Below are 57671 nucleotides of genomic sequence, written 5' to 3' on the forward strand. Positions count from 1 at the left end.
CCAGCAGTAAACTCAAAAAGAAATACTTTCTCAAATGTAATAGCGGCTGTGAAAATATTGTCTTGTTTTGGAATGAGTTTCAGAAAGCTTGGGAAGCACCGCGAACCAAAGAAACCAAGAATGAAAAATCTCCCACCAAGATTAGCTCACATCCTTGCCCTGTGTGTAAAAAGTTTTTGGAGGAGTACAGCTACACCAAAGATGGACAGCGCAAAACCATGCTGCGGTGTTCCGATCCCCAGTCTCGTCAAGACAAAAAACATAAAGATGTGGCTTACTTTAATACACAGAAAGGCTGGTGGAGTCCCAAATTTGGTGAGATGAAAGTGTAATTTGAGTTTTTATCTTGAAATCAAGTTACCATCACCTGCGATCGCTCGTCGCGCCACAACTGATATAACCGATTCGCTGGCATTGTCAAATATAAAATATCCCCAGGATTAAGTTGGGTTTCTAGTAAATCCCAGCCGTGAAAGGTTTGGCAACTTGTTTCTACGTACAAAGGCACAAAGTCAGCAGACATGGCTACATCTTTCACAAATTGGCCGCAAAAGGGGTGTATCTGGGTAATCATCGTAGCAAAGGCTACCCAGAGGCTATCTGCTGTGATGCCATTACCTAGGATGCGTCCCCCTAGTGCAGCTGCGGCAAAAGCTGGGGCCGCCAATTCCGCAGGACTTAGTACAGCCTCGAAATCAAATACTTGTTGGGCCATACCCGCAAAATCAGGGTCGGCATAATGAACAATGACTGGAATGCTAGGCGATAATCCTTTGGCTTTCAGAGCAATCTCTAAGTTAATCGCATCGTTGCTGGTAACAGCTAGCACTGCGGCAGCAGTATTTATATTACTGGCTTTGAGTATTGTTCGGAAACTGGCATCGCCTTGAATTACAGGAATGCCGAGTCCGCGAGTGGTGTTGACAAATCTATTGTTGCTGTCGGTTTCAATAACTACCACCTCATGCCCACTGGCGTGAATTTCTTGGACAATTTTGACGCCAATGCCACTCAAGCCGCAAACTATGTAATGCTGGCGCTGGGGTATGCGGGCTGCGTCCCAAAATTGCTTGAAGCGGTTCCCCAGCACAAAATCAGTCAGCATTGCATACCAAATACCAATTACCGCTGCTCCAACCAGCATCATCACAACGGTAAATATCTTGATAGTATTGGGAGCATTTTCTACTATTTTGTCATTACCACCGGCTCCGGTAATCATGCCGACAGCAAAATATAAGGCATCGACAAAAGAGATATTTAAATTAGCAGAAACATAGGTAAGTGTAGCAAGTAAAATAATTACTAATAGCACAGCTGCCATCGCTACAACCGATTGGGCATGTTTTTGAAATTGCTTCAGACTAGTACAGACTTTGAGCAGTTTTCTTACCCATGATTTACGGATGGGACGGACACGGGGTTGGATACCAACAATTATGCGATCGCCTACTTTTAATTCTTGTCCAGATAAAACCGCAGTTATCAAATCTATCTCGCCTTGCACAGGCAAGTAATAAATCAGCATCCGCGAACGATCTTCCCATAAATCACTTAGTTTACAACCTAGCCAAGGATGGTATTCATCTATATATTCTTCTTGAATCGGCCAGGTTTGTTGAAATAACTTAATTTGTCCGATCGCTTTATTACCTAGTGCAGCAAAAGTAAAGACTGGTGCTGCCAAACCGACAACACTCATACTCAAGTGATCTGGCAAAGTCTGATCCAGACGCTCGGCCAAACTTGTATTATAAAAGCGGTTGATAATCCGAATTTGGGGATTCAGTACTCGCGCTTGTAACATAATTGCTAAATTGCGCGCATCATCCGAACCAGCAATTACTAAAGTATGAGCCTGTTCAATTCCCGCTGCTGTTAGGGTAGCAGCTGTGTGTAAATCGCCAACAATCACATCTCCAGCCGCTTCGCTAGGGATGGGTTTGTGATGAATACCAACGACAAACGCACCCTGCTGTCTTAGCAACCGAAAGACTTTATATCCAGTACGTCCTAAGCCACAAACAATAATTCGAGGTTTCATGAAATAGCAGCATTATTTGAGAAGGGGCTGCATTCTTAGATATTTATTAACATTGTTGCCCATTTTCCTTAGCTATAACTGTAGCTGACAACACGGTAAGCCCAAATAAGACGGCACTTTTATCAAATGCTACAAGTCAATGTTATTTAGATAGCTTAGATGGGCAAAACTTCAATTTATGGATAATTTGTTACAACTAAAACTTCTCGGTGGTATTTTATGCCCACTAGCTGTGGTGGGAACAATGTATGCTTCTGCACAAGCACAGCCACAGTCAGCACCAGGGCCAATTTCTGCCCCCAATGTGACAATGAATGTCCAAACTAAGGCTGGTACTTGTCCTCAGACAGTTGGTTTATGGTGGTTAACACTACCTTATGAAGGTGGTGCTGAACATACAGTAGTTACAGATACTAGAGCATTTGCCAACTCTAGTAAGTTAGTTTCATCTAATAATCATTTTGTTGAATTTGTGTCACCTTTACGTGAGGATTACGCTTCTTGTGTTGGTCAAACACAGGGGCAAGAATATCCTTTTTATAGTGTGCAATTTAAGAATAAACAAGCTTATTTTCGTGTAGATTTGCGAAAAATTAATGCCCCAGGTAAGCTAATCAATTACAAAACTGTAGCAGCTTCTCGTCCTTATGTAAGGTGGGCTATCGCTGACTAGAAATCGCGTTCTCTAGAATAAAAATTATGCGTGCTAACCTAGACAACAGAATGCAGGAATATTGTGTATACACAGTCGGCTACAGTACAGGTGTTTTCGCAACAATAAAAATGAAATGGTCTATAAGATTTATAAGAACTTCGTGACGAAAGTCATGGTTGATTCATGACTTTCGTCTGAATCATTCTTTAATCAAAATAGTTTTAATAATTAATAGGGGCGAAAAGCAGTTACTACTTAATAGTGGGTCAGGACATGAAAAAGTAGTAGCTGTAAATCCCTGGGTTAAAGCTAGTTCACTCCTTATTGCAAATATAGCTGGCATACTCACAGCTATATGAGCAGAATCAACAATCATTTCTCATTAAGATCATCAGAAGCTACTTATCTGTAGCTTCTTTTTTTATGCAGAAATTAGAGAAAATCGATATTTTAGCGTTCTCATTTGCCACATAGAGCAAGTCTAAATGAGTTTTGAAATTACTCGTTGAGTCATTGCGAATGAAGCGTAGACGCCTGAAAAGCGGCTTCCTGTTCGCGTAGCGTCTAGGACGCGAGGGTGCGCACAGGGTAAACACGGAGATCGATGTGTCGTCAGATTTTAGAGAAATAGTATTACTTGCTGACTTTCTAGTTAAACAATCTCTCCCCCAGGCCTACCGTATAAGTCGGAAACAATTCTTAGACTGTGCATGAAAGCTCCTCCAGCTTCTAGGTTGAGTGTACGGTGAGAACTTGTTGTATGAGCAAGGGGATAGATCTTCCATTCGCTAAATGTAAAGTTAAAAAAAGAATAATTATTACAATACCAACTTTATAAACTGATTAATAAGTTAAATAAGTTATGAGGCTAAAGGACAATTAATGTCCATTACGGGCTTCGTCCCCAGCTAAGAGAAAAATCACATCTTTAAGTAGAACGGTGTGGAAAAACAAAACTATGTTAAGAAAAATAAAATAGGCTTAAACCCTCTTCCCTTCTGCCATCTGCCTCCTGCCTCATCCCAACGGTAAATCTTCACGCCGACCTACATAATAATTTAAATTTTAAGTATAAGTTTTACAATAAGTAAATTGCTATGACAAAATTATTACATAATTTTTTTTTCCTAATCAGTTTATCCCGCATGGGCATTGTTACCTTTGGCAGCCACAATTAGTCTGGTTGCATATCATCTCAGATTCGCTAATTGCACTGGCTTATTATTCAATTCCAGTGATGCTGGTTTATTTTGTCCGCAAGCGAAGAGATGTGCCTTTCGACTGGATTTTTCTGATGTTTGGCACATTCATTGTTGCATGTGGCACAACCCATGTAATAGAAGTGTGGACGCTTTGGCATCCCACCTATTGGCTATCAGGACTGATTAAAGCTATCACTGCCCTTGTATCTGTATATACAGCTATAGAACTGGTGTCATTAATTCCTAAAGCACTTGTTATACCCAGCCCTGCCGAACTAGAAGCAGCAAACTGCCAACTAGCCAAGGAAATTGTCGAACGCAAACGAACCGAGGAGGAGTTAAGAGAAAGTGAACAACGTTGGCAGTTAGCTCTGCGTGGTAATAATGATGGCATTTGGGACTGGAACGTTAAAAATAATGAAGTTTTCTTCTCAGCTCGCTGGAAGGAAATGCTCGGTTATCAAGACCAAGAGATTTCCAACCATTTCGATGAAATGATCAAACGAGTGCATCCCAATGATCTCGAAAGAGTGAAAAAAGCAGTTAAGGATCACTTTGCTAAGAAAACACCGTTTTACACTAAGGAGTACCGTGTTTTATGTAAAGATGGCACCTACAAATGGATTTTAGATCGAGGTCAAGCGCTATGGGATGATGATAGTAACGTAGTGCGGATGGTCGGCTCGCATACTGATATTACTGAGCGTAAGCAAGCAGAAGAAAATCTCAGCAAACTACTCGACCAATTAGAAAGCAAAGTTGAGGAACGTACAGTAGAGTTAAAAAGAATTAACGCATCACTACAGGCAGAAATTTCTCAACGTCAGCGAATTGAGGAGGCATTACGAGAAAGCGAACAGCGATTTCGTGCCACATTCGATCAAGCAGCTGTTGGTATTGCTCATGTGGGAATAGATGGACGGTGGTTATTAGTTAACCAAAGGCTTTGCAATATTGTTGGTTATACATCCCAAGAACTACAGTTGCGCACTTTCAAAGATATTACCTATCCAGACGACATGAAAGCCAGCCTGAAATACATTGACCAAGTATTAGCAGGTGATATACCCACTTTCTCCTTGGAAAAGCGTTATTTACGTAAAGACAGTTCTATAGTCTGGATTAATGTAACCGTATCTTTAGTTCATGAACGTTCTGGTAGCCCAAAATATTTTATTGCTGTGATCGAAGATATTAGCGATCGCAAGCAATCAGAGGAACAAATCCAAGCATCACTCCGAGAAAAAGAGGTTCTTTTAAAAGAAATTTACCATCGTGTCAAAAATAATTTCCAGGTGATTTCTAGCCTGCTGAGCTTGCAATCTGAATATATCAAAGACAAAGAGGATATAGAAATATTCCAACAAAGCCAAATGCGGATCGCATCAATGGCTTTGGTTCACGAAAAAATGTATCAATCACGAGACTTATCGAGAATTAATTTTGGTGAATATGTCCAAGACTTGGTAGCAACTTTATTAACTTCATACGAAGTTTCTGAAGATGCGATCGCCCTTAATATAGATATCGAAGAGAATATTTTGCTAGGTTTGGATACAGCAATTCCTTGTGGATTGATTATTCATGAACTTGTTTCTAATTCTTTAAAATACGCATTTCCCTTGGAGAGGAATGGTGAAATTGGCATCGCTATCAGAAAAATATTTGAAAATAGAATTTTACTTACTGTTCGTGATAATGGCATTGGCTTACCTGCAAACTTTAATTTTACAGATACAGCATCATTAGGATGGCAGTTAGTAGATGCTTTAGCCAGTCAGCTTCTAGGCGATATTAATATTGACAGCGATATCGGAGTAAAGTTTCAGATATCATTTCCCATCGGATAATTGTACAGGAATACCAGATGACAAACGCCAAGATTTTGGTTGTAGAAGATGAAGCTATTGTGGCTAAGGATCTACGAAATCGACTAACAAGATTTGGTTATATGGTTCCTGGCGTCGCTTCTTCAGGACAAGAAGCAATTAATAAAGCACTAGAATTTTGTCCAGATTTAGTGCTGATGGATATTAAGTTAAAAGGTGAAATGGACGGTGTAGAAGCTGCTCAAGAAATTCATAAGCATTTAGATATACCGATAATTTATCTAACTGCTTATGCGGATGATAATACATTAGAGCGAGCAAAGGTTACTGAGCCATTTGGTTATTTACTCAAACCTTTTAAAGAAAGAGAACTACAAACTAATATTGAAATAGCACTGACTAAACATAGACTAGAAAAAGAATTAAAAGCCAACCAAAAATGGCTATCTACATTACTTAAGTGTATAAGTGATGGAGTAATTGCCAGCGATGCCCAAGAGTCAGTAAATTTTATGAATCCTGTGGCAGAAAATCTGACAGGATGGGAAGAGTCAGAAGCTTTGGGAAGAAATTCCGCAGAAATATTTAACATTGCCAATGCAGCAACTCGTAACTCTATTGAAAGTCCGATCAGAAAAGTTCTTCAAGATGGCGCTGTCGTCGAACTACCGCAAGACACAATTCTAATTGCTAGAAATGGTCAGGAAGTCCCAATAGATGATAGTGCTGCACCAATTAGAGATGACAAAGATAATATTATAGGTGCAGTTTTGATATTTCGGGATATTACTGAGCGCAAAAAGGCTAGTGAGGCCCGGAAAAGGGAAATTGAGCAAACGCAACTTGTAGCGCAGTTAGAAGAACTCAATCAACTTAAAAATGATTTTTTAAATTTAGTTTCTCATGAATTGCGATCGCCTCTCCACAACATGAAGGTGATGATTCAAGTATTGCAAATCTCTACCGATCCTCAGACATTCCAGCGTTATCTGGATTTGATGAAAGCAGAGTGCGATCGCGAGATAGATCTCATTAACGATTTGTTAGACTTACAACGTCTGGAAACTTCTTGCTATTTACCCATTGCTCCTGACGTACTGCTATTACAGCATTGGTTACCTTTATTGATCGAGCCGTTTCAAGCTCGTGTTGAAGAACATCAGCAAACTCTACAGCTAAATGTCCCTTCTCATCTTCCAGCATTAATATCAGACCGCACCAGCTTGGAACGAATATTAATAGAATTGCTCAATAACGCCTGCAAATATACTCCTGCTGGCGGTGAAATCATCTTAAATGTCCGTCACAACTCCTCAGGAACACCCCCAGAAACGATAATTACTGTCAGTAATTCAGTAGAAATTCCCACAGCAGGGTTACCACGAATTTTTGAGAAATTCTATCGCATTGCTAGTGCAGACTACTCGAAACAAGGCGGCACGGGGTTAGGATTAGCCATAGTACAGAAGATGGTTGAACAACTCCAAGGAAGCATTCAAGTAGAAAGCAGCGAGGGATGGACAATTTTTACCATCTCATTAACTGATTTGGTGATTCCTTTCAACGAGTAGTCTGCAATATGGCTAGATACGGTTAATACAAGATAAAAGTATACATTTATTAATATTATTAGCTTGCTACTAAATTCCGAAAATTAATATTTTCTTTCATTCAATAGATAGGGGAAATCCTAGTTGATTAGAGTTAATATTTGGCTTGTGAATGTCTGAAGAACGTTAATACCTGCCCTGGAGTAGATCCAGGGCTTTATTTTTAGGATTTAGCTTTATTTAACTTAGATGTGTCTTAAAGAAAATGACTTAATCTATTCTTTCTTTTAAATCTGTGATGGGTCACAACATACCATTTTTATGGAGATTTGTACACCCCAAATAGAAAGATGATCTATAAGAAGAGTATGTCTAGATTATCTATATATGGTAAACACCTGGTATATCTGGAGGCTTGGTTTTAGCCGAGCCTTTTTCATATATTTAGTATATAAGTATGTAAGTATATGCTTATATGCTGAGAATTCTTCACATAGCTAGTATCTTCAGCAAGTATTTTCCAAGCAGTTTTTGGCGTATTTGGATACAACCCCTAGGATGATGCTCTGCCATAAGAGTAGGTCTAAATTAATTTAGTACGTTGTTAAGCACAGCAATGATCGAGGTTTGGCTCGCGACCAAACCTTTTTTTCTTAACAACAAGGTTACTTTCTATCAGTCTTGAGATAATTTGCACACATCCCCTAGGATGATGAACTGCAAGCAGAGTAAGTCTAAATTAGGCTTGGTGTAGTAAATGCTTGGTATATACAGAGGCTTGGTCAAACCAAGCCTCTTTCATGTTGACTGTTGTCGATTAACTAATTATTCGTCCGTGGCAACAGATTGTTGATCAAATTTACACTCATTAGCCTTTAGGATAACTGGATACAGCCCTCAGGAAGATGAAATATACAAAAGTTAGCCCTAAATTAATCTGCGATGTCTGTTTAAGCACCAGGATATGAGGAGGCTTAGCTGAATGCTGAGCCTTTTTCTTCTTTATAGCAGATGCGATCGCATTCAGAGAAATTGTGCTGTTAATTAACAGTTGGTTGCAAGAAAAGCTTATCCCAGTCAATTACAGGCGGTCTTGTTCCTTGATTCACCAATTCAAAAATTTGCCTTTCACTAGCTGGGTGAAAAAGACACTCCACACAAGCTGCGGCCACGTCAATTCGGCTAGCATCACCTAAGAGTTTATCGCCCTTGCCGATTACCACACCTAACTTGCTGTCTGTTTTTGCTTTGAAAAGAGTGTTGAGGTCGTATGAGGTATAAGGGCCATCAATCAAACGTCCGGGACGAATAATAGTGTAGGGTAATCCCGAATTAGCGATCACTTGCTCACCTTTTTCTTTAGCATCCAAGACACCAAAGCCATTGAGAATGCTCCAAGGAAGCTGATCCTTACGCAGAATACCGCAAGAAGAAACGAAAACAAATCGCTGGAGATTAGGCGGTGCTGCTGCTACTAAGTTAGTGACACCTTGAGCATCGACCTTTGCTGGACTGTTCTTGGCTCTAGAATCACGATGTTTACGATCAACAAGCAACTGAATCCATTCAATCCAACTAGGACTGGGGTCAAACTCCCATTTACTGGAAGGAAACGCACTAGTGCCAGTACAACAGATGATATGAGTAATATCCTCCATTGCGTCCGGGAGCGTAGCGGGATCGCGGATATCACCTACAGCAACTTCGACTCTGTTATTAAACATATTTTGGGCTTTTGCTGGATTGCGTGTCAGGATGCGAACCCTTAAGCCTTTTTCTAGCAGTTCACTTACTACAAGTTGCCCTACTCCACCAGTAGCACCAGCAACTAGCACCAAATCTTTAACTGAAGAAGTCATAATTGCCCCTAAGATAGCCTATTGCTAATCTAATCAAAAATGCCGTTAAAGCCATCGTTCTATGGGTGATGCTATCTAACTGCATTTTATGCCTCACGCCAAAAAGCCCAATCGTTATGATTGGACTTTTTGGTGGGGTTATATTTCCCAAACAGTTAAATATAGAAAGTTAGCTATAAATCAATATCCTTTTATCCTGGAGATAACTACCATTGCGAAGTAGCCAGTTCCAGAAAATTTAAACACAAATTTCCGGAGTATTTTAGTAGCAATCAAAAAGGGGATGCGGTCTACATAGCATTGGAGTTTGATGGGGAATTAAGCCCCGTAGCCCCAGTTTTAGACAATTTAGATACTATGCGATCGCTATGTAACAACTAAATCTCCAAAAATCCTGAATGGCATTGCTGAACCAACTACTTCTACCAAGAACAGATGGTAGCTTGATTTTTGCCGCACTGTACTAGTTGATTAATTGGTAAAGAATGCTATCTGGGCTATGAGTTTGCCTTGCCAATATATATCTCCACAGTAGAAGCCGCAAAGCATACGAGCAAGTTATAATTCTCTTGCGGAGAGACGTAACAAAAATTTATGAGTAACCCCATTTTGCAAGCCTTTTTTGTCGGCAGAGCTGTAGCTGAAGTGGTTAACGAACGCTTAGAGGTCGCCTTAACTGATGCTTTAAGCGAACTTGGCAAATTTGATGCTGAAGCTAGAGAACAGTTGCGCCAGTTTACAGATGATGTCCTAGAGCGGGCAAATCGAGCCGCAGAGGCTGCTAATGTTGGTCAATCGACTACAGTACGCGGGCCAAGTGGTTCTGACCCAGTTGATTTGCAAGCCATGATTGATGAACTGCGAGCAGAAATCGCCTTATTGCGTACGGAATTACAGAAGTATCGTAGTAGTTCTGTATAAAAGTTAAGAAAAATCTACTAGAAAACATACTTAGTCATTAGTCATTAGTCAAAAGTTATGGACACATGACAAACAACAAAGGACAAATGACATTTGAACGCAAAGAGTTTAGGAACTGAAGTGTCTTTTCTTCCAGGTGATTCGATTAAAAACCAACGGTACGCAACAAATATGGAAAAAGGTTATTCGGATAAGGCATACCGTTGGAATCAGGAAAACTATTCTAGTAGACGGCGCTTTGTGGACATTTGGTCTTTTGTGTTGACCTTAATGTTCAAACTTTGGCGATACAACAAAGCTTGGAGTTATCCAGGCGGAATAACTGAAGACAAGCAAGCTGTAAGGCGTAAAGCCCAAGCTGTCTGGATTCGTAATACCCTGCTCGACTTAGGACCAACCTTTATTAAAGTTGGGCAGTTATTTTCTACCCGTGCTGATATATTTCCGATCGAGTATGTAGAAGAATTAGCAAAGTTACAAGATAAAGTACCCGCCTTTAGCTATGACCAAGTAGAAACGATTATTCAGCGAGAACTAGGTAAGAAAATTCCCGATCTTTTCCAGAATTTTGATCCTATTCCCTTAGCAGCTGCTAGTTTAGGGCAAGTACACAAAGCTGTGCTGTATAGTGGCGAAGCCGTTGTTGTAAAAGTGCAGCGTCCTGGACTGAAGAAGCTATTTGAAATTGATTTACAGATTCTTAAAGGAATTACCCGGTATTTTCAAAACCATCCCAAATGGGGGCGGGGGAGAGATTGGATCGGAATTTACGAAGAGTGTTGTCGGATTCTTTGGGAAGAAATTGATTATCTGAACGAAGGCCGGAATGCTGACACTTTCCGGCGTAACTTTCGTGGCTACGATTGGGTGAAGGTACCTAGGATTTACTGGCGTTACACCTCGCCGCAAGTGCTGACTTTGGAGTATGTCCCAGGAATTAAAATTAGCCAATACGAGGCCATAGAGGCTGCGGGTTTGGATCGCAAGATCATTGCTCGTCAAGGTGCACAAGCTTACCTCTTGCAGCTGCTCAATAATGGCTTTTTCCATGCAGATCCCCACCCAGGAAATATAGCCGTTAGTCCAAATGGCGATTTGATATTTTACGATTTCGGCATGATGGGGCGGATTAAATCCAATGTGCGTGAAGGACTAATGCAAACGCTGTTTGGCATTGCTCAAAAAGATGGCGATCGCGTTATTCAGTCTTTGATTGATTTGGGAGCGATCGCACCAGTAGATGATATGGGACCAGTGCGGCGTTCCGTCCAATACATGCTGGATCATTTCATGGATAAGCCGTTTGAAAACCAATCAGTTGCGGCAATCAGTGACGACCTCTACGAAATAGCGTATAATCAACCATTTAGATTTCCAGCAACCTTCACTTTTGTGATGCGAGCTTTTTCCACTCTTGAGGGAGTTGGCAAGGGCTTAGATCCAGAATTTAATTTTATGGAAGTTGCCAAACCTTATGCAATGCAACTTATGACCAATATGAATGGTTCTGAGAGCAATAGCTTCCTAAATGAATTAAGTCGCCAAGCAGTTCAAGTCAGTACTACTGCTTTTGGGCTACCACGTAGATTAGAGGATACACTAGAAAAGTTAGAGCGCGGCGATATGCGTATGCGAGTCCGTTCTCTAGAAACGGAACGCTTACTGAGACGGCAAAGCAATATTCAGATAGGTATTAGCTACGCTCTACTCATCAGTGGATTTACGCTTTCAGGCACCATTTTATTGGTGAATCATTATGTATTATTAGCAGTACTGGCTGGTTTAATTGCAGCAGCGATCGCAGGGCTACTGATTCGATTACTTTTACGTCTCGAACGTTCTGACCGTATGTATTAATTTTCGCAGTAAAAATTTATGAAACTTAATTTCACGGGTCTTAGCGATCCGGGACTTATTCGTTCTAATAACCAGGATGCCTACTATATTGACCCTGACAAGCGTTTCTGCATCGTTGCTGATGGTATGGGAGGTCACGCCGGAGGAGAAGAAGCAAGTCGGATTGCCAGTGAGGAGATTCAGGCGTATTTGGTGGAGAATTGGGAATCTTCTCAGTCGTCTCAGGAATTGCTAGTACAAGCTTTATGGCGGGCCAATGAAGCAATTTTGCAAGATCAGCAAAATTATCCTGAACGCGCTGACATGGGCACAACAGCTGTAGTAGTTATATTTCGCGACCGAGAGTCGCCTTGGTGTGCTCATGTTGGTGATTCCAGACTTTACCGCCTTCGCAATTCCCAATTAGAACAGATTACAGAAGACCATACTTGGGTGGCCAGAGCCATTAAACTCGGTGATATTACTTTTGAGGAAGCGCGCATTCATCCGTTTCGTCATGTACTATCACGCTGTTTGGGGCGAGAAGACTTACATCAAATCGATGTCCAACCTTTAGATGTTAAAGTTGGCGATCGCTTACTGTTGTGCAGTGATGGTCTGACAGAAGAACTCGTAGAGCAGAAAATTGCTGACTATCTTCAAGACAACTCTGTGCTAGAAAAAGCAGCCTACTCTCTAGTTGAGGCGGCTAAAGCTCATGGAGGACATGATAATATTACGGTCGCGATCGTCGCAGTAGAGGAGAATTAATGCCCAAGTGATAGTCAAGAAGAGGCTGTGCGTTGCTGTTGCTTGGGTTCCCAAAGCGAAATAAGCGCTTTGGTGATTTATAGATGCCCATAGAGAAGCTTCCCGCAGACTAGCAACTATCGTAGACTCTGCCGACTTCTAGACGACCTCAGGGCGACAGCGTTGCAAAGAACAGCGAGAGATAGGCTAGGGCGGCTGTCGTCACCTCTGCCAACCTTTAACACCTGGCGATTAAAGATCAAATGTCTAATAACCTAGACTTTTGAATGTTTTTGGTAAATATACTCAGCAATTTGTTCAGCCTGAGCATTTTTCCCATTTCTAACTTGATACAAATATTTCTAGCCTTTCAACTTACCTCAAGGAGGCTGAATTTCCATATTTTGTTAGATTGACATCTTGCCGTTAATGAGGTATAGAGAATATAATAATTTACCCACATTTCCTTTGCTTTCTTCTTAAGAAAACCTTAAAAGAAATGCTAGGAAAAGTAAGTCAACATGCAAACTTAACGAAATCTCTCTAAGCAGGCAGACTTCGGTTCTATATCAGTAGAGTTAGGTGTAACATAACCAAGCAAAAAACTAACCCATAAGTAAGTGGCCAAAATTAAGCCGTAAGGATGTGGGCAATTTCGTCAAACTATTGTTATCTTTCTTAATACAGAGGAACAAAGGTGTAACGAATACCAGTCCCAGTATTATCCTTTTCTCACTTCTGTAACCTAAACCAACATAAACATTACGCGTTATTTTTTTTGGAGTTAACTATGAACGGACCAATCGAACTATCCTTGGAACAACAATTCACTATCCGCTCATTTGCCACCCAGGTGCAACATATGAGCCACGATCAAGCTAAAGACTTTTTGGTCAAGCTTTACGAACAAATGGTAGTGCGTGAGGCAACTTATCAAGAGTTACTTAAGCACCAATGGGGCTTAGATTCAGGCTCCACTTTGGCATAGATTATGTTCTATAGTCGCAGTGGACGACCTCCTTCTCTTGCTCGGTTCCAACGAGGAAAGGAGCTGGGGATGCTGGGGCGTCAACTTCGATAGGCAATTCCAATAAACTTGACAACAACTAAAAAAAATAATTGAATCGTAGCCATTAGGCTAAATTGACTATGCACATCTCAACAAACTACCTACATTAGCTAAACAACTTACTGTTAGCTACCTTGATAGTCGCACTTATGCACCTTCAATGAGGCAACTGCACTCTGTACAGAGTAATATTCGTAGAAATTTAAATAATCGCAGCTTCTACAAGTGTTACCGTAGTTAATTATATTTTTTATAAATACAACTTACAACTAGATATAGATTTTTATTAATAAAACTTAACTATTTTTGTGAAATTACTCTTATAATACATAACTTACGTAAAATACAAGGCTATTTACCTAGCCAGAAAGGTCAAATTGGGAATTAGTATTTATTCCTTCCAGCTTTGCTAAAATCAAGGGCTTAATTTTTTCATACTCGCGTTTTAGCAAACCTTTACTCATTTGGGGTTCTGCCGAAGAAACCAGAACTTGACTGCTTGTTGCCCACTCCTGCAATTTTTGGCATTGAGCAGGAGCAATACTGCAAACTAGCATATGAGAACATGTTCCTGGTGTCTCTCTAGCAAAGAATAACAAGCGATAGAAACCTGTTTGTCCTAAGAGAGTGACTATTTCTTGACCGAAACTGGTTTTAAGATCGAGGTAGTAAGGCAACCATTTAGCTCCATGTTTGCGATTGTAGATCGCAGTAATCCACAGCAGCATGGGGTGGGGGATAGTAATAAACAAAAATTGATTGTAACGTTTACAGACTAAGCGTTTTTGAATTTCTTCTTGCGGTAGCATTATCCACAGAGATGGTAAAGTTCCGGCATTAGTACGGATGATTTGGGGAAAAACAATATCCGCAATTGGTTTATTTTGAGGCCAAGAATAGGTGGGAGTGATTTCGCTCTCGGAATCAGATGTCTGTAAGTCAGCTTTTGTCTGCTGCACAAGCTCAGCTTTAACTACATTAGCGTCAGTCACCACATCAGTTTCTGGGATACTGAGGCGTGTGTGATAATGCTGTTCTATGGATGCTAAAATGTTAAGGATTTCACTGATATTTTGGGGGCGATCGCTTGCGGCTTTAGCGAGACAACTCATTACTAAATCTTCTACTTGCTTTGGTAATTGCAAAGCTGGAGCAGCCTCAGCAAAAGAAGTTGGTTCTTGATAGCGATGCGCTTTATACCATGCTCCAAAAGAGGCGGTTGTTGGCACCAGTGGCATCGTGCCTGTGAGCATCTCAAACATCATAACGCCCAAACTATAAATATCAGAGCGGTTATCTAATTCTTTACCCTCCATTTGTTCTGGAGAAGAATAAGCTAGAGTTCCCAAATAATAGTTAGTCACACTGCCATCTGACTGTAGTAACTTAGCAATACCAAAATCGAGAACCTTGACCAATTCCCCAAAACTGGGATCTTGAATCACCAACATATTGCTGGGCTTAATATCGCGATGGATAATTGGGTAGATAGTGCCATCAACTAAGATGCCATCATGAGCACACTGTAACCCCAGACAGATCTGACGCACCATACTTAAAAATCTTGGTAAAGTCAGATTTTGGAGACGAACAATATTGCTCAAACTCTGTCCTTGCAAATATTCCATGACATAGAAGGGGGTATTCTTGTCATCTACTCCATAGTCCATGACTCTGACAATATGAATGCTTTTTTGCCCTAGTAAAGCACAGGTTTTTGCTTCTCGCTCAAAACGTTCTTGCAATCGCATTTTTTCATTCTGTATGGATAACGCAAGAAACTTAACGGCTACAGGTACTCCTCCCAACAAAACATCCTTAGCACGATAAACTCGGCCCATTGCTCCAGTACCGATTAATTCTTGAATTTGGTAGCGTTTGCTCAGTAAGCGACCAATGTTGGGATCTGACATAGAATATTTGGCTCCAATGTCCAACAATCGTGGGTGATTCCTGTATATAAGACAGTTTGTAGGCGTTTGAGTTTAACGGTTCGATTGCACCAAAGTAACTAGTAGAACTTAAAAAAAACTTGTATCATTATTTATACGCAATTATTATTGTGCCCAAGTTTGCCCAATCAAGTAGCTAGATAAAATACTAAAGAAACTCTCAAAATTTATCACCTCTGCTTGAGGGAGGCAAACATCCTCTTTTCAACTCAGGACTTTTGAGCCTAGCTGCGATCGCAGAAACCTAGTTATTACCGATTAATAGCAACCTCAACTACAGTTACAAATTATTCTCATCTAATCTCCATTTGTCGTGACCTGAAAACGAAACAGCATAACTTGCAATTCCCAACGGTGTGTATATCATAAGAATGCCCAATTAATCAAAAAAAATATCATTGTGACAATTGCGGCTGTAACAACACATAATTATTATTAGAATTATGATTTCTATATTGGTAATTATTGCTTGCATTTGGTTGATTATTAGCATTCCTGTAGCTCTTGTTTTTGGTAAATTATTTTATAATTTTAATTTAAGCTATGAGGAAGAAAAGACCATCTACGAAGAACAAAATAATACTGTTAATCAACCAGCAAAAGTAGATTTAAAATAAAATCTACTTTTCTACGTTCTGCCCTAAAATGAAAAGTTTTACATTTTTGAGAGTTAAGTTAACTTAGCATAAGCACAAAAATATTCCTTAAGGCAGAGCTAAGACATGTTTGAAGTATGAAGCTCTTAAGCTATAAGCAGTAGACAATATAGAAACACATTAGTTAAAACTGGTAGTTGCAACTATGTTTAATATTGGGGACTATGTGCTAAATCAAAAAACTGGACATCTAGGCAAAGTAATTGGTTATGGGCACCAAATCATGAATAATGTCTATACCACAACGCTGAAAGTCCTAGTAGCTGAAGCTAGAAATTCGCAGAAAAAAGAATTAGTAGTAGAAGATGTAGTTTCAGAGTGGACGCAGGGTTCACCAGCTTAAATTTAACGCCTGTGGCACTTGCCAAATCTATCCAATATTTATAGATATGGCTTTTTTAGATATAGAATACCTTGATTCTTACGATAAAATGCCAAGGGTAAAGGTGTCCACAACTAAGCGATCGCATACTCTGCGTGTATCTCTGAGAAGTTAAATTTTAATCTCTCTTGTCAATTAGAAATCGCAGCTATACAAATAAAACCTGTCGTTGCAGGTGATTTACATAAAGTCCGTGCAGGCGGACTTTAGTTTTGTGTAGCTTTTTCAGACATCCTCATCAAAAGAAGTTACCCCAAGTGTGCGACTTATCAGAAACTATTGACCAAAAGCTCAGTAGTTTAAGCCAGCAAGCTAGCGGAATTTGTATCGAGAAACAAAGTCGCTTGAGCTTGTTGGCGTAGAATAGAAGCAGGACATTTTCTATTAATCGAACTCTGCAATATATCCTTAACTACATTCGCTTTACGTTTTTCAGGTGCAAGGCAGACAATTTTTTTAGCCGAACAAATCAATGGTAAAGTCACAGTAAATGCGTATTGCGGCACACTTTCCAAATTTGGAAAATTACCTGTGTTGACTTGTTGTTGTCGGTTAACGTAATCTAGCTTGACTAGTTTGACTCTGTAAGGATCTTGGAAATCAGCCACAGACGGATCGTTGAAAGCCAAGTGCCCATTTTCGCCTACACCAAGACAGCATAAATCAATTGCTTGTGCTTGCAGCAGTTTAGTGTAGCGATCGCATTCTGCCAAAGGTTGCAATGTATCACCTTCTATATAGTGAAATTCCTTAGGATTAACTCGCTGCTCTACACGCTCCCGCAGATAGCGCCGGAAACTAGCAGAATGATCGCTAGAAATCCCCAAATATTCATCTAAATGAAATAAGATAATCCGTGACCAATCTACACCACCCAAAGCAATCAAAGCATCAAGAAATTTGAGTTGGGAGTTTCCTGTCGCTAGCAATACAGCGGCTGTTTCCTGTTGCTGAAGAAGGTTCTGTAAATACTGTTGTGCAATTTCTGCAACATCTTGAGCCATTTCGGCTTCAGTGTTATAAATCTGCACAGTTAACTCATCGACACGAAAAGATTTTGTAGCGGCTAGCATTTGTTTACACAGGCGGCGATCAATATATGGCTCAATTAAATCAGTTAAGGTAGTTAGCAGTTGAGTGCAATACAACTTTTAGAGTTGGGGAAAGGGGGAACGGATTTAGCAGATTAATTTCTGGTTGGTTGCCTTGATGAACATTGAAACAATGACTAAGGATAAAAAACAATGTAAACTATGTAAGTAAAGTTAACAATTATTTACATATTACCTAAAAGCCATGCTATCTGCCATTCTCTTTGACCTAGACGGCACTATTGTCAATACTGACCCTATACACTACCAAGCTTGGCAGCAAAAGCTTGGTAATTATGGCATAGAAATTGACGAAACCTTCTACAAATCCAGAATTAGTGGACGATTAAACCCAGAAATAGTCAAAGATATATTGCCACAATTATCACCAGCAGATGGAGAAAAATTTGCAGATGAAAAAGAAGCATTTTTCCGAGAACTTGCAGCAAATCTGAAGCCACTAAATGGATTTTCGGAACTAATAGCATGGACAGAAGCACATCAGTTACAACGCGCTTTAGTAACTAATGCTCCTAGACTAAATTCTGAATTTATGCTAGATGTTTTGGGCATCAAGGAAGCTTTCCATACCATTGTTTTGGCAGATGATTGTATAGCAGGTAAACCAGACCCTGCACCCTACCAAGTTGCTCTTACCAAGTTAGGAATTCATGCACAAGAGGCGATCGCCTTAGAAGATTCACCCTCTGGAATTCGATCTGCTGTTGGTGCTGGTATCCGTACTATTGGGATAGCTTCTACTCACGATCCCAAAGTTTTAGTAGAAGTTGGCGCTTTTATGGCAATTCCCGATTTTACAAGTTTGCAACTGTGGACATTACTAAACTCAATGAGCGAACAAGATTTGAGTAGTATTTCATCTACTTCTTGAGGACAAAACAGGTAAGAGTCATTTGTCATTTGTCCTTTGTTATTAGTTATTTTCCTGCTTGTCTCCCCGATCGCCATTTCTAATTACTTTTATTAATTCTCTGGTAGCTTAATACCGATCTTCCTTTAGCTAGTAAGCCAATGCCAATCAAAGAAGCTAACACAGTAGGGGGTTCAGGAGCCTCTCTTGTTGGTTGTGGGATTTTTGATGCAAATTCTCCAGTTCTAGCGCCAATCAAATTCTGATGGTTATTTATATTGGGAGCTTTGCCGCTACCAAAAACCTGTGACAGTCCTAGGAACGGAATTAAAGTACCCAATACACCTTCCCCCGCTCCCCCAGATCCCGCTGGGATAGTGGGTAATATACTTGTTTTATCTAACTTTCTGACTGCCCATTCTACAATTCCACCTTCAGCATCACTGAATTGAGAAAATAAATAAACATATTTCTTTTCACCTTGATTATTGTCTCTAAAAAAATTGTTACTGATATACACTAAGTAATCATGGTTACCATGCTCAGAGTTTATATCTTGAAGCAAAACTGAATTTTGATCGAGATCAAAAGTTTTGGTAGCATGACCATCAAAAGTTGGGTAATTAGTCAGATTTGCAGCATTGCCCAAGAAAATCTGTAACTTCTTCAATACAATCTCTGGTAAGCCTGGATTTGTCTTTGTTTTCTCTGGCTCGTTGATAGTTAAGATAAACTCACGATAATCTGCACCACCTATATTGACTATCGGTACATCGCTTAACTTCAATGAGTGAGACAATCGCTGTTTTTCGCGATCGCGAGACTTAACCAGAGACGCATCTGTATTAAAGCCTTCTTTTGTTGAAGTCTCAGGTAAGGATTCAAGCCGCAAAAATGTATCTATTTCTTCATCCTCTTTAAGAGTGCCTTTACTAATTTTCTTGATGCAAGCATCCTTACCTTTGATACAAGTAGACTCGCTGGGATTAATCAGGCTGATCCGAGTAGCTGAAGCTTCATAAACCGCGATCGTGGCTAAAAACATCAGGTCACAGACAGCTATTAAGCCAAATTTTCCCAGAATTATCCAAATTTTTGGCGAAAGTATTTCTTTTATATTGCGTAAATAAAAGTAACTACGTAAATAGTTGAACATAAAAATTCTAGTTAAATCCTCTGTCCGTATGATTTATTTTTTTGTATAAAATGACTTAGCAAGAATGACTAATGTATTCCAAACTTTACTAGTCTTGATAGTTAATTTTGTGTTTTTTATACAATCTTTATAATAAATACTTAAGTAAAAAATTTGTGTGAAGTATAATTTAATTCAAAAATAACGTGATATAGATGAAATATCTGTGCATAAAGCACCTGAGGAATTCGCGCAATTGACATCGCCTCTATGCAAAACTTCTAAATATTGCGTAATTCAATAGAGGAAAATGCGAGTGCGATCGCAATGAGTCCCTAAATTACTTCTGTATTAATACTTTGTAGTTTTTACCGAAAGTTCATTACATTTACTGTGTATTATATACTACTTGCTTTGCCGAAGCAGTAGAAATTCCCAATCCTGAAATCTATCCACCTCCTGCTTTTTCTTGCGATAATTCCCAAGGGGCATGAGCTTCTAAACTGGTTTAGTCAAGGGGAGATAGATGACCATCAAACGGTTGGGTTTAATTGGGCTAACGCTGATCTCGTTGGTGTTGTCCGGCTTATCTTTATTTAGCAGTTGGCAAGAACCACAGTTCCAAAGTCGCCTGGAACTGTACCAAACAAATATTGCGCTACAAGCGCAAGCTTGGCAACCAGAAGATAACAAAGACGAAAATTTCCAGGTAGTTAGGGATGCTATTCTTGGCGATCAACCTCTGGATAACGCGGTCAAGCAATATCAAGAAGCGCGGAAATCGGTGCAAACCAATTTAGACAAAGCCAAAAATCAACTGGCAAAACTGCGCTCTCAACCAGTTAATACTCCCGCACCTCCTAAACCTTTACCAGAAACCCGTCCATCTGAAAATCCCTCTAGTCAACAGCAACAACAGTTGGAGCAGTCCCTCAACCAACTGCAAAAATTATTAGCTGAATTAGACTTACGCCTAGGAATTTTACAAGCACAGCAAGGAAAGACAGATCTAGCACTAAAAACTTGGACTGATTTACAGCAACGCTCAGATATTAAGCCCGAATTTCAAGAAACATCTACTGTGTTAATTGGTTTGTGGAGTAATCCTCCTCGTCTGCTACCAAATGCTCAACAGTTGATTCAAAAAAATTTAGAAGGTTGGTTTCGCGCTAATGCGCTGGAGCAACTATACAAACTCCAGCAACGTCCAGAAGCACTATCAGCAGTTCAAGCTGCGCAACAACAAGCTGCTACCCAAGCTGTATTGAAATTAGCAGTGATTGGGATTTTTCCTACCTTGGCAGCTTTGATTGGGATCATACTGCTGATTGCTGTGTTTGCTCAACGCTTGGTGAAGGGAAAAGCAGCCTTACTGGCTCAAAATGCTGATGTAGCCTGGACAACGCCTTGGGGTGGCGAGACGATTTTACAGGTTTTTATTCTCGGCTTTTTCTTGATGGGACAACTGTTTGTGCCCCTGTTACTATCTCTGCTCCCCATCTCGCTTACTGGTGGTAATGTGCGTTTTCAGGCTTTCTCAGTCTTGCTGCGTTACCTTTTAGTAGCATCAGGTGCGCTATTGGTACTGTATTTATCAATCAAGCGCTTTTTCCCCTTACCAGAATTATGGTTTCGCTTCAATTTCCAAGGTAAGTGGTTTTTGTGGGGGCTAGGCGGCTATTGCGCCGCTTTACCGATAGTCGTAGTGGTGTCTTTGATTAATCAACAACTATGGCAAGGGCAAGGTGGTAGTAATCCCTTGTTGCAACTGGCATTGGAAAGCCAAGATTCCGTAGCACTTGGCATATTTTTCTTAACAGCTGCGATCGCCGCGCCGTTTTTTGAAGAAATTCTGTTTCGTGGCTTTTTGTTGCCTTCCCTAACTCGTTACCTTCCTGTTTGGGTGGCGATTCTTACCAGTAGCCTGCTATTTGCCGCTGCTCACCTAAGCTTGTCGGAAATTTTACCACTGACAGCCTTGGGGATCGTCTTGGGAGTTGTGTACACGCGATCGCGTAATCTACTTGCTCCTATGCTGTTACACAGTCTTTGGAACAGTGGTACTCTACTCAGTTTGTTTATCTTAGGTAGTGGTAATTAAATATAAGTATAATTACGGTTGCCATAAAATCAAAATATTTGCTTTTATCTCCATATATAGGAATAATATATGGCAAGAATTTAATGTTTATAAATAGCAATAAGCATGAGTAAATGCTAAGTTCAGAGGAAATATTGCTGATGGCAAAAGTCACTCTAGCAATACTGAGAAATACATAGCAAAATCTCGATCAGCGTTTCATCTCGTTTGGGTAATTTTTACCTTTTGCAGGATGTACATTGCGTTCTCGAGCTTCTTCCTACTTAGAATGCTTGTGAAATTAGGTAGCAGTAATTGATGAGATTTCTTAAAATGCTACTACTTTGCACTTAGGTGGCGGCAAAATTTGTTTCTATTCTGTGGAACAATGCCTATACTGGTACTGTCCACAAAAGATGTCCTCATCATTGCAGCCAGATAAAAAAAATCCGGACATAAAACTGATTGACCTGTAGAAAGGGTTATTCCAGCATAAGAGTATTTGCTGATTATTCAGAGTGAATTCTTCTCAAAGGAAATGTCTCACTTGAAAATCTGTAAAGCTAATTTACTGAGATTGGTCACCCAAAAAACAGAAAATTTAACCAACGCTCTATAGTTCCAGGCAATAGCAAGTAATCTTTCCTATGCAATTATGATGGCGTTTCATAGGGAAATGTAACACATTGTATGTGGCTACTTATCTGGATTATTGCTTTTTCGTTAGGGAAAGTAAAAATATATTTATGAAGTAAATATATTTACGTATTTTCTGGAACAATCATTTAAAATTATCTCTATTTATTCAGGAGCAACACTCAATATGGCAAATCTAAACTCCAGCCAAACAACTAAACAACTTATGGCTGGTTACTGTGGGATTATTTTTGGAGGTTTTGGTGTCCATAAGTTTGTTTTAGGATACGCCCCAGAAGGCTTTATTATGCTTGTTATTTCTGTAGTCGGTGGCACTTTTACTTACGGGTTTAGTTTGTTAATTATGCAACTTATCGGTTTGATTGAAGGCATGATTTATTTAAACAAGCCCCACGAAGAATTTGTAGATACTTACTTCGTCAATAAACAGGGCTGGTTTTAAAAGTTTCTTTCTCAATTTAAGTTTTATTTTAAGCTATGTATCTTAGCTGCATCCTGCCAATTTATATCTACTGATATGCTAATCCTCAAAAATCAAAAGCTTACCTTGGTCTTGTGTTTGCTGATAGGTGTGGGGTATTTCAGTGCTATGTCTAATTTAGAAATAAATTATTTTTTGAAAAGCCTGATTTCCCTTATACCTATACAGGTAGGAGCATTAATTTACATATCTCATCAACGCTCTTGCCGTCGTCATTCCTGAATTGAGCAAGAGAAATTGAGAATTTAATAACTATGACATGCAGTCTTAGTTCCAGATTTCGCTACCCTCAAATTAGGACGCTTTTAATCGGGCGTCAGATTTTTGAAGCGAATCTAACTAAAATCTTGCCATGCAACTTGTTCCCAAAACTCAGATCACCCCAGAACAGATCCCAATTACAGAGAAAATAATTCTGGATGTTGGGGGCATGAAGTGTGCTGGATGTGTAAAAGCAGTAGAAAGACAGCTAACCCAACAGCCTGGAGTTAAGAATGCCTGTGTGAACTTGGCAACGGAGGTAGCAGTCGTAGAGTTAGAAGCTGGCGCGGTCGATGCAGAGTTACTGGCAAAGCATTTGACCGCCAACGGCTTTCCCACTCAACCCCGAACAGCGGCAGGTGAGATAGCCGCTCGAGAAGACCCCCAAGCGCGACAGCAACGAGAAATGCGCTCTGCATTAAGGCAGTTAGTAGTTGCTGGTGTGCTGCTAGTCTTATCTGGAATTGGACATTTTGGTACTATTAGCGGCTTAACATTGCCGTTATTAAATAACATTTGGTTTCACTGTGGACTGGCAACATTGGCCATACTGATTCCAGGTCGCCCGATTTTAGTGGATGGTTGGCTGGGCTGGCGGCGAAATGCCCCCAATATGAATACTCTAGTAGGATTGGGAACTCTGACAGCCTATACGGCTAGTTTGGTGGCGCTACTGTTCCCTCAAATGGGTTGGGAGTGCTTCTTTGATGAACCAGTGATGATGTTGGGTTTTATCCTACTGGGACGGACATTAGAGCAACAAGCTAGAGGACGGGCCGCTGCCGCATTTAGGCAACTACTAGCACTACAGCCACAAGTGGCACGATTGATTGCTAACCCAGAGAAAGTTGGGCAAGTAACTGATGGAGATGGTTCGCAACATAGCCAAGATGCCGTTATCGGTTCGGCTATCGTTGAAATTCCAGCAGAACAGGTGCGAGTAGGTGAATGGTTAAAAATATTACCAGGCGATAAAATCCCTGTTGATGGTGAAGTTCGCTTGGGGCAAACCACGGTGGATGAGTCGATGCTGACTGGGGAATCCGTACCTATACTCAAGCAATTAGGGGATCTTGTAACAGCAGGTACTCTCAACCAATCGGGAGTGATCGCTATTCAAGCAACCCGTACAGGTAGCGATACAACTTTAGCTCATATTGTCGCCCTGGTAGAAGATGCCCAAACCAGGAAAGCACCTGTTCAGAAATTAGCAGATACAGTTGCAGGTTACTTTACCTACGGGGTATTGGCAGCAGCTTTATTAACATTTATATTTTGGTACTTCTTCGGTACCCATATTTGGCCAGATCTCACCATATCAGGCGGCATGGATATGATGAGTCACACAGATCGCAGTGTTCAGCACTTATCACTTAGCCTGCATCACTCGCCACTGCTCATCAGCTTAAAGCTAGCGATCGCAGTTATGGTAGTTGCTTGTCCTTGTGCTTTGGGGCTAGCTACACCAACAGCTATTCTCGTAGGAACCGGCTTAGGTGCGGAACGGGGTCTACTAATTAAAGGTGGCGACGTTTTAGAACGGGTACACCAGCTAGATACTATTGTCTTTGATAAAACAGGCACACTAACCACAGGTAATCCGACTGTGACTGATTGTCTGCCGATTGCGGAATTGGGCATAGAAGAAAACTCTTCTCAATCACTTCTCCAATTGGCAGCAGCAGTAGAAAGCGGCACATACCATCCTCTTGCTAAAGCGATTCAACAAGAAGCACAGCGGCAAAAGCTAGCTATCCCAGAAGCTGTAGAGTTTCATACAGAACCAGGACTTGGTGTGTCTGCTATCGTACAGGGCAAAAGTATAGTGCTGGGTAATTGGGAATGGTTAAGTTGGCACGGAATCGCAATTAGCGACACTGCACAAAAGTTGAGTCAGAAGTTAGCGACAGAGGGAAAAACAGTTGTTTGTGTAGCAGTGGGCGGAAATTTAGCTGGAATCATTGCCGTTAGTGATACTCTTAGACCAGATGCTCAAGCCACAGTAGATCGTTTACGTCAGATGGGTTTACGGGTCATGTTGCTAAGTGGCGATCGCTTAGAAGCTGCTAGTGCGATCGGCACTCAGCTGGGGCTAGATAGCGCTGATGTGATCGCTGGTGTTCCCCCCAGCAAAAAAGCCGCTGCTATCCAAGAATTACAAACCAAATCTGCATCTGTTGTCGCAATGGTTGGAGATGGGATCAATGATGCTCCGGCTTTATCTCAAGCAGATGTAGGAATTGCTTTATACTCCGGCACTGATGTAGCAATGGAAACTGCTGCTATTGTACTAATGCGCGATCGCCTCAGCGATGTTGTCGAATCAATTCACCTCAGCCGTGCCACCTTCAACAAAATCCGTCAGAATTTGTTTTGGGCTTTTGCATATAATACAATTGGTATTCCCTTAGCAGCAGGTGTTTTGTTACCCAGTTTGGGTTTTATACTTAGCCCATCTGGTGCCGCCGCATTAATGGCCTTTAGCTCAGTTAGTGTTGTTAGTAACTCAGTTTTATTACGGCGTTTAGCTCATCGACCCTAAACTTTTCTCTTGAAGGTTAAGTTCTCAACTCAATCTCGCTCCTATTCTTGTTGGGCAAACTAAAATCGTATTCAGGAGTTAAGCATCTACCAAAGCATGTTGAGAATCTGACAAAAGTTAAACTAGCAGGAGTAGAACAGTCATATTCTACTCTTTTGGGTGAATATGCAATTTAATGCTTATTAAAGCAGTACCACAGACTGTAGTGCGTAAGAATGGCAGGAAACTATATTAAACAAAGCTTGAGCAATCACAGTTCAACCAATGTTAGCAGCGATGCATCAATGGCAGCAGAAACCAATGAAAGCCATCTTCTGATTATTGAAGACGATCAAGGTCGTAAGGAATTTACTCTGGAAAACCCCGTCTACTCTATCGGTAGAGATCGCGAGTGCAATATCCGTTTGGTGTCGCAGTTTGTCTCCCGCCGCCATGCCACATTGGTGAGATTACCACGAGAGCAGAATAGTCAGAGCTATTATTATCGAATTGTCGATGGTGATGCTAAAGGCAAGCTCAGTTCTAACGGTTTGATGATTAATGGACGCAAGATGCCGTCCCACGACCTGAGAAATGAAGACGAAATTATTTTTGGTCCTCAAGTACGTGCTATTTATTACTTGCTACGTAATACCCAGCGATCGGGTAATACAGATGCTAGCGAGTATGATATTACACTAATTAATCCTGGGATGACAGACGATATAGAGGAACTCTAGAACCAACAACATTATTGAATCAGAGACGTTTGCTCAAGAATAGTCAAGCTGTCCACATCAAGCGGAAGCGCTTACCATAAATGTTGAAGCTTTATGCTAGCGGCTTTTCATGAGACATCATGTCCGCAAAATTTGGATAAAAACCTAATGTTGTCAGGATTTCTTGACAAGAGTATAGTTTGGGATTACTGGCAAAGCAGCGTGGTCAAGACTTATGAGCAAAAATCACGCCACTTGCTACCTTCTGAGCGTTTACAAGTCTAAATACCGAACGGAGTGGCTTGAGAAGCAGCGCAACCCATAACCTCTGTAACACAGTAGGTTCAAAATCTCAAATACAAAATTTGTGTGGTTTTGGCTTATTGCGTAGCTTTGCCATTCAGCTAGCCGCAGCGGATGCCTAAACAAAAGCAGCAAAAGTTATCCTGCTAGACTTTCAATCAGATGCCAATGGCGACTGTGTTCAATCGCCTGCTTCACAAATTCAAATACTTGTCGACAGTGATTATCAAGTTGGAGTGGCAGTTCCTCATTTTTAACCACAATACTCAACCGGGTTTCTGTTTCCGTCGCTGTTGATTTATCAATCAGTACTTCGACCTTAACTAGCTTGGAAAAAGAAACAGTACCGGGAACCTCACGAGCCATAATGTAATCGGCCGTGTAGTATTGAACATCCAAATCACAGTCTTGTAAGAGATCTACAAGCAACGGCTGGAGATGCTCAACAGGAACAGAAACAATAAAAGAACAGGTATAGCGAGCCATAATAGCCCCACGCCTTGCAACACTCCGTCCATCCTATAATACCGAAGTATGTAAACTGCAAGTCTTTATAAATTCATTAAACAAATCTCTTGCATTCAAAAAGGAAGGGGGTGCAAGTAGAAAATCTGATAAAAAACTTTAAAATAAGACTTTGGCGGACGTGTGTGCATCATGAAAGTAGCAATTGCTGGAGCAACAGGTTTTGTAGGTAGTCGTTTGGTAGAACGACTCCACCAGGATGGTAATAGCGTGTTGGTGTTAACACGTAACACCGCTTTTGCCAACAAAGTTTTTTCTTCTAAGACTTTTCCCAATGTAGAAATTGTTGCTTATGAACCCACTGCATCAGGCTCTTGGCAAGATACTATTACAGGTTGTGATGCTGTTGTTAACCTAGCAGGCGAACCGATTGCAGAAGAACGCTGGACATCAGAACACAAACAGAAAATTCTCAATAGCCGCAAGCTAGGTACACAAAAAATTGTGGAAGCAATACTCAAGACTAACCTTAAGCCAACAGTATTAGTCAACGCTTCAGCTATCGGCTTCTACGGTACTAGTGAAACTGCTACCTTTGACGAAACCAGCTCCTCTGGAAATGATTTTCTTGCTGAAGTCTGTCAAGCTTGGGAAGCTGAAGCGAACAAAGTTAAAGATGCAGGTGTGCGATTAGTAATTCTGCGTTTAGGTATTGTCTTGGGGATGGGTGGTGCTTTAGGCAAAATGATTACTCCCTTCAAACTTTTTGCTGGTGGGCCAATTGGCAGTGGTCGGCAGTGGTTTTCTTGGATTCATATAGACGACTTAGTTAACCTCATTCTGCAAGCTTTAACCAAACCAGAGATGGAAGGTGTATTTAACGCCACTGCTCCCAACCCTGTCCGGATGGCAGATTTAAGCCAAACTATGGGGCAGGTGATGAATCGCCCTTCTTGGTTACCAGTCCCAGCTTTTGCACTAGAAGCACTCTTAGGAGATGGGGCAAAAGTAGTTTTAGAAGGTCAACAAGTTCTTCCCAAGCGTACTTTGGAAACCGATTTTCGATATCAGTATCCTAATCTGCGCTCGGCAATTACAGAAATTTTAAAATAGGTCAAAAGTTAAAGGTCAAGGGTGAATGTTCATTAAAAGTTGGAATCTTGACCTTAACTCATCTTGAATTTTAAATTCCTTAGGGGTTGACTAATCAGCCTGAAATTTTCGGGAAATCCAATTGATCAGACCACTGAGAATTGCGCCCCCCATAAGAATCCCAATGGCTGGGTTAAACACAGGTTGCCACAGTTGATGCCACAAATCTAGTCCTAAATTTATACCAGAGGCATCACCAATTACTGCGATCGCAAACCACCCAAAGCCAAATAAAACCAGGAATACATCTGCAACTAAAATAAAGTTTAGCCAGCTTAAAAGTTTGTCTTTCATCAACTGTCTTATTGTCAAATTGTCTAAAAACTGCACATTGCTTATGGGTAATAGTTAGTTGTCCTCTGTTTCTAGCTAGTGACAACTAACACAATTACCATCTACGCATCAAACAGCCAGCCTTTGACTTTTACCAAACTCTGCCAATCTGGTTTTCTAGTTAAACCGTCTTCAATGCTGTTTTTGATTTCATCCTCCCATTCTTGATTTACAAAAATTAACTGTTGGGCGAAATCAACATGTTCCCGTAAACCTTTTTGTCCGGTTTCCAGCATGGCAACAGCAAGATTAATTCTGGCTTGTGGATCTTGGGGATTGAGCTTGACTGCCTTCTGTGCGGCTTTATAAGCTAAGTTGCCTTTGTTCTCGAGCAGATACAACCAAGCCAAACAAGTCCAAGCAGAACTGCTTCTAGGAGCGCGATCGCAAACTTCTTTAAACACAGGGATTAAAGAAGCTGCACTTTCCCCTGCTTTATAGCGTTCCAAACCTGTATCAAACAGGGATTCAACCGTATTAGTCATTGGTCAATTGTCAAGGGTCAAGGGTCAAGGGTCAAAAGCTCTTGGACTTTAGACTTTTGACTTTTGACTATACACCAAATGACTTACCGCAACCACAAGTTTGATTGGCGTTGGGGTTAGTGAATTGAAAGCCGCCGCCAATCATGGCATCACTATAATCAAGCATTAAGCCATAGAGGTATAATAAGCTTTTGCGATCGCAAACAATTTTGAAGCCATCATAGTCAAAAACTTCATCCTGGGGAGTGATCTTACTGGAGTCTTCAAAATCCATCATGTAAGACATCCCAGAGCAGCCACCTTGTCTCACGCCTACCCGCAAGCATAAATCTTGACCTTGCCTGTCACGGAGAGACTTTACTTGGTGTAGTGCGGTTTCGCTCAACTGAATTCCGCGTTGTTGCGGTTGAATTGCTTGTGTCATCTGCTGTTTCAACTCCTTAAGTAGTCTAACCAGTACTCTAGGCTTATAGTTGGTGTTTTTGTATCCATTCTAGCGACATTGATGTTCCTGGTTGCCAAATTGTAAAGACTCCGTCAAAAGCCGCTAAATATTTTTATTCTAGAATTGAGAGATTTGGTGCGTTTTGAGATTCGCTATTTTTGGAAATTCAGCCTTGTGGCAGCCTGAATAGCAACCAATCTTCAGGTATAGCTAGGAAAATTTCATCCGAGACTAACCATTTCCAAAAATTGACGAAGATACAGCTTCTTTTAATTAACTTACTCTATGACAAGTTTTAATCGCTCTACCAGTCGTCGGTTGAAGAAATTATCCCAAATTCCTTCTGTATGGGAGGGCGATCGCCGTCCGTTGTCATCATCACAAACTCAGCCAAGAGACGCAGAAGGAAAGGGTGATTGCATACTTTGGGTGGATGGCTCTCAAGGCATTGTGAGAGGCATGGATGTGGTAGGATCCGACACTGGCCCGGAAGCAGTTGTTCGTACCTTAATGCGGGCAATGGAGCATCCTCATAGTCCGGCCAAACCTGCTCGTCCGCAAAGAATTGTCGTCCGCGATCGCGAGATCCAATTTTATCTGCGTGGAGTCCTGCAAGACTTAGACATTGCCATTGACTACGCACCAGAATTGCCTTTGATTGATGAACTGTTTCGCTCTTTTGGGGAAATCCTCGATAGCCAAATTCCCGATTTACCCCCCCAGTATGCACAAACCTTGCAAGATAAGGCATTTGCAATTTGGCAGGCATCTCCTTGGGAGTTTTTAGAAGAACAACAAATCTTGTCTATAGAGATTAATAAGTGGGATGTTGGTAAACTCTACGCCTCAGTCATGGGAATGCTGGGGATGGAATATGGAATTTTATTCTATCGTTCTGAAGATTCTTTAAAGCAGTTTCGCGCAGCCGTGTTAAGAGATGAGGAATCACAAGGGCGTTTGGAAGAAGCATTTCTCAAACAGGATTGCCTGTTTCTCACTTTTGAGCGTAGTGATGAAACAGATGAAGTTGAGGATGATGAAGGTGACTTAGCAGATCTACCGTTATCAGAAATTGACCCTACCTTTGGTAATATCCATCCTTTAGAAGGACTACGGTCTGTTTTGTATGACGAAGAAGCACTTGTGGTTTTTGTGGCTTTAGAGAGCCTGAACCGCTTTATCCGCGATCACCGTCGCCAACTCTATGGAGACTCATTCCCTAGCCTCAGCCATCGCTATCGGATTACCCTTCCTCAGTCCAATGAAGCGACTAAAACAGTATCTGTGACTGTCTCTACTATGCCAGAGTTGGCAGCGGAATTAGAGGAAATGGCCGGCTTAGATATCGAGGATGGGGAGATAGGGGAATCTTCCACGATGTTACGTTCATTACGAGATGATTTGATCCCAGAAGACTCTTTCCTCAGTTTGGGAGTAGTCTCTTGGGAAATGCTGGAGTATTTACGTCAAGGTGTTACCTATCATCCCGTCGGTGAAATTCAACAAGTAGGTGACGGGTTGCCTGTAATTTTAATTCAAACTTCTCGTCCCAGAGGTAAGACGGTAATTGAACATTTAGAAGCCGCTGGGGGACTGAAAGCAATTTGTTTTAATCCTGGTGCCGATCCCTTTGATGGCAATAACTATGACTTGGGTTTATTACAAACTCACAATGATGAATTGTTCTTATTCGGCGAATTTTTAGATGACGATCCCATTCATGTAGAAGCCCGAAAAAAATGGAATCAGCGCTGCAAAAATACCAGAGGCTACTGTGGTTTAATCATTGCTAAAGGATTGACGGGATCAGCCCGTGGCAACCCGCAATTGCGAGATATGATGGCTCTGTTTGAAGCGCGATCGGTTTCTCCAAAAGATTTAGGCATTGGTACTTTGCAACTCGTACCTCAACTTCAATTTGAATAGTGCTGCCTCAAAAGGAGATCAATGCTTCCTGATTAAATAATTACTAAGATTGAAACTGGATAACATCTCGAACAGCATTGCATTCCGGAATGGCTACACAATTGCTGACTCTGCAAAATATCCTCTAGAGTACGAACTTTGAGATTAATTGTGAGTAGTGTTAGCACTGCTCCTACCTAGCTGGCTTCAACGATGGCAGAACATAGCATTTGGGCTAAATCACTAAATAGAAGCTAGTTCAAAAAAATAGTTTTCATTACGATGTATAAAACATCTCAGTTTCCTTTGAGCAAGTCTCTAGCAGCTTGCCTATAGTCCTGTCTTACCTTGCCTGTGTGTCTATTTTCTAGTGAGATTAACTCTATCTACTTACCATAAGTAGCCGTAATATTTATTACTTCTATTTTGACTTGTTCGCTCTCAAGCGTTCTCGTTCTCTCGTGCCCTTTCGGGGAAGCAAGCTACGCGTTAGCGTCTCCACAACAAAAGAGAGTTTTCGCAGGGTAGGGTAGGAAATGCCGTCGCGTTGTAGCAAGTGGCGTGATTATGAAACATTTATTGGATAGGCGTTTCAGATTTTCATCTGTCGCAATCATTTTTAAAATTGGTATTACTTGCTCATAACTTTATGAAGTAACTATATTCTTATCTTTTTCTAGTGACTGTTGGGGCTAGTAATAACAGTATAAAATAGTACATTAAATAAAATATATAGACAAAGTTGAGCCAGTTTAAATTCAGCAAAATTGTTTCAATATCTGCTTTTCTCTTATTCAGCACTTTGTTATTTATCAATCTTATTCATTGAAAGTTTAGCCTAACAAAGGCTGCTTTATAATTTTTTTATAAATCTAGATAACTACTGTTATTTAGCCAGACAATAAAGATTATTTAAATTTTAGTCAGAATCGCTCTAATAAATGCACTTAAAAAATATTGAGGTGTACAATATTTTTTATACAGTGATGGTTATTTGCATAATGTTTGAATAGCAAGCATTTTTTAGAAGCTGTTTTAAAACACTTCAACAGCTAGAGCACCTATCTGGAATTAAATTTTAATTTAATATCGATAGCAACTCTAGTTTTAGAAGTAGGCTGAATCTACCACATATCATAGTACATTAGCCCTATCAGGAATGAGTAATCATCTTCCCAAAATTAATGCTGGCAAATATTTATTTTTCCAATAAAACTACTGAGCTATATAAGTTAGGTAGAAATTTAAAAAATTTGCTAGCAATTATAGATTAATTGAGTGGAGGTCAATAGCATTATCAAGTTTTGATTATTCTATCCAAAGCCTGATTGATGAAAGCAATGTATTTAATATGAAGGTAGTAACAGTCTAGTAGATAAAAGTGTCAATTCTAGTAGAAAATATGAAAACAAAAAATACCAAAGCCTTACTCTTAGAAAAATCTTAATTTACGAGTATGAAGTTTAATAACAGTAACATGAAGAAGTGCGAAAAGTCCCCTTCTTATGGAGACCTAGCTAGTTAGTGTGAACTTTACTACGAGCGATCGCAAACTACATATGTTACTAAAACATCTTTACCAGCCAGCATTTAACAATGATAATTTTCTCGCACTTGATTGTTAAATGTTATGGTATTATGTTCTCTCCAGAGTTTTGTAGCGAACTGAGTCTAGAGAGAAAGAGAAATGCTTTTGATAAAGAAAAACTGGGGTAATCTTTATTTTGTTAACAGCATGGATACCCACTGATTTAGAAAATTGAACTGTCAGCATTTAGTCGCTATACTTTTGCCGATATAAATTACTTTTACGGCAAGTGTGCGCTATTTTCCCTGTCACAACAGTAACAAATGAATCATGCCTTTTATATTTTATTGGAAAATGAACAAGATTTGACAAAAATAGCATTTTTAATATTAATGGCATTGCTTGTTTACTGGCACTAATTCTTAAGAATATTATCTTTTTATTCTTTAGTTAGATGTCTTTGATGATGTTAATATATAGCAACTAGCATGATAATGACAAATAAAAAGTGGGCCGTAAAACGTATAACAGTTAATCTCGCAGCACAGGAAGCTGAAAAACTGGAACAATATTGTCAGCAGACTGGTAGACCAGCAACCGATGTTATTCGGGAACTGATTAGAGGTTTACCTATCTCTGAAGATACGAAAGAACCCAGTAGGTAGGAAGGTGTGTGCCAAAAACACTTCAAATACTTGTTTTCATTCAGTCGTTATTAAGTGAATGCTGAGTTACTTAATCCCTAGACTTGACCTATTTATTAGGTATTATTTGTTACTTAGAAACTTTGGGATACAAAAGTGTGTAACCGGACACCGCTATGCATGTATGTGCTAATCGACTGAATATGAGTAGCAAATTCCGACACCAAGCCAGTTACAATCTGTAAAGAAACTGAAAAGGAACGACGGAATGCGCGTTGCAATCGTAGGTGCGGGACTGGCAGGGCTAGCAACTGCCGTGGATTTAGCTGATGCTGGCTGTGAAGTACAGATTTTTGAGTCCCGTCCGTTTGTTGGTGGAAAAGTTGGCAGTTGGGTAGATGGCGATGGCAACCATATTGAAATGGGGTTGCACGTGTTTTTTGGCTGCTACTATCAGCTGTTTGACTTGATGAAGAAGGTAGGGGCGTTAGACAATCTACGCCTAAAAGAACATACCCACACTTTTATCAATAAAGGGGGGCGCACTGGTGCTTTAGATTTTCGTTTCTTCACAGGTGCGCCTTTTAATGGGTTAAAAGCATTTTTCACGACTTCCCAACTATCATTACAGGATAAATTGCAAAATGCGATCGCCTTAGGCACTAGCCCAATAGTTCGCGGTTTGGTGGACTTTGATGGGGCGATGAAAACCATTCGCAATTTAGATAAAGTCAGCTTTGCCGATTGGTTTCGCAGTCATGGTGGTAGTGAAGGTAGCATTAAGCGGATGTGGAACCCCATCGCTTACGCTTTAGGATTTATTGATTGCGAAAACATTTCTGCCCGTTGTATGTTGACAATTTTTCAGTTTTTTGCAGTTAGAACTGAAGCTTCAATACTGCGGATGCTGGAAGGTTCTCCCCATGAATACCTGCACAAACCCATCTTGGAATATTTAGCAGCTAGAGGTACTCAAGTTTACACCCGTCGCCAAGTGCGGGAAATTCAGTTTGCAGAACAAGGGGAACAAACCCATGTTACAGGTATAGTAGTTGCCCAAGGTGAGACAGAAGAAGTGGTTACTGCTGATGCCTACGTCTTTGCCTGTGACGTGCCTGGAATTCAACGCATCCTGCCTCAACAGTGGCGTCAGTGGCCAGAATTTGACAATATTTACAAACTAGATGCCGTGCCAGTCGCCACAGTACAGCTAAGGTTTGATGGTTGGGTAACAGAACTGCAAGATGAAGAGCAACGCAAACAGCTAAATCATGCCGCGGGGATAGATAATTTGCTCTACACAGCGGATGCTGACTTTTCTTGCTTTGCAGATTTAGCCCTGAGTAGCCCTGCTGATTATTATCGCCCAGGACAGGGTTCATTGTTGCAGTTAGTGCTGACACCGGGAGATCCGTTTATCAAACAAAGCAATGAAGCGATCGCCCAGCACGTTCTTAAGCAAGTGCATGAACTCTTCCCCTCGTCGCGAGAGTTAAATATGACTTGGTACAACGTGGTAAAACTTGCCCAGTCTCTTTACCGAGAAGCGCCAGGGATGGATATATACCGTCCTAACCAAAAGACACCAGTGCCTAATTTCTTCTTGGCAGGCAGTTACACTCAGCAAGACTACATCGATAGTATGGAGGGAGCAACAATTTCCGGGCGACGTGCGGCAAAAGCGATTTTGGAGAATGTAAAGCAATAACGAACCGCACGAGGCAAGAAAAAGCGCAGAGGAAGGAAATAAAAATGTCAGACTGGCTAGAGCATAGTGTACAGGTCGAGGTTGAGGCTCCTATAGATTTAGTATGGAGTCTCTGGTCTGATTTGGAGCAAATGCCCAAATGGATGAAGTGGATTGATTCTGTGAAAATATCGCCTGATGATCCAGATATATCTATTTGGAAGCTGAGTACTGGCGGTCTGGATTTTACTTGGAAATCCCGGATTCTCAAAGTCATACCCAATCAGATTATCCAATGGCAATCAATTGATGGCTTGCCCAATCAAGGAGCGATTCGCTTTTACGATCGCCACACTAGTAGTATTGTCAAAATGACTATTTCCTACGCTATCCCCGGCTTTCTTGGCAAAATCATGGATAACTTGTTTTTAGGAAGAGTTGTTGAGTCAACAATTCAAGCAGATTTAGAAAGGTTTCGACAATACGCCCTCAATAAGTAATAGCTAACAGAAATTTGCTACTGAAAAATCAGGAGATTTTGCGATTTAAAAGCCTGCGGCCGCAGGCTTTGATTTTGTATGGAATACTTAAAATTGTTTTCTCATTTACTGAGGAAGTGACAACACCCAATCTTTCAAAAGAGAGTTGACTTGATTTGGTATTTCATCATGAGGACAATGACCCGCCATGAGAAAATGTTCTTGAAGTTGTGAATAATATTGGCGAAACTTTTGGGAACGCTCTCTAGCATTCATCCAAGGGTCAGCTTCTCCCCACAACAACAATAAAGCACAAGTTAATTGCTTCAGCAGTACATCAACTTTTTCTCCTTGGGGAGTACTAAACACCGAGACAAATACATCAAATGCACCTGCATCGTAAGCCGGCCGATAAATCTCTTCTATCAACTGGTCTGTAATTGCACTCTTGTCCAAATAAACTTTTTCTAGGGTTTGGCGAATTACCCAACGTTGTCGCACATATTGAAATAATAAAAACTGGGCTAAAGGTTGCTGAAACATCCACTTCACACTGTCACCCAGCAACTTCTGCAATCCCGATTCTTGTTTGGGAGGCTGAATTTGTGTTTGCAAAGCTTCGGGTTCAGATGTTGGCTGTTCGTTAAAGGGGCCTGCACTGTTCAGTAAGACTACACCAGCAGCACTATCGGGGCGTTGTGCAGCAACACACAAGGAAGCATAGCCACCGAGAGAGTTACCTACTAAAACTGCTTTTTGACCAATGATTTCACTGATAAAGTCGTAGAGTTGGTCACGCCACAAGTCACCACCGTACTGCATTTTAGGTTTGGCTGAGCGTCCAAATCCCAATAAATCGATCGCAAATACTTGAAAATCTTGGCTTAGTTCTGCGATGTTCTTGCGCCAGTGGTCTGTGGAAGCACCAAACCCATGTACAAATAACAAGGGCGGACGTTGCGGATGTTGTTCTCCGGCTCGTACATAGTAAACTTTGTGCCCTCGCCACTGCCAGTATTGACCGGGAATTGGGGTTGTAGAGGGGGCTGTAATTGCCTGCATGATTCTAAAGAAATGTGAAGTAGCTTTTAATAATTGTAATCCAGCACAAAGGTTCGGTTGAAAGTAGTGAAAACCAATATCAACAGTCAGATTGTTAGGTTTAGTTAGCCTACAGTAAAACAGGGTTTATCGGTAAAATTTAATACATTATATATTTACCCTCAAATGTTGGATAAACGAAGTAAAAAACTATTATTTACTATTAATTTTTTTCATTCTCAATCTAGCAATTGTGTCTATATGTGCTATTAAGATTGAGCTTTTTCCCTCTATTTGTTTAGATAAAAAATCATTTTTAATTTAACTCTATTTGATGATGTAAAAAAGCTTACATTAGCAAATTTGATATAAAGTTAAAATATACTTAACTTAAAATTAATCTACTGTTAATCAATAACTAAGAATCTAATTAATGATGTCAATAACAAATTAACTAGTATCAAAATCACTCTGATATACAACGAAAAAATTCCAAAATTAGTGATTAACTCGAGAAACAAGAACTTTTAAATACTTACTCAAATAAATTGTTATTGACATTAATTCAAATTTAAATATTTCAACAAAGCCTTGGTGACGGGACATACAAGCTCAAGATTTTAACTTTTAAATAAGGTTTGATATAGATAAAACTAAAGTTAAATGTAGAAAATGTTTACTTTCATGTTTTAACTAAATAGACCTTATTTAAAATATAAATATCTGGTAAATAATAATGCATTAATCTGAGAAATATTAAACAGATATTAGTATCTGGATTCTACAAAAATTTTCTCTGAATAAATTAAAAATTAATATGGTCAAATCCAAACAGATAACCACAGCTATTAACCTGAGTGACCCGCAGTATTACTTTAATAGAGAGCTAAGTTGGTTAGAATTTAATCGGAGAGTTTTGCATGAAGCGTTGGATTTGCGTACACCTTTATTGGAAAGACTGAAGTTTACCGCTATCTTCAGTTCCAATTTAGATGAATATTTCATGATTCGCGTGGCAATTATAAAAGATCAAGTCCAAGCGCAGGTAAGTAAAAAAACTCCAGATGGTTTAACTCCACAAGAACAATTAAAAGCGATCGCACAATTACTACGTCCAATGGTGATTAAGCAACATCACAACTTTGAGAAGGTGTTGCGTTCAGAAATGGCATCCCAAGGTATTCATATTCTCAATTACATAGATATCAGTTCAGAACAACGTTCTTACCTGCGAAAGTTATTTAAACAGCGGATTTTTCCAGTTCTGACACCCTTAGCAGTAGATCCTAGCCATCCCTTTCCCCGAATGGCGAATCTCAGTCTGAACTTGGCAGTAGTTGTCAAAGATCCAGTCACAGAGAAACAAAAGTTTGCCAAAGTCAAAGTGCCAAATATTCTGCCGCGATTTATTGAGTTACCTCAAGATTTACAACCAGAAAATGGCAGAGTAAATCATTGGATGGGTGTACCAATAGAACAGGTAGTAGCTCACAATTTAGAAACTTTATTTCCTGGGATGATCGTTCAGGAATATCACCTATTTCGGCTGACTCGTAAGGCAGATTTAGCAGTAGCGAAAGAAGAAGCAGATGACTTACTATTAGCAATTCAGCAAGAGTTACGAGGACGACATTTTCGTGGTTCTGTAGTACGTTTAGAAATTCAACCATCAATGCCTCAGTCTGTGCGACAAATGTTATGTCCAGAAATGGAACTGACTGAGACAGATGTTTATGAAATAGATGGACTGTTAAATTTAAAGGATTTAATGTCGTTCCTGGCTTTGCCATTACCGGAACTGAAAGATTCACCTTGGACACCGATAATTCCACCTCGGCTGCATGATATTCATCAATGCAACCAAATAACTAAATCAAATAAAGCAGAAGCAACAGAGAATATTTTCTCAATAATTCAACAAAATGACTTGCTAGTACATCATCCCTACGAATCTTTTAGCGCCTCTGTAGAGCAATTTATAGCTCAAGCTGCCCGCGATGCTCATGTCCTGGCAATTAAAATGACACTTTATCGCTCTTCTGGAGATTCTGAGATTTTTCAGTCTCTGATTACTGCGGCGGAAAGTGGCAAACAAGTTGCTGTCCTTGTAGAATTAAAAGCCCGTTTTGATGAAGAAAATAACATTACTTGGGCACAGAAACTAGAAAAGTCTGGGATTCATGTTGTATATGGCTTGGTGGGACTCAAAACTCACACCAAAATAGTCTTGGTGGTGCGTCAGGAAGGAGAAAAGATTCGTCGCTATGTTCATATTGGCACTGGCAACTACAATCCGAAAACAGCAAAGTTATACACCGATTTAGGGCTGTTTAGTTGTCGAGAAGATTTAGGTGCAGATTTAACTGATTTATTTAATTACTTAACGGGCTATGCCTATCAACATTCTTACCGCAAGCTGCTAGTATCACCTGTAAGTATGCGCGATCGCATGATTGCCTTGATTCGCCGCGAAATTGAACACAGCAAAAACGGTAAAACTGGTCGGATCGTTGCCAAGATGAATTCTCTGGTAGATCCGCAAATTATTACCAGCCTCTACGCCGCATCGCAATCTGGAGTACAAATTGACCTAATTGTTCGAGGTACGTGCTGTTTGCGTCCGGGAGTACCAGAAATCAGCGAGAATATCCGCGTGATCAGCATTATTGGCCGCTTTTTAGAACACTCTCGGATTTTTCACTTCCATAATAATGGGCAAAATGAAGTATACATTGGTAGTGCTGACTGGATGCCTCGTAACTTAGATCGGCGTGTAGAAGCTGTTACACCAGTGGAAGATCCCAAGATTTCCCAAACTTTACAAGATATTTTGGAGATTATGCTGGCAGACAATCGCCAAGCTTGGGATTTGCAATCAGATGGTTCCTATATTCAACGTCGCCCCCGTAAGCATGAGCCAGAACGCAGTAGCCAAAACACACTGATGGAAATATGGCAATCATTTAAAACAGATGTCTAAATAATGTCACTAAAGTTGTGGTAAATTGCCCAGAGGCGAGAAGTCACTGGCTGACAAAGTATGTTGCAGATTACAGGGAAAACGAAACTTTTAGGGGTGATTGGACATCCAGTGGAACATTCCTTATCACCAGTGATGCACAATGCGGCGATCGCCCAGTTGGGATTAGATTATGTTTATCTTCCCTTTCCGATAGCACCAGAGAATTTAGAAGTTGCGCTCGCAGGTTTTGCGGCTGTTGGGGTTGTTGGCTTTAGTGTCACGATTCCTCACAAACAGGCAATTATGCCATTATTATCAGAAATTACGCCCATTGCCCAAGCTATAGGAGCAGTTAATACTGTTACTCGCCAAGATCATCAATGGGTAGGCACAAATACAGATATAGAAGGCTTTATTGCCCCTTTGCAAACAACATATCATCAAGATTGGAGTCAGAAGGCGGCGGTAATTTTAGGTAATGGCGGTGCGGCGAGAGCAGTTGTAGCAGGTTGTCACCAGCTAGGTTTTGCAAAGATTCATGTTGTCGGGCGCAATCAGCAGAGGTTACAAGAATTTTACGATAGTTGGGATAATTCCTCACTAGCTGCGAATTTACAAGTCCATACATGGGATAAATTAGCCAAACTAATTCCGCAAGCAAATTTGTTGGTAAATACAACCCCAATCGGAATGTATCCCAAAGTTGATGAATCGCCGTTGAGTGCGACAGAAATTGCAGAGCTACCAAAAGAAGCGATCGCCTACGATTTGATATATATTCCTAAACCGACACAATTTCTCCAGTTAGCAGAAAAACAAGGTGCAATTGCGATCGATGGATTAGAAATGCTAGTTCAACAAGGTGTAGCAGCATTAAAAATCTGGTTGCAGCTAGAAACTGTACCTGTAGAAGTGATGCGCCAAGCACTGCAAAATCACCTGGGTTTAAGGTGAGGGACGTCGAGATGGAGACGACTTAAGTCTATGTTGATTCCATCCACTCAATACATTTATGCATTTGCTGGGCCATCGTATCAATATCAGCGTGAAATCTCCGCCCATGACCTGGTAACACCCACTCAAATGAGTAATCAGCTAATTTACGCATTGATTTAAGCTGTTCTGACCAGGAATACCAGCAGACATCGCGGAACGCAATCAATTGATCTATATCTTCTGACCAAGCAAGATGGTCGCCAGTAAAAAGAAACTTATTTTTATAAAGTAGAACAGTGTGTCCTTTAGAGTGGCCTGGAACAGGGATAATTAATAAATCTGGATTCAAAGCAAATACTTCAGAACCAGTAAGTTTGATTTCTACATTGCGAGTACCCGCAGAAATATCATCAGCATGAAGGATGCGTTGACATTGAAAATGTTCGGCAAACTTTTGATGGTCTGCTACATCATCTCTGTGAGTCAGGTACATATAATGAATTCCGCCCATCTCTTCTAGACGCTTCACTAAAGGCGGCGTAAACCGTGGGGAATCAACTAAAATATTACCTTCTGCTAATTGAATAAGATAGCTAGCAGCACCGTAAGATTTTTCGGAGTGGTAGCCACAGTGGTAAACATTTTCCTCGATTAAGTTCGGAAAAGTAGCTTGAGCAAATTTAATATCTTGTGGCTTTTCAACAGTGCCAATAGAACTAGTAGGACAAGCTAAAAGTGCTTGGAGTGCAGTTAATCTTTGTGCTTCATTTGTAGGTTGATGATAAACTGCCGATTGTTCATCAACACGATAAAACACTTCAGGAGTCATCCAGCGACAGGTATCACAATCGATACAGCTAGTATCTACATAAAAATCGCCGTTGACGTTTTCGGGGTGACGCAATTTTAAATTAGCCATGTTAAACCTCTGTGCGCTGTAGCTAATTACTCAGGAACGAGAAACTCTATATCACCACGCTAGCAAAAGTAACCTAATACTATTCTGCATCACCTTTGAAAAGGTAGTCTTAGCGTATTCCTGCGTCCCCTGGTCTTCTGTTTCCCCCACCCATCAATAAACCAATCTCTTCCACTGTCGCCGTCTGCGCATCCAAAATAGCAACAAACTCACCTCTGTAGATAACAGCAATGCGATCGCTCATGGCCATGATTTCTTCTAACTCAGTAGAAATATACAAAATTGCCGCCCCGCGATCGCGTTCTGCTAATAATCGAGAATGAACTGCGGCTGTCGCCCCCACATCTAACCCTCGTGTGGGTTGCATGGCGATAATTAAAGCTGGTTCCCGCGCTAGTTCTCGGGCTAACACCACCTTTTGCTGATTTCCCCCCGAAAGCTGGCTTACTTTGATATTTTTTCCTCTCGCCCGGATATCAAACTCTTGCATTGCAGCTTGGGCATGAAGAGCGATCGCTTCTTTTTGTAACAAAAAACGGCGACAAAATGGCAGATATTTAAAAGCTTTTAAAATCAAGTTTTGGGCAATGCTAAATTGCAATATCAATCCCATTGTTTGCCTATCTTCTGGAATGTAGCCCACTAAGGAAGGGTGATGCGTAAACTCAATTTTACCTTGCTTGATAGTTTGTAAACCCGCTAATGTATCAGCTAATTCTCGCTGTCCATTGCCATCTACACCAGCCACTCCTAAAATTTCTCCCGCCCGCAGTTCAAAAGATATATTATTTACAGCAGGAATACCTTTATCATCAGCAACTTGTAAATTTTGTACCGACAGTACAATTTCTCCTGGTGATGTATGACTTTTATTTAAATCTAAATCCATCTCCCGCCCTACCATCAATGCTGCTAACTGTTGAGGTGTCGCTGCTTCAGTTGATGTTGTTGCTACTACCTTTCCTTGGCGTAAAACTGTTATTGTATCGCAGAGATTCATTACCTCTTCTAATTTATGACTGATAAAAATAATTGTGTTGCCTGCGGCTGCTAGCTGGCGCAATATAGCAATTAATGATTCTACTTCTAGCGGTGTCAAAACTGCTGTTGGTTCATCAAGAATCAACAATTTTGCTTGGCGGTAGAGAACTTTGAGAATTTCTACTCGTTGTTGTGTTCCAACAGGTAAATTTTCAACTTTGGCAGTGGGGTTGATTTCTAATCTGTAAGCTTGGGATAACGCAGCAATTTCTTGCTGTTTTTTTTGTAGATTAAGATGCCAACTTTTCTGCGTTCCTAAGATAATATTTTCTGTGACAGTCAATTGGGGTACAAGCATGAAATGTTGGTGGATCATACCAATACCTAGTTTAATCGCCTCATGTGATGAGGTAATTTTTATTGGTTGTTCTTGGATGTAAATTTGACCAGCATCAGGTTGATAAAGTCCACTAATAATATTCATTAAAGTACTCTTACCTGCACCATTTTCGCCTAGAATTGCATGAATTTTTCCAGGTGCAATACTGACGCTGATATCGTCATTGGCAATAAAAGTACCAAAGTGTTTGGTAATATTTTCTAAGCGTAAATAGTTCATGTTAAGAAACCACAAATAAACACAGATACACACCGATGGATGATAGCTAGTTTTCAGTAATTTGGACCCGATTTTGAGGAGTAAATTTCTGAATGAGAAATTTTTTTAATATGTCTGGATGCTAAATCTATGCTGTTGCTTTCTTCACACAACGTGTATCTTTACCAGTCTCTTTGCAGTCTTCAAAAATTACTTTCTTATCAACAATTTCTTGCTTGGCATTCAATGCCTTTTGCTTAACTGTTTCCGGCACAATTGCACCAAATTTTCCTAAAAATAATATATCTGGTCTTTCTAAACCAATTGTGTATATTTGTCCTTTGATCTGTTTTTTTTGGGCTAATTCTGCTATATAAGCTATGGCTAAATCTAAGCGTTTAACAGCGCTGGTTAAGACAGCTTTTGGTGCAACATCTAATTGATCGTTTGTATTACCAAAAGCATATACTCCTTTTTCTCCTGCTGTTTGCAATACTGCGGCTGAGGCATTATCTAACCATTGATAGATGACATCAGCGCCAGAAGAAATTAAAGCGAGAGTTGCTTCTTTGGCTTTAGCAACATCATTCCAATCACCTGTAAAAGTAGAAGTAATTTGGATATTTGGTTTAACAGATTTTGCCCCTAATTCAAATCCCCGCAGTTCTCCCTCGGTTGCGGGAAACTTTTCCCCAGCAATATAAGCTAATTTATTAGATTTAGTGACAGAAGCGCCGATAATGCCACATAAATAGCTAGCTTGGAGGTGATCTATTCGTAAAGAGGCAATGTTTTCTCCTTTGAGATTACCATTTACTCCCACAAAAAAGGTATTGGGGAACTGTGAAGCGACTTGTTCAATTGCTGCATCAAATTGTCCGCCATGCGCGAAGATGAGATTGTAGCCTTTACGAGCAAAATCTGTTAGTGCTTCTGTTTGATCTGCTTGTGCTACTTTTTCCACATAGGCGGTTTCTGCACCTAGCTTTTGTTTGGCTAGGTTGACGCCTTCATAACCAGATTGATTCCAAGCTTTGTCGGTGATAATTCCAGGGAGAGCGATCGCTATTTTAAACCCTTCAGTACCACCCGTTGTTGTCGCTGTTGGTGTCGTCTGGTTATTACTGCAAGCTTTCAGCAGTAAGCTAGTACCAAACGCCGCTGAACCAAACAAGATAAATTGACGCCGACTAAAGTTTGTTGTCATACCTCGCCTTCAAATAGATAAATATTTTAGTTATTTCAACACTCTAAAGTCGGAGGTGATATTTGGGAAGCAGTTTCTTAATTTTTCTCACTGTTGACTGAAGACAAAATTAGATAAGTCAACAACACTGAAGAGATATGAGTTAATCGAGAATAAGGCTAATCCCATGTACAAAAATAAGGAACTTTGGCGCGTCATCCTGGCGGTATCAATAATTATAGTTGGAGTGACGCACTTTGTTGTTCCACAACCATACGTCAAAATTATGCCCCCACAACTGCCATATCCTTTAGGATTAGTTTATCTCAGTGGCTTTTATGAAATTTTGGGTGGGATAGGATTATTAGTCCCGCCTGTAAGTCAAGCAGCTGCTTGGGGATTAATTTTATTATTCATTGCCGTTTTCCCTGCCAATATTAATATGGCAGTTAATCATATTAATATTGAAACTATACCTTATTCAGATTCCCCTTGGGTGCAAGCAATTAGGTTACCCTTTCAAGCAGTTTTTATTGCTTGGGCTTGGTGGTATACCAAACCTTCAGACAAGGAAAAACAAGCGTCAATAATTCCCAAGTCACTCATTCCTAAAGAGTTAGAATGGTAATTTGATAATTTTATGAGTACATCTCAAACAGTACAACAATTGCACGCAGAATTGATCACATCAGAAAACTTTCGGCGTTATGGACAGGTGATTTTTCCTAGCTCGGATGGTAAGGCTTTTGATGCAGAAGATGCCCAATTAAATCTACAAAATGGCACTCCACGATTTTATATTATGCGCCTGCATAGTAGAGGGCGGAAGTTTCATAAAATTACTCGCCATATGCAATGTACTCAATGTTTAGGTTCTTTGGCAGGGAAAGATTGGTTAATTGCAGTTTGTCCTCCTGATAATGAATTAGATGAACCAGTGTTAGCAGAGATTGCAGCTTTCCGCATTCCAGGGAATTGTTTTATTAAAATAAATCAGGGAACTTGGCACGCAGGCCCTTATTTTGAGCATGAAACTGTAGATTTTTATAATTTAGAGTTGAGTGATACGAATGTGGTGGATCATTTCACACATGATTTTCTCAAGAGTAATCAGTTAGAGTTTGAGATTACTGAACAAGGCAAAAGTAAAAACTCAAAGGATTGAATGATGCAATCTCAATCACTACGTCTAATTAAACTACTAATCAGTGCAACCAAATCAGCTGGTTCTACAGGCTTGGAAATATGCCTCTGAAATCCTGCTTTTATTGCCTGCTTTTCATTAATCTCGCCAGCATAGGCAGTTAAAGCGATCGCTTTGATATTTCCTCCCTGATCTGGTGGTAGATTTCTCACCTGCTGCATCAACATATAGCCATCGATCTGCGGCATTCCAATGTCACTTAACAATATATCTGGTTTAAACTGCCTCAACGCTGCGAGTGCTTCTGTTGCCGAACCTGCTATTGCCACGTTTGCTCCTTCATTTTCCAGTACGAACGCCACAAAATCGCGGCTATCAGCATCATCATCTACAACTAAAATCCTAATGCCATTTAAGTTTAAGGCTTGCTCCATCTGCCCAGCATCCTCATAGGTTTGAGATTTAATCAGCAGTAGTGGTAACCTTAACGTAAAGCTCGCTCCTAGTCCTTCTCCTAAGCTTTGGGCAAAGACAGTGCCACCATGTAACTCAATTAAATGACGCACAATTGCCAGACCTAAACCTAAACCGCCAAACTTTCTGGTTGTAGCGCTATCAGCTTGACGAAAGTAATCAAATACGTAAGGCAGAAACTGTGGAGAAATACCTTTGCCATTATCACTAACAGTAATTTGAGCAACTGAGTCAAAGCGCTCTAGCCGAATTTCTACCAGCCCACCTGACGGCGTAAACTTAATGGCATTCGACAGCAAATTCCAGACAACTTGTTGTAAGCGGCTAGAATCCCCAGTAACTTGTCCTAAATTTGCTTCCAACATCGTCTGTATTGTAATTGACTTAGCTTCAGCCGCCAGCCGTACTGTTTCGATCGCACCGTTAATTACCGATGTCAAATCAACTGGGCTAACATTGAGATTGAGTTTGCCTTGGAGAATCCGAGATACATCTAACAAATCTTCAATCAGTTGGGCTTGTAATTTGGCATTCCGCTCGATAGTTTTTAAAGCTTCAGTTGTTTTTGCTGAGTCTAACTTTTGGGATTGCAGTAACCGCGACCACCCTAAGATAGGGTTAAGGGGTGTACGCAACTCATGGGACAGTACCGCCAAAAACTCATCTTTAATCCGGTTTGCAGTTTCGGCTTGTTCCCGTGCAGCTTGCTCTTGTTCCAGTAGGTGAATACGCTGTTGTTCGAGTTGTTTTTGGTCTTCAATATCCGTTGCTGTACCGAACCATTTGATCGCTTGACCCTGCTCATTCTTTAATGGTACAGCTTGATGTAAATGCCAGCGATACAGTCCATCTGCTCGGCGCATTCTTCCTTCTGCTTGATAGTAAGTACCATGCTGTTGAGCCATTGCCCAATTTTGACTTATACTGGGCGCATCCTCCGGATGAACAACGGCTTGCCAGCCTTCAGTTTGGGCTTGTGCCAAAGTTAACCCAGTGTAAGTACACCAGCGTTGATTGACATCAATCAGTAATCCTTGTGTATCGGCTGTCCAAACTAATTGGGGAATGGATTCAGCTAAATACCGATAGCGTTCTTCACTTTCACGCACGGCTGCTTCTGAAAGTTTGCGCTCAGTAATATCTAGCAATGTGCCAAAAAAATCAACGGTTCGCCTAGACTCACCTTCTCCTGCAAATAAGGCTTGCCCCTTAGCTAATACCCAACGTTCGCTGCCATCATTCCAGATAATACGGTACTCAATTTCATAGATTCCTGATGATTGGGGGTCAATCGCAGCATTTACAGCAGTTACCACCCTGGCTCGATCATCTGGGTGCATCCGCTCGATTACCTGTGGCAAAGGAATCATCACCGCGTCATCCGGCTCGCCCCAAATCTCGCGCATTCGCTCATCCATTTCGACCAGATTAGTATCCAGGTGCAGCCGCCATCCACCTAAGTGAGCTACCTGAATCGCTAAACGCGCCCACTCCTCACTTTGGCGCAATGCTTGTTCTGCTTGTTGCTGCTGCGTGATGTCTCGATAAATCAGCAAAATCGCATTGAAATTATTGTGTTCGTCGTAGAGTGGCGCTGCCGAGATGCTGACCACAACCGTTGAACCATCGCGTTGGCAACGGTAGGTTTCCACCCCAACAAACACTTCTCCTTTGGCGATCGCTTCTCGGACTTGGCGACATTCGTCTCGTTTCTCCTCAGGAACAATCGGAATCGGTTGACCTAAAACTTCGGCTGCACTCCAGCCAAACAATTGCTCTGCTGCCCAATTCCAAAGTTGCACTGTCATGTTTGGTTCAATCACCACAATTGCCAACGGTGAAGCCTGGACAAGCGTCGTAAAAGTTTGTAGATTCTGTTGAAGTTCGCGTTGTACCTGTTTGCGCTCGGTGATATCTGATATTGCTCCTACCACCCGCACCGGATTTCCTACTGAGTCTCTAATGATATAGGCACGATCCAGAACATCAGCATAGGAGCCATCAGCGCGACGAAAGCGATATTCATCTGTCCACACAGTTGCACCATTATTGAGGCAGGTTTCGTAACTGGCGTAGACTCGTGCAATATCTTTTGGATGCACACGCTCAACCCAGCCCGACATATCAGGTTCTAATTCTTCTGGTTGATACCCAAACACAATTTGCAGTCGCTCGCTCCACCACATCTGGTTTGTGAGGAGATTGCAATCCCAGATCACATCATTGGTTGCTTTGGCAATTAGTTGATACCGTTCTTCACTCTTTCGCAGATCTGCTTGAGATCGCTTGCGATTAGTAATATCCAACGCAATCCCTGTCATCCTTATGGGCTGTCCGTTATCATCGCAAAACGTTTGCCCAATCGCCGCCAGCCAGCGCTCTCCTTGGGTGGGATGAAAAATACGGAATTCTATATTCACGCTGGTGCGGTTTTCCAGTGCTGCACGCACTGCTTGATCGGTGCGATCGCGGTCTTGCTCAACGATCGAAATCAACCAATTTTCATAGGAAGGTTGAGTAATTGGCTCAAGACCATAAAGTCGGTAATATTCTTCTGACCAGGTGACTTGATTAGTTGTAATATCCCAGTTCCACACACCAGCATTGGCAGCCTGCTGAGCAATTCTCAGTCGTTCTTCACTCTGTTGTAGCGTCTGTTCTGCTTGCTTACGATGAGTGATGTCATTCACTAATGCCACAAAACCCGTAACATTTCCCTGGCGATCAAACTGAGGAACGTAGTTAACTACGGTATCTCGGATGTCACCTGCTTTACAAGGAATTCTGGTCTCAAACGTCACTTCATGGCCTGCAAGTACCTGCTCGACATAAGGACGAATTGTTTTATACACTACTTCGTCCAAAACTGACCACAGATACTTGCCATTCATTTGGGTGGTAGGTTTTCCAAACCACTCTTCATACTTGTGGTTGGTGAAGCGGTAACGCTGTTGGGCATCAACAAATGAAATTAAGACAGGCACAGCATTGGCGATCAACCGCAGTTCTTCTTCTCGCTGCTCTCTGGCTGCTTCAGCTTGAATTCGCTCCGTGACATCAATCGCCATCCCTGCAAGTACTTTTTGCCCAGATCCATTGCAGAAGGGAAACTTAAAGGACATATAGCTATGTTCCCCATCCTCCTGTTGCATAGTTTCCAGCATTTGCATTGGCTGGCCACTAGTCAGTACAGCCAGATCATTTGCGTGAAACTGCTCGGCTATGGTAGGCGGCAACAACTCAAAATCTGTTTTGCCCAGCAAATCTGATTGCGATCGCCCGTATACCCGCTCGATCCACGGATTTGCATAAAGATATCGCCCAGTTTCATCCTTAATAAATGCCGCAACTGGACTATAGTTCATAAAGCTTTGAAACAGTTCCTGACTTTCTCGCAGAGATGTTTCTGTTCGCTTGCGCTCTATAAACTGACCAATCTGGCTACCAATCGCCGCCATCATGTCTAATAAGTCTGCGTCTGGCTCTTGGATATGCTGGCTAAAGCACTCAATCACGCCCAGGATTTCGTCCTCTAGTAAAATAGGAAACCCAAAAGCAGACTGTAATCCCACCTCAGAAGCGAGTGCAGTTCTAGGGAAATTGCTGTCTTGACTTATTTGAGAGATCCACAGTGGTTGACGCTTTGCCCAAACCCGGCCTGGAAGCCCAACATTCTGTATAAAAGTCGTTTGCTGATTCGTTTCAACGAACTTCTGTAAATCCACATTTGGCGCTTGCCAGCAGTTGATATAGTCAAGAAAAGATTGATCGAGCACTACACCCCAGAGTACCCCAACTTGCCAGCCTAAATTTTCACACAAAGCCTGCAAAATGGCGGGGGCCGCTTCAGCAATCGTCTTTGCTTCAGCCAAAATCCGTGCAATAGCATACTGCACATCCTGGCGTTGCTCTGCCCGTTTGCGAGTGCTAATGTCACGGAAACACGCAGCAATTCCATCGGGTGATGGGAAAATTGACATCTCAACCCAACGCCCAGATGCCAGGGAAAATGCTTCTAATCGCACGCTAACTCGTTGGATCATCACTTGCCGCAGCGCTTGACTAGTAATTGTGTCTTGTTGAGCAACTTCAGGGAACACATCTTGCCAGCGTTGCCCTAGCAATTCCTGTGGCGATCGCCCTAGCATCCGAGCGGCTTCCTGATTGACGTAGGTGTAGCGCCAGTCGCGATTAAAGGTGACGAACGCATCACTGATATTTTCTAAGATAGCTGCCAGTTGATGCTCGGTTGCCTGTAAAGTTACTTCTTCGCAAGTTCTTTCTCTTATAGCCGATATGCCTGAATTATTTTCATTTTTTTGAGAAGCAGTTTGTTGTTGCTTTTTAGCCAAATGACGGGCAAACTGTTCTATAACTTCAGAGCGCGAAGTGCCTTGCTTTCGGGCTTCTTCATCTAATAGTCGCCAGGCAGTAGCGGTCAGCGTCATACTAAATCGCTGCTTGGTTTCACCGTCCCTATTGCTCACAAATTTACCTGTACTATCCCGCTTCATGAGGCTTCATCCGTATATATATACGGTTATTCTCATTCAACCCTACTTTTTCTCTATCCAAATCTCTCTTCAGGAAGATGATTTTGTGATTTATACTGCCGAAGACTCATTAATCAAAATTGGGACTCGCCTACTTGTATACCGCAGACACTACAGATTAACATCATAAGCCGCGCACGGTTCTGGATTCGGAGGCCGCCAGGATATTCAGCCAATAAGGCAATACAGTTCAGTTAAGAAAATTCATTGGCAACAAAGCTCATAAATAATTACTAAACAAAAAACCGAACAATTATTTTGGAGGGGGCTTGGGGGACGGTTGCGTCCCCCAATCGGGGGTTTGGGGGAGAATCCCCTAAATCTTGGTTTTTGCCCGACAGATAAGAACTCTTATCACCTTAACTGAACCGTATTGGCCAATAAGGTTCTATTGGCTGGAGGAGATCGAGTGTATGGCTTTCAACAACAAGCAGCCGCACTTTATTGAATGAGTGATGAGTTAGGTGTAGTCCGCCACAGGCAACGCTTGTGTGTTTGTTTCTTTACTTCTGAGGGTAAGAACAGGATTGTATGCTTTCAGGCTAGGAACTGGGGAGCGATCGCACTCAGTCCGCCTTGCTTGTCTATTCTCTATTAGGTCATCTTAAGTAGTCGTCATCAATTGCGTACACCAGTTTCTCTTTCTCCAACAAATTATGTTTTAGCTGCAATAATAGATCTCTTATTGAGACTTAGCTTTCTTTTGCCACTCTAGGCGGAGGAAAAAGAAAAATAGATTGCAATAAAAAAATCCTGGATTTGTTAGGCAGTTCGCCAATTTTGCGAAGCTCCCGCAGGCTAGAAGCACTGCTCAACAAGCAGTTCAGATTGGGCAGGCGATCGCAAAAAGTTATTGTTCACAAGGCTGTTTCAAAAACTCCTCTCATTAGTGAAGTGCGAGTCCTTCTACGCCGCCAAAAACTTACTTTTTGATGACAAAACTTCGGCATTAATGACGCCAGCAATTGCAAACTGTTTAAAGTATAGTGTTTCTACTTTTGTTAGTGGTATTCCACTCTACGCCTAATAGTCTATTCCTCTCGAACGTGAGAAGCGTTACTCTTTTTAATTGATTACAGTGACTGGCGTTCCAACACGCACCTGATGGAATAATTGCTGAACATCCTTATTATACATGCGAATACAACCGTGTGAAGCTGCTTTACCTACTGACTCAGGATTAGGAGTACCGTGAAAGCCAATCCAGTTTTTTCCATTTGTCCAAAATCCAATCCAGTAATGACCAAGAGGATTTTCAGGGTCTCCTCCTGGGATAGATTTACCTGTTAAAGGGTGTATCCAAATAGGGTCTTTCAACATTTCCATTACTTGAAAATTGCCAGTTGGAGTTGCCCAGCCTTGGCGACCTACTGCAATTGGATAATTTTTAATTCGTGTTTTTCCTTGGTAGACACTTACTTGACGGCGGCTAACGCTGATTACTAAATGAGTAGGTTGAGTTAATGAATTACCAATATTGTTAGCTCTTTGAATAACTAAATATTCTCGCAGTTTAGAAGTTAGATCTTGCTCAGAAGATAGAGATATTTCAGGGCTAAGATATAGCCCTGAAATATATATCAAAAGAGCTAAAATACCTGTTTTTTTTAACATATTAATAAATACAGCAGATTTGAGGTAAATGAGGCACAGTAAATATTAATGCATTAAGAATTACAATGAAACCGTACTCAGTTGATCTGCGAGAAAAAATAGTAAATGCATACGAACGAGGTGGCACGTCAATCAGAAAAGTTGCTGTTCAATTTGGTGTAGCAAAAAGCTATGTACAAAAGCTCCTCCAGTTACAGAAAAGCCAAGGTCATCTAGAACCTAAAAAGCAAGGTGGGACAATTAAGGGTAAATTGCATGAGTACGGTAGCGAATTAGCCGAAATGGTTAAAAGCCATCCAGACGCAACTTTATCAGAATACTGCGAGTATTTTGGAGAAAAATATAACGTTTGGGTATGTGCAAGTGTAATGTGCTGTGCATTACAAAAACAAAAACTCACACGAAAAAAAAGACTTTACGCAGTAGCCAAGCGAAAACACAAAGAGTCCAAAGCCTGAGAATAGAGTATTGGGAGAAGGTAAAGCACATAGATCCAGAAGACCTTGTTTTTATTGATGAAATGGGTGTTTTACTTGGTTTAACTCGGACTCATGCCAGAAGCGAGCGCGGCAGTAGGGTGTATGATTTTAAACCATATTATCGAGGGGCGAAAGTAAGTGTAATCGGGGGAATCAGCTTAAAGAAAGTTTTAGCTGTCATGACTTTAAATGGTTCAATGGATGGAAATGCATATAAAGTCTTTATCGAACATTTTTTGCTTCCACAATTATGGACTGGTGCAGTAGTTGTGATGGATAATCTTCCTGCGCATCAAGTCGCAGAAATTAAACCCTTAATTGAATCTGTTGGTGCAAGTGCTCTGTACCTGTCTCCTTATTCCCCGGAATTTAACCCCATTGAACATTGGTGGTCACAGTTAAAAGCCTTCTTAAAACAATTTTCTCCCAAGACTGCATCTGGAGTCGATGGTTTAATTAAAATAGCACTTCAATTAATTAATCCTGAACATCTCAAAAATTGGTTTACAAATTGCTGCTACTGTACCTCATAAGCTCCGAATATGCTGTAAATATTTTTTCAAGCAGTTAATTTAATCTCCAATTGCTTTAACTTTTGATTTCAGTAAATTTGATAAAAAAGCTCCTAATAAATAATTGAGTGGCAGTATTAAATATCAGAAGCTTTTTTAGTAATACTCAAATTTAGACTAATGCAAGTAAGCACTTTAGTACTTCAAAACCTACTGTCTTAGTATTTACTAAGAAAATGAAGGAAATTTACCACAGCGCACTAACACCTCGACGGGAATTCCCTCCGCTTGTTGTGTTGTTAACACCTGTATTTCCCTGCGATCCGGTGTTGTTAAGATCTTGTCCTCCTTGAGTTCCGGTGTTGTTGAGATCTTGTCCTCCTTGAGTTCCGGTGTTATTGAGATCTTGGCCTCCTTGAGTTCCGGTGTTATTGAGATCTTGTCCTCCTTGAGTTCCGGTGTTATTAAGATCTTGGCCTCCTTGAGTTCCGGTGTTATTGAGATCTTGTCCTCCTTGAGTCTCGGTACCAGATTGAGCGAATAATCTGCCAGTTTTCAGCGCTTCACTAATTGTTATGGTGCTAGATTTGGAATTTGATAGCGCAGATGCCGGGAGGGTTAGTAAAGCAATGGTACTAGCAACTCCCATGAGGCTAGCAAGTTTGTAGGATAAACTATGTTTTCTGCTCATTTTTGTCTCCTTAGATTGAAAAGCAAATACTTTTTGGCCGTTCAAGAATTAGCTGAAATTTACCGCAGATTTGCGCACTCTAACATTCAAATAAAGTTGAATGTTAGGAGTGTTTTGATTTCCTTTTAAAGCTATCTCTATTAAATTTATGACTCGTCTATCTAAAGGCGAAGATTAATTTTTATCAAATGGCGCTAAAGGTATACTGATTTGATAAATTTAAAAGTCATTATAGTAACAGTAATTTGACAAAATTAAAGGGGCACATCTAGCTAATGGCAGAAGATTTTTAGTAACTCTTATCTGTAGTTTATATGCGAGAAAACCAAGAGATGCCGCTATTTACTGTATGTAATGTTTATCTCAATATCTCAAAGCGATCGCCCACCAGGACAAACACATCATATTGATGGGCTGGCAGGTTCTCGTAAAGCAAGTAGATTAGAGACATAACCGTAACTCTTGATTTCTAGCAATTCCTATTGATTAGTATTGTAATATTACTTACCGACAACCATAGAGAGATTACTTAACCCTGTTAATTGCGGACAGATGCGACTGTTAAAGCAACATTAAAGGTATCGCCATGACGTTGCTGCAAACGTACTAATAAGCTAATAACCATTAAAATTGCATCTCCGCGTCGCCGCGTCTTTCTGAGGGCAAGAGATGGCGAAAACGATCGCCTCCTCCATCTCTTATTTCATCAAACTCATTCTCGATTACGCGAAGGGTGAGTCTGTACGTCTATCACACAGACTGAGTAGCTAACTGAGGCGATGTCTACAACGGGCTACGCCTACGCACCTAGTTTTACATCACTGGTTAATTAACCATCTTTTTGATGCAGAAATCTAGCTTCTATGTCATCCTAGAAAACGAGAGTTAATTCGGTGAGTATTTTTGTTTTTAGTATTGACAGGCTTTTCCCTTTTGGTATTGACAGACTTTTCTCCGAAATTTAAATCTCAACAAGTGTAATAATTTTGGAGTTAATCAATGTCAATTTATGTAGGCAACCTCTCTTACGAAGTTACCCAAGACACCTTAACCGCCGTTTTTGCAGAATACGGCACTGTTAGGCGTGTTCAACTACCTACTGACCGCGAAACAGGACAACTACGCGGTTTCGGATTTGTGGAAATGGGAACGGAAGCTGAAGAAGCAGCTGCGATTGAAGCCCTTGATGGTGCTGAATGGATGGGTCGTGACCTCAAAGTTAATAAAGCCAAGCCCAGGGAAGATAGAGGTTCTTCTGGTGGTGGTAACCGGGGGGGATACGGTGGTGGTGGAGGCGGTAGACGTAACCGCTACTAAGCTTTGAAACCTGAAATTTACAAGTGAATTTTCAGGTTAGACAAAGAGTCTGCCTTTTTTTGCACTTTAGTCAACTGGAAGACTTACCATTATAAGTCATTAATTAAGTCAAATTAGCAGGAGAGATAATGACCCAAATAGTAGTGGGTGACAATGAACACATCGAGTCAGCCTTACGCCGATTTAAACGGGAAGTTTCCAAGGCTGGGATTTTTCAAGATATGAAGAAGCATCGTCACTTTGAAACGCCTATTGAAAAACGCAAGCGTAAAGAAGTTGCCAAGCACAGGCAAGGAAAAAGACGTTTCCGTACTTGATAAGTGACAGATAAATTGATCAATGCCCTCAGAGATTTCATGAGGGTTTTTTTATAGAATTTAGCAAAAGTACAATTGTAGGAGCCAATGCTGTTCACTGTGGTACGGTAATGGCTTTTGAGCGATCGCACAGTTCTCTGGGAAAGTAGGGCGCGCGATCGCTTGCTACCTTTTTTCCTAGAACCCGGAATTTCTCGTGCTTGGATAAGATGGCGCTTGGTTTGTTCGCCGCGTCAGTCGTACCTGGTAGTTAACTCAAGAGTTGCACAGCAAAATTTTTAGCCTCTATCAACTTTAATCTAAAGCTGATTTTAAAACTCGCTTGATTGTACACAGCATTTTGTTAGCCGATGCTGGTGCGTACTTTTCCATTAAGACAGAACGCATTACAGCAGTATGTTTGTAACACTCTGTTACCCAACCTAACGTTATAGTATCGCAACTGCCGGAAGTTAACAGCCGAGCGATCGCACCCAAAGCTTGTTAAAAATTTCACTTTAATTTCAGCGGTATCACAAGGAAGCGCCCTAGATACAACGGATTGCAGGTTCATAAACTACAGTAGCAGCAATCTGTAAACGATTCAAAGAAGAAATTTTACTAATTTAGTTGGTAAAAAACTCGGTTGGTAATAATATGACTATAAATTTCTGGCTCTTATGTTTTGGCGATCGCTTATCGCTTTTGGCTTAAAATTTGGCAGCTTGCATAGTGTAAAGGTTTGATAAAGTCAGGATTTGACTACTTAGTTTAATTGATTTTATCCAACTTTGTTGGTATTATAACTTTATCCGAGAAACCACGCATATATCAACATACATCTGTAAATGCTGATGGGGAAAGTGAAAAATTTATTCACTCACCTAAATTTTTCATACTCAAGTATGGTTTTGCAATTATCCGCCCATTATTCATAGCAACAAAATTTTAGAAAAAATATGAAAACGCATTGTTTTGCCTTTTCATTCATAGCTTGTGCTGTTAGTGTCACTTTTCCAAATCAAGCTTTTGCTGTTACTCTTTACGGTGCTGGTAGTTTGAGAGGAGCACTTTCAGACATAGCGATTGCTTTTGAGGCAGACACTAATATTCATATAGATACAAAATTTGGCCCGTCTGGCCAGTTAAAAGACAACATCATTAATGATGGGGAAAGACCTGATGTTTTTGCTAGCGCCGATATCGGTAACGCACTCAAAGTAAATCAAGCGGGTTTGAGCAGTCCTGTAGTTAACTTTATTAGCAACCGTATGACTGCGATTGTCAGAACAGGGCTATCAGTCACATCAAACAATATTTTAGACATATTATTAGACCCAAATATTAGAGTCGGAACCTCAACACCATTATCAGATCCTTCTGGGGACTATGCATGGCAGATATTTGACAAAGCCGATCAAGTCAAAGTTGGAAGTTCTCAAATTCTCAAGAACAAAGCTTTACAACTTGTAGGAGGTAATCCTAATGCTCCTGTAGTTCCCAATGGACAAAATAATTTAGTCTATTTTCTTAAAGGGATTCCTCAAGATACTCCACCGCTAGCAGATATCTTTTTAGCCTATTACACAAGTAGTGTTGCTGCCCAAGAAATTGCAAATGATCTGCAAATAGTAGAGTTACCTGATTATTTAGCAGTCAAAGCAGATTATGGTCTAACAGTATTGAATAATGCAAGTTCAGAAGGTAAACAACTGGCTGAATACATTCTTTCAAAAAAGGCACAAGATATTTTGGTGAATAAGTATAAATTTAGTTCACCTTCTACTTCTACTTCTGTCCCTGAAGCTAATACTATAGGTGGAACATTTCTAGCTTTGGCTATAGCTATTGCTTTAAAGAAAAAACAAGCATTTGTCAAAAAGCAAGAATGAAACTAGTAGTAAAGACCAAACTTAAAATATATCAATCTGCTTTTATTTGCAACCAACTCAACAGTTAATCCGAAAATAGAACAAACAATGAGTCAGTTAAATATATTATCATTCTGTTCGCAAAAAATC

47 protein-coding genes (2 of these 47 cut by a window edge) are annotated in these 57671 nt (G+C 40.7%); 31 read left to right on the plus strand and 16 right to left on the minus strand.

The annotated features are described in order from the left end of the window. A protein-coding gene (topA, locus tag BV375_RS11475; RefSeq protein ID WP_086760483.1) for a type I DNA topoisomerase crosses the window boundary here: on the plus strand, positions 1-332 show its 3' end. It extends 1825 nt beyond the left edge of the window; the window shows 332 of its 2157 coding nt (coding positions 1826-2157); its start codon lies beyond the left edge, outside the window; its stop codon occupies positions 330-332. Positions 333-352: 20 nt separating this feature from the next. Here the strand turns inward: topA and BV375_RS11480 are convergent, their stop codons facing one another. After that, positions 353-2044, minus strand: a complete 1692-nt coding sequence (locus BV375_RS11480; RefSeq protein WP_086760486.1) for an NAD-binding protein — start codon at positions 2042-2044, stop codon at positions 353-355. A gap of 178 nt (positions 2045-2222) precedes the next feature. On the opposite strand from BV375_RS11480, the gene BV375_RS11485 reads away from it, so the two are divergent. The 3 genes from BV375_RS11485 (at position 2223) to BV375_RS11495 (ending at position 7301) form a co-directional block, all read left to right on the plus strand. Further along, positions 2223-2717, plus strand: a complete 495-nt coding sequence (locus BV375_RS11485; RefSeq protein WP_086760488.1) for a hypothetical protein — start codon at positions 2223-2225, stop codon at positions 2715-2717. A 1219-nt stretch (positions 2718-3936) separates the two neighbouring features. After that, a complete protein-coding gene (locus tag BV375_RS11490; protein WP_086760491.1) occupies positions 3937-5751 on the plus strand; it encodes a PAS domain S-box protein in 1815 nt (604 codons plus the stop codon). A gap of 17 nt (positions 5752-5768) precedes the next feature. Next, positions 5769-7301 (plus strand): response regulator, encoded by a 1533-nt coding sequence (locus BV375_RS11495; RefSeq protein WP_086760494.1) that lies wholly within the window; start codon positions 5769-5771, stop codon positions 7299-7301. Between the two features lie 1019 nt (positions 7302-8320). Here the strand turns inward: BV375_RS11495 and BV375_RS11500 are convergent. Then, positions 8321-9139 (minus strand): SDR family oxidoreductase, encoded by an 819-nt coding sequence (locus BV375_RS11500; protein ID WP_086760498.1) that lies wholly within the window; start codon positions 9137-9139, stop codon positions 8321-8323. 594 nt (positions 9140-9733) lie between these two features. Here BV375_RS11500 and BV375_RS11505 point away from each other — a divergent pair. The 4 genes from BV375_RS11505 to BV375_RS11520 all read left to right on the plus strand — a co-directional run bounded on the left by BV375_RS11505 (position 9734) and on the right by BV375_RS11520 (position 13634). After that, entirely contained in the window at positions 9734-10060 is a 327-nt protein-coding gene (locus BV375_RS11505; protein WP_086760500.1) for a DUF6825 family protein, read from the plus strand. 171 nt (positions 10061-10231) lie between these two features. Further along, positions 10232-11917, plus strand: coding sequence for an AarF/ABC1/UbiB kinase family protein (locus BV375_RS11510; RefSeq protein ID WP_086760502.1), 1686 nt, complete (start codon positions 10232-10234; stop codon positions 11915-11917). Positions 11918-11935: 18 nt separating this feature from the next. Then, positions 11936-12667 (plus strand): Stp1/IreP family PP2C-type Ser/Thr phosphatase, encoded by a 732-nt coding sequence (locus BV375_RS11515; protein ID WP_086760505.1) that lies wholly within the window; start codon positions 11936-11938, stop codon positions 12665-12667. A gap of 769 nt (positions 12668-13436) precedes the next feature. Further along, positions 13437-13634: an NblA/ycf18 family protein gene (locus tag BV375_RS11520; RefSeq protein WP_086685748.1), complete on the plus strand. Its 198-nt coding sequence runs from the start codon at positions 13437-13439 to the stop codon at positions 13632-13634. Positions 13635-14074: 440 nt separating this feature from the next. Here the strand turns inward: BV375_RS11520 and BV375_RS11525 are convergent, their stop codons facing one another. Further along, positions 14075-15628 carry a serine/threonine-protein kinase gene (locus BV375_RS11525; RefSeq protein WP_086760508.1) on the minus strand — a complete coding sequence of 518 codons (1554 nt, stop codon included), beginning with the start codon at positions 15626-15628 and terminating at the stop codon, positions 14075-14077. A 482-nt stretch (positions 15629-16110) separates the two neighbouring features. Here BV375_RS11525 and BV375_RS36810 point away from each other — a divergent pair, with 482 nt between their 5' ends. Together BV375_RS36810 and BV375_RS11530 are read left to right on the plus strand one after the other, a co-directional pair. Next, entirely contained in the window at positions 16111-16284 is a 174-nt protein-coding gene (locus tag BV375_RS36810; protein ID WP_166507431.1) for a hypothetical protein, read from the plus strand. Positions 16285-16468: 184 nt separating this feature from the next. Further along, the gene (locus BV375_RS11530) at positions 16469-16666 is read left to right on the plus strand and encodes a hypothetical protein (RefSeq protein WP_086760510.1); all 198 of its coding nucleotides are present in this window, start codon (positions 16469-16471) and stop codon (positions 16664-16666) included. Between the two features lie 338 nt (positions 16667-17004). Here BV375_RS11530 and BV375_RS11535 read toward each other — a convergent pair whose 3' ends face one another. Continuing rightward, positions 17005-17778, minus strand: coding sequence for a glucosamine-6-phosphate deaminase (locus BV375_RS11535; RefSeq protein WP_086760612.1), 774 nt, complete (start codon positions 17776-17778; stop codon positions 17005-17007). Between the two features lie 223 nt (positions 17779-18001). Between BV375_RS11535 and BV375_RS11540 the strand changes: the two genes are divergently transcribed. Further along, positions 18002-18688: an HAD-IA family hydrolase gene (locus BV375_RS11540; RefSeq protein ID WP_086760513.1), complete on the plus strand. Its 687-nt coding sequence runs from the start codon at positions 18002-18004 to the stop codon at positions 18686-18688. 79 nt (positions 18689-18767) lie between these two features. Here BV375_RS11540 and BV375_RS11545 read toward each other — a convergent pair whose 3' ends face one another. Then, positions 18768-19823, minus strand: a complete 1056-nt coding sequence (locus BV375_RS11545) for a hypothetical protein (RefSeq protein WP_086760514.1) — start codon at positions 19821-19823, stop codon at positions 18768-18770. 505 nt (positions 19824-20328) lie between these two features. Between BV375_RS11545 and BV375_RS11550 the strand changes: the two genes are divergently transcribed. The 4 genes from BV375_RS11550 to BV375_RS11570 all read left to right on the plus strand — a co-directional run bounded on the left by BV375_RS11550 (position 20329) and on the right by BV375_RS11570 (position 26542). Continuing rightward, positions 20329-21903: a type II CAAX endopeptidase family protein gene (locus BV375_RS11550; RefSeq protein ID WP_086760516.1), complete on the plus strand. Its 1575-nt coding sequence runs from the start codon at positions 20329-20331 to the stop codon at positions 21901-21903. 802 nt (positions 21904-22705) lie between these two features. Further along, positions 22706-22981 (plus strand): NINE protein, encoded by a 276-nt coding sequence (locus tag BV375_RS11555; protein WP_086760518.1) that lies wholly within the window; start codon positions 22706-22708, stop codon positions 22979-22981. Between the two features lie 391 nt (positions 22982-23372). Next, complete coding sequence (locus tag BV375_RS11565) at positions 23373-25823, plus strand: heavy metal translocating P-type ATPase (RefSeq protein ID WP_086760524.1); 2451 nt, start codon at positions 23373-23375, stop codon at positions 25821-25823. A 215-nt stretch (positions 25824-26038) separates the two neighbouring features. Continuing rightward, on the plus strand, positions 26039-26542 hold the full coding sequence (locus BV375_RS11570) for an FHA domain-containing protein (protein ID WP_086685730.1): 504 nt from the start codon (positions 26039-26041) through the stop codon (positions 26540-26542). A 420-nt stretch (positions 26543-26962) separates the two neighbouring features. Here BV375_RS11570 and BV375_RS11575 read toward each other — a convergent pair whose 3' ends face one another. Further along, positions 26963-27310, minus strand: a complete 348-nt coding sequence (locus BV375_RS11575; protein WP_086685728.1) for a hypothetical protein — start codon at positions 27308-27310, stop codon at positions 26963-26965. Positions 27311-27481: 171 nt separating this feature from the next. On the opposite strand from BV375_RS11575, the gene BV375_RS11580 reads away from it, so the two are divergent. Next, positions 27482-28402 (plus strand): TIGR01777 family oxidoreductase, encoded by a 921-nt coding sequence (locus tag BV375_RS11580; RefSeq protein ID WP_086760527.1) that lies wholly within the window; start codon positions 27482-27484, stop codon positions 28400-28402. Positions 28403-28492: 90 nt separating this feature from the next. Here the strand turns inward: BV375_RS11580 and BV375_RS11585 are convergent, their stop codons facing one another. The 3 genes from BV375_RS11585 to BV375_RS11595 form a co-directional block, all read right to left on the minus strand. Continuing rightward, a complete protein-coding gene (locus BV375_RS11585) occupies positions 28493-28735 on the minus strand; it encodes a hypothetical protein (RefSeq protein WP_086760529.1) in 243 nt (80 codons plus the stop codon). A gap of 101 nt (positions 28736-28836) precedes the next feature. Then, positions 28837-29259, minus strand: coding sequence for a hypothetical protein (locus BV375_RS11590; protein ID WP_086760531.1), 423 nt, complete (start codon positions 29257-29259; stop codon positions 28837-28839). Positions 29260-29326: 67 nt separating this feature from the next. After that, positions 29327-29683 carry an iron-sulfur cluster assembly accessory protein gene (locus BV375_RS11595; protein ID WP_086685719.1) on the minus strand — a complete coding sequence of 119 codons (357 nt, stop codon included), beginning with the start codon at positions 29681-29683 and terminating at the stop codon, positions 29327-29329. A 306-nt stretch (positions 29684-29989) separates the two neighbouring features. Between BV375_RS11595 and BV375_RS11600 the strand changes: the two genes are divergently transcribed. The 4 genes from BV375_RS11600 (at position 29990) to BV375_RS11615 (ending at position 35968) form a co-directional block, all read left to right on the plus strand. Beyond that, a complete protein-coding gene (locus BV375_RS11600) occupies positions 29990-31630 on the plus strand; it encodes a hypothetical protein (protein WP_086760533.1) in 1641 nt (546 codons plus the stop codon). 1995 nt (positions 31631-33625) lie between these two features. Beyond that, positions 33626-33802, plus strand: a complete 177-nt coding sequence (locus BV375_RS11605) for a CopG family transcriptional regulator (RefSeq protein ID WP_086760535.1) — start codon at positions 33626-33628, stop codon at positions 33800-33802. A gap of 247 nt (positions 33803-34049) precedes the next feature. Next, a complete protein-coding gene (gene zds, locus BV375_RS11610) occupies positions 34050-35489 on the plus strand; it encodes a 9,9'-di-cis-zeta-carotene desaturase (protein WP_086760538.1) in 1440 nt (479 codons plus the stop codon). 44 nt (positions 35490-35533) lie between these two features. Continuing rightward, on the plus strand, positions 35534-35968 hold the full coding sequence (locus tag BV375_RS11615) for an SRPBCC family protein (protein WP_086760540.1): 435 nt from the start codon (positions 35534-35536) through the stop codon (positions 35966-35968). Positions 35969-36073: 105 nt separating this feature from the next. On the opposite strand, the gene BV375_RS11620 is transcribed toward BV375_RS11615, so the two are convergent. Continuing rightward, complete coding sequence (locus BV375_RS11620; protein WP_086760542.1) at positions 36074-37009, minus strand: alpha/beta fold hydrolase; 936 nt, start codon at positions 37007-37009, stop codon at positions 36074-36076. Between the two features lie 796 nt (positions 37010-37805). On the opposite strand from BV375_RS11620, the gene ppk1 reads away from it, so the two are divergent. Both ppk1 and BV375_RS11630 read left to right on the plus strand, forming a co-directional pair. Then, complete coding sequence (gene ppk1 / locus BV375_RS11625; protein WP_086760545.1) at positions 37806-39968, plus strand: polyphosphate kinase 1; 2163 nt, start codon at positions 37806-37808, stop codon at positions 39966-39968. 60 nt (positions 39969-40028) lie between these two features. Further along, positions 40029-40904 (plus strand): shikimate dehydrogenase, encoded by an 876-nt coding sequence (locus BV375_RS11630; protein WP_086760547.1) that lies wholly within the window; start codon positions 40029-40031, stop codon positions 40902-40904. Between the two features lie 28 nt (positions 40905-40932). On the opposite strand, the gene BV375_RS11635 is transcribed toward BV375_RS11630, so the two are convergent. From BV375_RS11635 to BV375_RS11645, 3 genes are all read right to left on the minus strand, one after another. Further along, a complete protein-coding gene (locus BV375_RS11635) occupies positions 40933-41805 on the minus strand; it encodes an MBL fold metallo-hydrolase (protein WP_086760549.1) in 873 nt (290 codons plus the stop codon). 109 nt (positions 41806-41914) lie between these two features. Next, positions 41915-43405 carry an ABC transporter ATP-binding protein gene (locus BV375_RS11640; protein ID WP_086760551.1) on the minus strand — a complete coding sequence of 497 codons (1491 nt, stop codon included), beginning with the start codon at positions 43403-43405 and terminating at the stop codon, positions 41915-41917. Between the two features lie 127 nt (positions 43406-43532). After that, the gene (locus tag BV375_RS11645) at positions 43533-44591 is read right to left on the minus strand and encodes a BMP family protein (RefSeq protein ID WP_086760553.1); all 1059 of its coding nucleotides are present in this window, start codon (positions 44589-44591) and stop codon (positions 43533-43535) included. Positions 44592-44757: 166 nt separating this feature from the next. Between BV375_RS11645 and BV375_RS11650 the strand changes: the two genes are divergently transcribed. Both BV375_RS11650 and BV375_RS11655 read left to right on the plus strand, forming a co-directional pair. Then, positions 44758-45198: a DoxX family protein gene (locus BV375_RS11650; protein WP_086760555.1), complete on the plus strand. Its 441-nt coding sequence runs from the start codon at positions 44758-44760 to the stop codon at positions 45196-45198. Between the two features lie 12 nt (positions 45199-45210). Then, positions 45211-45735: an ureidoglycolate lyase gene (locus BV375_RS11655; protein WP_086760557.1), complete on the plus strand. Its 525-nt coding sequence runs from the start codon at positions 45211-45213 to the stop codon at positions 45733-45735. 11 nt (positions 45736-45746) lie between these two features. Here BV375_RS11655 and BV375_RS38110 read toward each other — a convergent pair whose 3' ends face one another. Then, entirely contained in the window at positions 45747-50702 is a 4956-nt protein-coding gene (locus BV375_RS38110; RefSeq protein ID WP_086760559.1) for a PAS domain S-box protein, read from the minus strand. A 1104-nt stretch (positions 50703-51806) separates the two neighbouring features. Next, a complete protein-coding gene (locus BV375_RS11665; protein WP_086760561.1) occupies positions 51807-52355 on the minus strand; it encodes a L,D-transpeptidase in 549 nt (182 codons plus the stop codon). Positions 52356-52420: 65 nt separating this feature from the next. On the opposite strand from BV375_RS11665, the gene BV375_RS37580 reads away from it, so the two are divergent. After that, positions 52421-52813 (plus strand): IS630 transposase-related protein, encoded by a 393-nt coding sequence (locus tag BV375_RS37580; protein ID WP_086760563.1) that lies wholly within the window; start codon positions 52421-52423, stop codon positions 52811-52813. Then, positions 52711-53367: an IS630 family transposase gene (locus BV375_RS11675; RefSeq protein ID WP_086760565.1), complete on the plus strand. Its 657-nt coding sequence runs from the start codon at positions 52711-52713 to the stop codon at positions 53365-53367. The genes BV375_RS37580 and BV375_RS11675 overlap by 103 nt, the downstream gene beginning before the upstream one ends. Positions 53368-53593: 226 nt before the next feature. Here BV375_RS11675 and BV375_RS11680 read toward each other — a convergent pair whose 3' ends face one another. Then, on the minus strand, positions 53594-54037 hold the full coding sequence (locus BV375_RS11680) for a hypothetical protein (RefSeq protein ID WP_143842064.1): 444 nt from the start codon (positions 54035-54037) through the stop codon (positions 53594-53596). A 999-nt stretch (positions 54038-55036) separates the two neighbouring features. Between BV375_RS11680 and BV375_RS11685 the strand changes: the two genes are divergently transcribed. The 5 genes from BV375_RS11685 to BV375_RS11700 form a co-directional block, all read left to right on the plus strand. Beyond that, the gene (locus BV375_RS11685; protein ID WP_086689763.1) at positions 55037-55354 is read left to right on the plus strand and encodes an RNA-binding protein; all 318 of its coding nucleotides are present in this window, start codon (positions 55037-55039) and stop codon (positions 55352-55354) included. Positions 55355-55482: 128 nt separating this feature from the next. Next, positions 55483-55671, plus strand: coding sequence for a 30S ribosomal protein S21 (rpsU, locus tag BV375_RS11690; RefSeq protein ID WP_086689762.1), 189 nt, complete (start codon positions 55483-55485; stop codon positions 55669-55671). A gap of 117 nt (positions 55672-55788) precedes the next feature. Further along, a complete protein-coding gene (locus BV375_RS36815) occupies positions 55789-55953 on the plus strand; it encodes a hypothetical protein (protein WP_166507432.1) in 165 nt (54 codons plus the stop codon). Positions 55954-56609: 656 nt separating this feature from the next. After that, positions 56610-57542 (plus strand): substrate-binding domain-containing protein, encoded by a 933-nt coding sequence (locus tag BV375_RS11695; RefSeq protein ID WP_086760569.1) that lies wholly within the window; start codon positions 56610-56612, stop codon positions 57540-57542. Positions 57543-57629: 87 nt separating this feature from the next. After that, positions 57630-57671, plus strand: partial view of a PEP-CTERM sorting domain-containing protein gene (locus BV375_RS11700; protein ID WP_086760571.1) — the start only. 777 nt of this gene lie beyond the right edge of the window; the window shows 42 of its 819 coding nt (coding positions 1-42); it begins with the start codon at positions 57630-57632; the stop codon falls past the right edge of the window.

It is taken from the genome of Nostoc sp. 106C (assembly GCF_002154725.1).
Lineage (GTDB): Bacteria > Cyanobacteriota > Cyanobacteriia > Cyanobacteriales > Nostocaceae > Aulosira.

Excerpts from the sequence above, each read along its gene's own strand:
- BV375_RS11480 (WP_086760486.1), bottom strand. The coding sequence starts at position 2,044 with ATGAAACCTCGAATTATTGTTTGTGGCTTAGGACGTACTGGATATAAA.
- BV375_RS11485 (WP_086760488.1), top strand. The coding sequence starts at position 2,223 with ATGGATAATTTGTTACAACTAAAACTTCTCGGTGGTATTTTATGCCCA.
- BV375_RS11490 (WP_086760491.1), top strand. The coding sequence starts at position 3,937 with ATGCTGGTTTATTTTGTCCGCAAGCGAAGAGATGTGCCTTTCGACTGG.
- BV375_RS11495 (WP_086760494.1), top strand. The coding sequence starts at position 5,769 with ATGACAAACGCCAAGATTTTGGTTGTAGAAGATGAAGCTATTGTGGCT.
- BV375_RS11500 (WP_086760498.1), bottom strand. The coding sequence starts at position 9,139 with ATGACTTCTTCAGTTAAAGATTTGGTGCTAGTTGCTGGTGCTACTGGT.
- BV375_RS11505 (WP_086760500.1), top strand. The coding sequence starts at position 9,734 with ATGAGTAACCCCATTTTGCAAGCCTTTTTTGTCGGCAGAGCTGTAGCT.
- BV375_RS11510 (WP_086760502.1), top strand. The coding sequence starts at position 10,232 with ATGGAAAAAGGTTATTCGGATAAGGCATACCGTTGGAATCAGGAAAAC.
- BV375_RS11515 (WP_086760505.1), top strand. The coding sequence starts at position 11,936 with ATGAAACTTAATTTCACGGGTCTTAGCGATCCGGGACTTATTCGTTCT.
- BV375_RS11520 (WP_086685748.1), top strand. The coding sequence starts at position 13,437 with ATGAACGGACCAATCGAACTATCCTTGGAACAACAATTCACTATCCGC.
- BV375_RS11525 (WP_086760508.1), bottom strand. The coding sequence starts at position 15,628 with ATGTCAGATCCCAACATTGGTCGCTTACTGAGCAAACGCTACCAAATT.
- BV375_RS36810 (WP_166507431.1), top strand. The coding sequence starts at position 16,111 with ATGATTTCTATATTGGTAATTATTGCTTGCATTTGGTTGATTATTAGC.
- BV375_RS11530 (WP_086760510.1), top strand. The coding sequence starts at position 16,469 with ATGTTTAATATTGGGGACTATGTGCTAAATCAAAAAACTGGACATCTA.
- BV375_RS11535 (WP_086760612.1), bottom strand. The coding sequence starts at position 17,778 with ATGCTAGCCGCTACAAAATCTTTTCGTGTCGATGAGTTAACTGTGCAG.
- BV375_RS11540 (WP_086760513.1), top strand. The coding sequence starts at position 18,002 with ATGCTATCTGCCATTCTCTTTGACCTAGACGGCACTATTGTCAATACT.
- BV375_RS11545 (WP_086760514.1), bottom strand. The coding sequence starts at position 19,823 with ATGTTCAACTATTTACGTAGTTACTTTTATTTACGCAATATAAAAGAA.
- BV375_RS11550 (WP_086760516.1), top strand. The coding sequence starts at position 20,329 with ATGACCATCAAACGGTTGGGTTTAATTGGGCTAACGCTGATCTCGTTG.
- BV375_RS11555 (WP_086760518.1), top strand. The coding sequence starts at position 22,706 with ATGGCAAATCTAAACTCCAGCCAAACAACTAAACAACTTATGGCTGGT.
- BV375_RS11565 (WP_086760524.1), top strand. The coding sequence starts at position 23,373 with ATGCAACTTGTTCCCAAAACTCAGATCACCCCAGAACAGATCCCAATT.
- BV375_RS11570 (WP_086685730.1), top strand. The coding sequence starts at position 26,039 with ATGGCAGGAAACTATATTAAACAAAGCTTGAGCAATCACAGTTCAACC.
- BV375_RS11575 (WP_086685728.1), bottom strand. The coding sequence starts at position 27,310 with ATGGCTCGCTATACCTGTTCTTTTATTGTTTCTGTTCCTGTTGAGCAT.
- BV375_RS11580 (WP_086760527.1), top strand. The coding sequence starts at position 27,482 with ATGAAAGTAGCAATTGCTGGAGCAACAGGTTTTGTAGGTAGTCGTTTG.
- BV375_RS11585 (WP_086760529.1), bottom strand. The coding sequence starts at position 28,735 with ATGAAAGACAAACTTTTAAGCTGGCTAAACTTTATTTTAGTTGCAGAT.
- BV375_RS11590 (WP_086760531.1), bottom strand. The coding sequence starts at position 29,259 with ATGACTAATACGGTTGAATCCCTGTTTGATACAGGTTTGGAACGCTAT.
- BV375_RS11595 (WP_086685719.1), bottom strand. The coding sequence starts at position 29,683 with ATGACACAAGCAATTCAACCGCAACAACGCGGAATTCAGTTGAGCGAA.
- BV375_RS11600 (WP_086760533.1), top strand. The coding sequence starts at position 29,990 with ATGACAAGTTTTAATCGCTCTACCAGTCGTCGGTTGAAGAAATTATCC.
- BV375_RS11605 (WP_086760535.1), top strand. The coding sequence starts at position 33,626 with ATGATAATGACAAATAAAAAGTGGGCCGTAAAACGTATAACAGTTAAT.
- zds (WP_086760538.1), top strand. The coding sequence starts at position 34,050 with ATGCGCGTTGCAATCGTAGGTGCGGGACTGGCAGGGCTAGCAACTGCC.
- BV375_RS11615 (WP_086760540.1), top strand. The coding sequence starts at position 35,534 with ATGTCAGACTGGCTAGAGCATAGTGTACAGGTCGAGGTTGAGGCTCCT.
- BV375_RS11620 (WP_086760542.1), bottom strand. The coding sequence starts at position 37,009 with ATGCAGGCAATTACAGCCCCCTCTACAACCCCAATTCCCGGTCAATAC.
- ppk1 (WP_086760545.1), top strand. The coding sequence starts at position 37,806 with ATGGTCAAATCCAAACAGATAACCACAGCTATTAACCTGAGTGACCCG.
- BV375_RS11630 (WP_086760547.1), top strand. The coding sequence starts at position 40,029 with ATGTTGCAGATTACAGGGAAAACGAAACTTTTAGGGGTGATTGGACAT.
- BV375_RS11635 (WP_086760549.1), bottom strand. The coding sequence starts at position 41,805 with ATGGCTAATTTAAAATTGCGTCACCCCGAAAACGTCAACGGCGATTTT.
- BV375_RS11640 (WP_086760551.1), bottom strand. The coding sequence starts at position 43,405 with ATGAACTATTTACGCTTAGAAAATATTACCAAACACTTTGGTACTTTT.
- BV375_RS11645 (WP_086760553.1), bottom strand. The coding sequence starts at position 44,591 with ATGACAACAAACTTTAGTCGGCGTCAATTTATCTTGTTTGGTTCAGCG.
- BV375_RS11650 (WP_086760555.1), top strand. The coding sequence starts at position 44,758 with ATGTACAAAAATAAGGAACTTTGGCGCGTCATCCTGGCGGTATCAATA.
- BV375_RS11655 (WP_086760557.1), top strand. The coding sequence starts at position 45,211 with ATGAGTACATCTCAAACAGTACAACAATTGCACGCAGAATTGATCACA.
- BV375_RS38110 (WP_086760559.1), bottom strand. The coding sequence starts at position 50,702 with ATGAAGCGGGATAGTACAGGTAAATTTGTGAGCAATAGGGACGGTGAA.
- BV375_RS11665 (WP_086760561.1), bottom strand. The coding sequence starts at position 52,355 with ATGTTAAAAAAAACAGGTATTTTAGCTCTTTTGATATATATTTCAGGG.
- BV375_RS37580 (WP_086760563.1), top strand. The coding sequence starts at position 52,421 with ATGAAACCGTACTCAGTTGATCTGCGAGAAAAAATAGTAAATGCATAC.
- BV375_RS11675 (WP_086760565.1), top strand. The coding sequence starts at position 52,711 with ATGTGCAAGTGTAATGTGCTGTGCATTACAAAAACAAAAACTCACACG.
- BV375_RS11680 (WP_143842064.1), bottom strand. The coding sequence starts at position 54,037 with ATGAGCAGAAAACATAGTTTATCCTACAAACTTGCTAGCCTCATGGGA.
- BV375_RS11685 (WP_086689763.1), top strand. The coding sequence starts at position 55,037 with ATGTCAATTTATGTAGGCAACCTCTCTTACGAAGTTACCCAAGACACC.
- rpsU (WP_086689762.1), top strand. The coding sequence starts at position 55,483 with ATGACCCAAATAGTAGTGGGTGACAATGAACACATCGAGTCAGCCTTA.
- BV375_RS11695 (WP_086760569.1), top strand. The coding sequence starts at position 56,610 with ATGAAAACGCATTGTTTTGCCTTTTCATTCATAGCTTGTGCTGTTAGT.